Source organism: Paenibacillus alginolyticus DSM 5050 = NBRC 15375 (genome assembly GCF_000422905.1).
In the GTDB taxonomy this organism is placed as follows: domain Bacteria; phylum Bacillota; class Bacilli; order Paenibacillales; family NBRC-103111; genus Paenibacillus_E; species Paenibacillus_E alginolyticus.
Map to the genome: position 1 here is coordinate 1 of NZ_AUGY01000077.1, position 42054 is coordinate 42054.

Consider the following 42054-nt stretch of genomic DNA (forward strand, 5'->3'; position numbering starts at 1 on the left):
CAAAAGTCCCTGGACAACGCTAAAGTTATTGCGAATCTATTTCTATGATAGCTGGTCTAACTTTGTAAATGCTGTCTTTCGCCCGCCAAGTAGAACTTCAAAGGGTCGACAGAAGACGAGCAAGACAAAAGAACGGCTAAGTTCACAGCGCATCATAGTGAGAGAATAGCGGAGACACAAGAATAAAATGTAAATTAATGGTAAAAACGCGTCATTTTCTGTAGTCTTTACTTTTTTGGCTTGTACCCAGAAAAACAAAATGGTAATAAATACAATATATTTAAGTAATTGTATTTATACGTGAAGACTTACTGATCATGTCAGCTATTTTGCATCGGTAATGATCAGGAAACTGCTTCATCACAGGTACGAAATCCTCCAACTTATTGGTACTAGCTGGATTGAGAGCGGTGAAACCCGCATAAAAATCCGCGTACAAATTGGGGTGCTTTTCGAGTAGTTTTCTGATATTTTCCGGTGAATTAAACGCGTTGGCGTGTGCGAATATAATTATTGTGTTTGGATGTTTGTCAAGCGCCTCTTCTAACTTATCTATAACCATTCCGTTTGGCGGGTCAATATGCAACAGAATGGGGACTTTGTATTTTGCACATATTTCGAATATGTCCGGTAAATAACCGTCCATTGGGCTTTCACCCTTCCAAGCCACTTTTGATACCACAGGTGAATACAAAGAAGCAGCTGCAATTTCACCTAAACCAAAATATCCTTGTTCCAGGTTATGTGTCACTACATCGAGACTCGATTTATCATGCATATCAAAGCCAGAAAAGTAAGGAATAATACATCAGGGTTATCTTTGTAAGCCATCCATGACATCTGGTCGGTCATTACTGCGCTTGGCTCTGATACATCACCAAAGAGAACAACTTGATTGACGGCATTACGCTTCCAAACTTCCAGCATATTTATATACTTTGAATCAGATGCATCATGATTATGGGAATCGATGACTTTTAAAAGACGGTATTGTTCAACTAACTCTTTAGCCGTTTTCTGAGTCCCCTTATCAATCTTTGTTTCATTTACGATTAAAGGTATATTTGAGGTGGGTGAAGCTTTTGTTACGGCAGAATCTTTTACTTGGTCAAACGGGAATAGACCCAAAACAGAAATTAGCCATATCCCTATGGCTGTACTCACAGTCACTATTAATGTAATAATAATCCGGTTTTTCATTCGTATGACCAACTTTCTTTCTTGAAATGTATCAGCCTTCAAATCGTAGAACCAAATAAAATTAATTCGGGGAACTCAACTGATTATCCTTTATTTTCCATCGAAAAATCAAGAGCTTAGTCTGCATTTTATAATATATCAAATGAGGTTTATCTGCATCCATTAAGCAGCCTCCTCCAACTGCAAAATATGTCATTACTTAAGTTTTATTCATGTAGAATAAAGCAATATTTTGTATTTCTTTAAGATTGTTTGTCGAAACACTTGATTTATCATATATAACATGTTAAATATATCCATGCAGATATGTCATGACAATACAATGCACGCTACTCTTCGATGAAGGAGGTTATATTGAAACAAAGACAGCTTCGTTGAATTTAAAATTTCAAAATGAGGTGAGCAGATTGATTGGGAAATTAAGAATTTTATGCATGGTACTACTATGTGTGACAATGCTGCCTTTCAGCATTTCTGCAGCACAGGCTGATGGTGTGACTGCTGATGGGATTAAATGGCCGAAAAATCAAGCGCTTCCAACTTTTAATCAACCCAAGCATTTAGACGTTGTCAATGTTTCTAATGCACCTGGAGACGTCAAACTGCTGATGGCTACACTTCAGGGCGTTGTGAATCGAGAAAGCCCCCGTATCTATCTGATTCAGAACAAGGTGGACCCTTGGTATAACGAAATGACCATACCGCATAAGCTCCATGAAAACAGCATGGATGTCTTCGATTTGTATAAAAATGAAGTAAAAGGAATCATTATCTACGATCCGAAAACGCCAGATTCCATAAACGTCGCGACCACGATGGCTGGACTTAAGAATGCTGTTGTCGTCAGCCCTGAATTGGCAGGCAAACTAACTGCGGCTCCCTACAAATTGAAAGTGATCGAAGATTTCCGGGGCAAATTCAAAAATAAAATTGACGCGTACACATGGCAGTACGAGCACTTATGGAATCAGACGACTCACCGGATGCTGATTGGGCTCAGTCCGGACACATCAATCTCGCTCCCCCCCGGTTTACCCGAATCCTTCGTCACGATTGCTGAAGAGAAAAGGCAAATAAGGGATGCCAGTAACCGAGGAACGTATGAATACGACCTTTCATCGTTTTTAGGGAAAGAGGCGATATACGTTCGTTTCGATGATTCTTTCACCCAGGACGGATGGGGACCGGCCGTTCATGCCATCACCGTAAAGGCAGACGGGAACGTAATCGCTCAATTTGAGGCTGGTACGCCCGAGGAAGAATTGTACTTGTATGACAGGCAAAATTCAAAGCATTTACCGGGTGCAGACCACCGCTTCGCAGATAACGGAAGTTACTTCATGTATGAATTTAAACCAACTGCTGGAACGAAACAGTTGACGATCTCTGTAGAGATGTGGAATCAATACAAAGTTTCGGTCGGCAACATTCGCCCTCTCTCGTCTGAGCAGAAAGAGCCTTACGGATATTTACGAGACTATGCGGTCGCTAACAAAGCAATGGTTTTCTGGCTTTCGACGGATGTGCCGGATCAGCGAGCACTCTTAGAGAAGATTCTGTCCGATGTCGAGCCGGGGACACCTTATCTGGGCTGGTTCAGCAATGACTTCGAAGGCGAAGCCGCTTCCGTCGACCTACTTTCTAGGCATAGCGTCTTCGTATTGGCAGCTGATTGGTTCCACAACATGACCGTCTTCTCGGGAACGAAGGTGGAAGCCGTCCCTAAGATCAAGCCCAATCCGCTCAAACTGGAAAATAAAATTTATGTGACGTTCACTTTCGGCGAAGGCGACAATTTGCAATACAATTTGAACCATATGCGAGAGAATCTATGGGAAGATCCTGCACGAGGTAAAGTACCTATTAATTGGACTTCCAGTCCATTACTCTACGATGCCGCTCCAATGGTTCTTAATTATTACCGGAAAACGGCAACAGAGAATGACTTGCTGGTCGCCGGACCGTCTGGCGCTGGTTATTTCAACCCGCATCCATGGCCGGAGGAAACGTTACCGGATTTCATGAAGGATACTTATAGATATCTCAAACAAACCGGTATGACCATTCCGATGGTGATAAACCGGGATGTCACCAAAGACATACCCATAAGCTCCTCCGAAGCAGCCGCGTACGAGCATAATTATAAAGTTCCCGGCATCCTGCTTGTAAGCGATCAATTCGGCATCGAAATCATGAACGGTACGCTTCCTGTATCGATGATGCGAGGAATTGGAACGGTTCAGGATGGAATTAATATGCTAGCCGAGGCCAAGAAAGGCTGGGACGGCAAATCACCATTGTTCCTTTCCGTCGGGGTGAATGCGTGGGGTATGAGACCTAACGATATTCTGGCCATCGCCGAATCACTCGAAAAGGAATATAAGATCGTAAACGCCGAACAATATTTCACACTTATTCGTGAAGCTTATGGATTGTCCAAAAAAGAATAAATCCATGTAAAAAGAATCGGATAGCGTGCAGTTTTAAACTGCCGCTGTCCGATTCTTTTTTGCTACTTTATTAACGAAGTCCGAACTCCAAATCTTAGTCCCTACAGGAATGTTTTGATTAGCGATTATTGGCTATAGGTTCTTGGGCATGCTTCGAACGCGCGATTTGCGTCGCTTCAACCATGTTTCGCAAGGAAGCGATCGTTTCTTCGAAACCACGTGTTTTAAGACCACAGTCCGGATTTATCCAGAATAGCTTCGGATCCAGCACTCGCAAGGCACGTTCGATCATACTAGTCATTTCCTCCACGCTCGGAATGCGCGGACTGTGAATATCGTATACGCCTAAACCAATGCCTAGCTTATATGTGTTCAATTCGAAGCTATGAATCAGTTCACCGTGACTGCGAGATGTCTCGATCGAAATCACATCGGCATCCATCGCTTCGATAGAATGGATCATGTCATGGAATTCGCAATAGCACATATGGGTGTGAATTTGCGTCGTATCCTGTACCGTGCAGGTGGCGATACGGAAGGCTCGGACTGCCCACGCCAAGTACTTCGCTTGATCATCCGCCTTAAGCGGCAAGCCTTCGCGAACCGCAGGCTCGTCGACCTGTATCATGCCAATACCTGCCTGCTCAAGCGCCTCCACCTCTTGTCTAAGCGCATAGGCCAGTTGGTAGGCAATTTGTTCACGCGTGATGTCCTCGCGAACGAACGACCAATTCATTATCGTAATCGGACCAGTCAGCATTCCTTTTACTGGACGTTTGGTCTGTGTCTGTGCATACTTTGTTTCTTCGACAGTCATCGGCCCCTTGAAAGCTACGTCCCCAAATATAATTGGCGGCTTAACACAACGAGAACCGTACGACTGCACCCATCCGTTCTGCGTGAAAACGAAGCCCGCGAGCTTCTCTCCAAAGAATTCGACCATGTCGGTTCGCTCAAATTCGCCATGCACGAGAACATCCAATCCGATCTCCTCCTGAAGCTTGATCCAGATGTCGATCTGTTCTCGGATGAAGTTAGCATACTGCTCATTGTTCCATTCACCCTTGCGCCACTGTTGACGGGCCTTGCGCACCTCAGGAGATTGCGGAAAGCTGCCAATTGTCGTCGTCGGAAAAATCGGCAATTGCCACTTCTTCTGTTGAGCAATATGACGCTCAGAAAATGGTCGACTGCGCTCAGGGTGTTGAGCACTGATGGAGGCGACTGCATGCTGAATGTCACTCCGATTGCGCTCACCTGATAGCTTGAGTGCCTGTATAGCTCGATCACATTCTTCCAGTTCGCCTGTGATACTGGCGGCTCCTTGAGAGATCGCTTTTGCAAGAAGTACAAGCTCATCCAGCTTCTCATCTGCAAATGCGAGAGCATCTTTCAGTTCAGATACGAGCTTCGTCTCATGTTTTACCGATACCGGAACATGAAGCAAGCTGCATGACGTCTGCACAATAAGTCGCTCAGTCGTTACGATCTCAGCGAGTTTTTCTACGAGTGCCAGCTTCTCGCGCAGTGGCGCCTTCCAAATCCCACGACCGTCAATGACCCCCGCACCTAACACCTTATCCGCCGGAAAACCTAGCGCTTTAATCGACGATAGATTACCGGAGTAACCATGTACGAAATCTAACCCTATTCCTTTGACGGGCAGCGCGACGATATCATTGTAGTGCTCTACCGATTCAAAGTAAGTTTGCAGCATGATATTCAGGTTCGGCACTGAGACTGCAAATGTCTCATAAATGGTCTTTAACCGCTGCAAGTCATCTGCGTTTAATTTCGTGACGATAATCGGTTCGTCTATTTGTACCCATTGAACCCCTTCACTTGCAAGCTCCTGTAGGATCTGCACATAAAGCGGAAGTAAGCGTCCCAGCCAGTCATCGGTCTCCGAAATACGGTATCCTTTTGACAGCTTCAGGAATGTCAGCGGTCCGACGATAACGGGCTTGCCCTCGATCCCAAGCTTCTCCTTAGCCTCCCGATAAGCCATAAGCGGTCTATTTTCGGTAAGCACCGGCGATGCCTCGCCCAGTTCCGGTACGATATAATGATAGTTGGTATTAAACCATTTGGTCATTTCGCTTGCCGCAGCTTCCTTCGTCCCACGAGCGATCCCGTAATAAACCGATAACGGTACCTTGCCGCCCTCATACCGAAAGCGTTTCGGAATAATTCCGAACATCGTGGAAGTATCCAGAATATGATCGTAATAGCTGAAATCGTTGACCGCAATGAAGTCGATGCCTTTCTCTTGCTGCTTACGCAAATGATTCAAACGGATCTCTTGCAGCTGACGGTGAAACTCCGATTCTTCAAGCTTGCCTGCCCAAAAAGCTTCGAGCGCTTTCTTCCATTCTCGCTCCGCTCCAATACGCGGATATCCCAACACGCTGCTTTTCATCATCTTGTAAAACTCCTCTACAAATTGTTACAAGAAGGATATCACGTATTGTTGGATATAGCGTAACTGGAATAAACTATATCTAGCCATAGCTAATGGCTATATCAAAGCGTTTTATTGGGATATTGCTTGCATGAGTGCTTGAATATAGGCCGCTCCTAACTTGGATAGCGAAGCATTTCTATGGGAAATCCATCCGACATGGATGGTTTCCTCACAATCCAAAGGTACGGGAATAATCTCATTTCCATTCAAATCGGCACTTAACACCCCAGTCGATATGGTGTATCCGTTCAATCCGATCAATAAATTGAATAGTGTCGCCCTGTCATTAACACGAATACTTTTCTTATGTGATATCGTGCTAAGAATCTCTTCTGAAAAGTGAAAGGAATTATACTCCCCTTGATCAAAGGATAGATATGGATAATTCTGAAGCTGGTCAATGGTCACTATGGATTGCTTGGCCAACGGGTTTTTAATACTGATAAAAATATGCGGCTTAGCCGTTAATAAGCTGTTGAATTGCAAATTCGCGGTTTTGAGCAGCTTGTTGATGACTTTCCCATTAAACTCATTCACATATAAAATGCCGATCTCGCTGCGTAAATTTTTGACATCTTCAATAATCTCATAGGTTTTGGTCTCTTTCAAAGCTAGCTCATATTCATCTTGGCCATACTCCTGGACCAGACTCACAAATGCATTCACCGCAAAAGCGTAATGCTGAGTGGAAACCGAAAAATGCTGCGGGGAAGGCTTCGCATTGAGGTAGCGGCTTTCCAATAATTCCGCCTGCTCGACTACCTGTCGCGCGTAGCTCAAGAATTCAATACCTTCCTTAGAAAGTGAGATTCCTTTATTAGATCTTTCGAATATCGCAAGCTGCATTTCTTCTTCCAGATCCTTAATCGCATTTGAAAGACTAGGCTGAGAAATAAATAACCGCTTGGCCGCTTCGTTAATTGATCCCCGATTAGCAACCTCAATAACGTACTTTAATTGTTGTAAAGTCAACGAAATACTCCCCTCAAGAATCTTGATCCATCATTTATCTCAAGTTATTTCCATCCAGCTTGTTTCAAAATCTCTTTTACGAAATCGCTCTTGGCATTAGAGTAGGCCACGCGGTCATTATGAAATCGACGTGCAAGTTCCATCTTCAAGTCACCGTACATTTTAGCGTCATTTGGATGGATTCTCAAATAATCTCGAAATAGGATATGACGCTTATATTCAGCATTTTCAACGGTGCATACGTACAGGTGATGCCAAGGGATGCCATCGGGAGGAATAAAAGCTTCACGCCCTGTGGCTCCTAAATCGCCTTCATGCACATATCCTAGAGTGGCGAGCCCTTGGATGGCTGTATGGACATCACCTTGCGTAGATACCGCCACGTCAATATCAACAATAGGTTTAGCTGCTAATCCTGGAACGGATGTGCTCCCAACATGTTCTATCTTTACTTCAAGGTCGCTTAAAACCGGAAGTACGAAGTCTCGTAACTGTTCAAACAACTGAACCCAACTCGGATCATATTCTACAACTACGATACTGGCTCCCATAGAAATTCTCCTCACACATACTTTCAAAATAATTCGTTAGCATTTTTACATATTCCTGCTGTTAACAGCCTGTTACATAAATATATGTTTAAAACAAAAAGCCCCGTTCTAAAAAGAACGGAAGTAAAAAAGACCCCTTTCGGGGTCTTTTTCGACGGTGATAGGATTATGGTACTTTTGCCTTGAACCTTACTTAGCTGGGTCTCTACCTCAACACATTCCTGTAGTATATGACTACATTAATGAATCTGCGGCACATCTCCTCGCTTCTATATAGATTCAAAAACAACTTCCCTGGTAGTTCGTTGCATGGTATGCGACACAACACCTCGCTGAATCACCGTCGTAAAGTAATATGTCCGTTCTCGAAAATGTTATGCATCTGGACACTCATTTTATTGACGAATTTATTTGCTAGGCATATAATTGCTATAGCAACTAATTTCGAGAGGGTGAATCATTTTGGGACTGGATAGCTCATTTGGATTTATTTTGAACCATGCCGGAAGACGATTGACACAATTATTGAACAGCCATTTTCAACCTTATGATATGACAACAGAGCAATGGGCTGTACTCAATCGTTTAGCTGATGAAGATGGCATTACGCAGAAACTGTTAGCGGTCCGAGCTGAAAAGGATCAGACCAATATTACGCGAATCCTCGATCAATTGGAACGCAAAGGCCTAGTGGAGCGACGGGCCAATGAGACGGATCGAAGATCGTTTCTTACTTTTATCACGGAGCAAGGCAAAGTTTTGAATGATATCCTGACGCCGATTGAGCAGAAGGTAATCGCCTCGGTTCTTAGCGGTTTTACGGACGAACAAACAACGATTTTGCGGGAGATGCTCAACCAATTGACCAACCAGGCCAATGCATGCATCAAGGAAGTGGAGGAGTCATCGTGAATACGCATCAAAAATTGTGGAATCGGGATTTTGTTGCTGTCTGCTTCAGCAGCTTTTTTTTATTTATGACCTTTTATATTCTCGCGGTCACGCTGCCTATCTTCGTTACTGATACGCTGCATGGCGAACAGCAGCAGATTGGTCTTGTTATGACCGTCTTTATTATTTCGACCGTCATTTTACGGCCTTTAACCGGCAAGTGGATGGATGAATGGAACCGGAAAAAGATCGTACTTTTCTCGCTGGCACTTTTTATGATTTGCACGATGCTGTATCCCCTCGTTCATGAATATACTTTTCTGCTTGGCTTAAGATTTCTTCATGGCATAGGATTCGGGATGGCGACAACGGCTGCTGGTGCAATTGCTATCGAGCTAGTTCCTGAGCGTCGCAAAGGTGAGGGTATTGGGTATTTCAGCCTTTTCATGAGCTTGGCTATGGTCGTTGGTCCCTTTCTTGGGCTAACCATTATGCAGACTCACAATAATAGTCTTCTATTTGGTGTGTGCATTGTGTTCGCGCTTCTCGCTTTCTTATTTGGGGTGACCATTCGCATTCCTCAAGCTATCTCTAGAGTGAACGTGCAATCAGTGTCTGGTTGGAGAAAGTTCATTGAGCCGCGGGCTTTGCCAATTTCTTTGGCAGGCACTGTGTTGGCCTTTTCTTACGGAGCTATTACGACTTTTCTTTCCGTGTACGCCAAATCCATTGGGTTGGATACGTATGCGAGTTACTTCTTCATGGTGTTCGCTTTAATGATTGTTATATCCAGACCCTTTACAGGCAAATGGTTTGATCGTTCAGGTCCTCATTTATTAGTTTATCCGGGGATCATCCTTTTCACTTTAGGAATGATACTCCTCAGCATGGCTTCTTCCCCTGTCCTATTTTTAGTCGCAGGAGGTATGCTGGGCCTTGGATTCGGGGCAATGCTTCCCAGCTTCCAGACGATCGCAATTCAAGCCGCCCCAGCACACCGCAGAGGGCTTGCGACAGGCACGTATTTCTTACTTTTCGACTCAGGATACGGAATTGGTTCCTATGTACTTGGCGCAGTCGCTTCGAAAACGAATTACCATACCATGTATTTCATTGCCGGTTTGGTTGTCGCATGCTCTGCTATTCTGTATTATGGGCTTTATCACCGAAAAACAGCTTCTTCCATCAAACAAAGTCCAATAACAATTTCGAAGAATATCTCTTAGCTATCTAAGTGCAATGTTACGTTAACTCATTTAGTAAAAGCAGGTCGCCGCGGCGCCTGCTTTTGTTTGTAGGATTTATAGGTTGAAAAGCTATCATTATCTAAACTATAAGTCCTTATTTAACATCATTTCGAGAATAAGTTTGTCGATCTCAGATGTTGCTTCATTACCTATACGGCAAAAGTTGTCAATCGTCTTTTCCGCTTCATTTTCGATAAATCCATTTGTCGAGGAAATAGTCATCCCTTTTGATGCGAGTAGCGCAGACTGTACGGCTGCACTCGTACAGGTCGCAACTTTCATAGCACAGCCACCTTTTGCTCCATCACACATCATCCCAGCCACATTACCGAGCATATTTTGGATCGCCGCTTTTATCTCCGGTTTCCCTCCGCCAAGCAGATAGGTTATGCCACAGCTTGCACCCGTACCGGATACGGTGACGCCGCATAATGCGGAACTTAGATTTAATATGAATGGTGATTAAATGGCTCAGTGCAACGGCACGAATGAGTTTTTCCTCTGAAGCTCCTAACTTTTCTGCAGCTGCTATAACAGGGTTTGTCGCTGCAATCCCTTGATTTCCGCTTCCGGAATTCGCCATAACCGGCATGGAGGATCCAGCCATTCGAGCATCCGATCCAGCTGCTGCAAGAGCCATGGCATGAGATATTAAATCGTCTGACAAAATACCTTTTTGCACATTTTCTTTAATTGTCTTACCAACTTCAAGTCCGTAAGAATGCTCCAAGCCGTCTAAACCTGCTTTACGGTTCAATTCAATGCTTTGTTTGACCAAACCGAGATGAACAAGGTCAACGGTATTCACGAATTCAACAATTGATTCAACCGTTAGCTCACTCCGCTCCGCATTGGAGCTCTTAAAACTCGCGCTTGCGCAGCCTCCAGTGTCAACTACCTGCCCATCAACTTCTACCAGCGTTATATTGGTATGATTATCGGTAATGACAACCTTAGCGTACCTTTGCTCTGCTTCAATGATAACTTCAATATATAATTTCCTTGTCGTATCCGAAAGATGAACTACTGAAACGCCTCGTTCCACCATCGACTGCGCCACTGAAATATCTTCCGGCTTAATATCTGCAAGTACTTCTAGCTGTTTCTCTGCATTTCCAGCAATTGCACCTAATGCAGCGACAAAATCGATCCCTGTCAGATCAGTACCGGGTATTCCCACTGCTAGTGCATTCTTGATAATACCTGCGCTTGCATAAACAGTAATATTGTCAATATTGCCGTCCACATAAGTCCTTGCTTTAGCTGCAGCTAAGGCGATCGCAACTGGCTCCGTGCAGCCAAGCGCGATAACAAGTTCGTTTTGTAGGATGTTAATAAATGTATTTGTATGCAAGATGAACCTCCCTCAACATCGAAAGTCACCAAAGACCTTCGAATCATTCTTAAAATATACGATAGTTTCTTCACTTAGTTCAACTAGTAAATTCATTACATCTTCATTTCCCACTGACTTCAGAAACTCGTTGACTAACTGGTATAGCGTCTGTTCTCTTCTTATGGATCAGTTGCTTCAAACTATCCAGATTAGCAAAAACAGTTCCAACAATAATGGTAATCACTCCTATTGCCGATACCCAAGTGATCGTCTCGCCATACAATAGTACTCCGAATGTGAGCGCAATTGTCGGCGAAATATAGAGCCATGTGGTCGGAAAAACGGGATTCGTTTTGGCGACGAGCCAATAGAACAGACTGTGCCCTACCATGGAGCCAATAACGATTAAGTATAAAAGAGACCCGATCGCCTTTGTAGTCAGCATGCTCTTGATGTCCACATGTTCCGTGAATAAAGACAAAATAACAAGCAGCAGGCCTCCATAAATCATCTGAGCCGCATTAAGCGCAATTGGCGATGTTTGTGGGAATCGCTGAATAACCCTTTTGGAATATAAGGCACCCGAGGAATAGAAGATCTGCCCGACTAAAATAGCAAGACATCCGATTATCCACCTGATATTAGCGGTTATTGTAAGGTGTGGCAGCAATAACAATATGATTCCAACGAATCCGAGGATGCAACCGAATACGGATCTTGACGATGTCTTCTGTCGCAGAACAATGGTTTGCAGCACGAGCATCATCATTGGAGCCGTAGCTGATAGAACGGCAGCGAAACCAGAGGAAACATATTGCTCAGCCCAGTACAACGTAGAAAATGTACCGAAAGTCAAACCTATCCCCGTTAGCAGCATTTCTTTGTGAATTAGTAAGGATAAGTTGGCCTTTTTCTTCCATACCATCCAAAAGAACAATATCAGACCTGCAAGAAAAAACCTTATTCCTGCGGAGAAGAAAGGCGGCGTAGAAGTGTCGACACCTACCTTTATGGCTAAAAACGTTGTGCCAAATATGAGACATACGAGCAAATAATTGAAAATAATCATGGATGTTCCCCCTCTTGTTATGTATTATACAGGGGAGACAATAGAACAGATCCTATACAGCAGAACAGACTGCTTGAGCATGAGTTATAATTAGTGAATTAAGGAGTGAACAAGGTATGATAAATAGGCACACATCCACGAATGATACCAAACTACTACTTTTTAGACAAACATACGATTTTATCGTCACCAGGATCGAACGTAGAGAGTTAAAGGCACATGACAAACTCCCTTCGATAAGGCTGCTCGCCCAAGAGCTCCAGGTACACCGGCTAACCGTGTTTAGAGCTTATCAGCTGCTAAAACAAAACCATATCGTCTACGTAAAGGAGAAATCGGGTTATTATGTATGTCCACCAGACTTCCCGGAACATGTCATTTCTGACTATACGGAAAGAAGCCCCATCACCTCTTCCGGCCATTTGAGAAACTCTTTATCTGAAATTCAGCAGGTACCGGTTATTTATCAGTTTTCCCAGTCCTTGATTGATCCGAATTTACTGCCGAATCTATATATATCTGAATATGTTAAGAAAGTTTTCGACATCTATCCCAAATTACTGGGAACCTACTCCAGTGCACAAGGGGATGACGAACTGCGTGAATTTCTTTGTCAGTACATGAAGCTTCATCATAGTATTCAACTGACAGCAAGTGATCTATTGATCACGACTGGGGGACAACAGGCAATTGACCTCATTTCACGGGTATACATCAGACCAATGGATTTCATCTTGGTAGAAAGGCCGACATATAGCGCCGCGCTTGATATTTTCCGCCAACAGGGTGCACGGTTTATTCCAGTCGACATTTACCCAGAAGGTTATGATTTGGAGAAAGTCGAGATGCTGATGAAGCAGTACCGACCCCGTATTTTTTATATGAATCCTACCTTTCATAATCCAACTGGGTATACGGTTCCCACGGACCAACGCAAGCAGCTTGTCGAGCTGGCTGAACGCTATCGCTGTTTACTAATAGAAGATGATGCCATTCATGAGATGTATTTTGATCAGCCGCCACCTCAGCCCATTTTTTCTTATGATACAGATGGTTGGGTTGTTTATCTCCGCAGCTTCAGTAAATTCGTGGCACCTGGGCTACGCATTTGCGCGGTCATCGGTCGTCCGTCCGTAATAAAACCGCTAATAACAGCAAAATCATTGGCTGATAACGGAACTCCTCTGGTCAACCAGAAAATATTCCTACACTATTTCGAGTCAGAACGCATTAAACAACACTTGGAGAAGCTGCGAATCGCCCTTCAAATACGAAAAGAAATTGTGGAGCAGGAATTGTCCACAACCGGATGGAGTTGGGTCAGTCCACAAGGAGGATTCAATTTATGGCTTAAGCTTCCCGAAGATTTGCCTGTGGAAGAATTATTACAAGAAAGCGTCCGACATTCGGTCTCTTTTGTTCCGGGTATGATCTGTGATCCGCTCAGAGAGATGCGATCTTGGATTCGATTAAGCTATTCATTCGTTAATGAGGGGCAACTTCGTGAGGGTGTCAGGCTGCTTGCAGATATCGCTAGACGATTTTGATCCCAACAAGGCTAAAAAAAATCCCACCCACAAGACTAAGCTTGAGGAAGGGATTTTTCTTCGTGGGTTAAATATTGAACAAAAATCATCGTTCCAACGTCTTTATTACGTAACATGTTAAAAAGAAGGAGTATATCATGCGAAAATTTTTCACATCACGAATCAACTGGCATAAATTAAGTGAGCAGTTAGAGACTTATTGGGAAGCAAAAGTGTTGAAATGGAAAAAACGTTTAAATCCCTTGACTAACAAAATCGGATTTGGTATTTACTTTTATGAAAATATTACTATTAACCTAAATCGTCTGAACAAAGAAATATTACAAATTGCCGAGGACAGTATCCATCTCACCCATTTCAAGAAATCCACATTTCCCAGTTTCATTTCGGTTGTCGATGGCATTAATTCAACGACGATGTTTATGAAGCTGCCAAACCATGTCATTCAACAGATAACCTCTTTGGTCAGAGCGCTCCCAGGGTTTAAAGAACTGCAAGCCATTTCACGAAAGTATGGGTACAAATGTGAACTTCATTACAACCAAGGTCGAGCATTTTTCGGTTCTTTACAGATTCACTTTATAGAAATTAACAAGTTCCCCTCTCTGCCAGCATGATTTACGAAAGAGGCTGACTCAAAAGGTTAATAACCTAGCGAGCAGCCTCTATTTTATTTCGATACGGAGCGAAATCTAACAGGAATTCCTCCAGTTATTTGGCGTTAATTGCTCTATACGGTCATCTAACTGGAAAACCTCCCTCTAAGTGCAACAGTGAAACCAGAGGCAGCCTAAAGATGAACGCCTTATAGGACAGTATAATAAGAAAATTATTGGTTAGTATTACTTTTTAATATAGTTAGCATACCATTCCCTACCTGATGCCCACTTTTTAGAAGCAGGATTCTCTTTTAGTATTTCAGAACATGCAATTGCCATAATATATTCTTTTAATCCATTACTATCGCTATTAGCAAGTTGGTTGAGCATATAATTTAAAGACTTTTCTCCTTGCAAAACAATGTATTTGTAATCCTTATTACTATCTTCCCCCTTAATATAGTCATATGGATTTGAGGATAGTGACACTGTATTATTTTTTGGATTAGTAATATTATTAAGTTTTCCATCGATTGTTTGCTCAAAGGTTTTATCCCTTGAAACTTTCTCGGCAGTATTACTACAACTAATCAAACTAAATATAAATAAAATAGCGATGCATGTTATCATAACTTTCGTTAATCTTTTTCTCATAAATTTCTCCTTCCTTAAATTCGTCATATATCAATGCATATCGTGAATTGCACATGTCATTCCCTCACTTCTTACCTATTATTTTTTTCTGTGCAAATCGGATAAGCGGCTTTAATCCATGAATTTGTTCTACTTGACAATGAACATAAGGAACAGGTCTATCAAGCAGAAAAAGACCGCCAACAATGGCAGTCTTTACATTTAACTATACAACATTTTACATTTTCGTTCAATTACTGCTGCAAGCTTATTTCTTAATTAACTTAAAATCATCATAATGAAACCCCGGCGCTACAACACAAGAAACAAAAACAGGCTCGTTTCCTAGCGGTTTTGCCGTCTGCCAAACAGTGGCCGGAACTAAGGCTTGTGGACATTGTCCATTAATGACATCTGGTCCGAGAATGATCTCTTGTGTTTCCTCGGGCTTGTCTTTTGTACCGCCAAGTGTTAGTAACAATGGACTTCCTGAATGCCAGAGCCAAAGTTCATCCGATAATACCGTATGCCACTCTGAAAACTCATCTGGATGAAGCACAAAATAAATGGAAGTCGCTGCATATCGGGAACCTGTGTACGCTTCATTAAGTACCTCTTTTGGGATTTCGAACGAAGCTTTCCAAAGCTCCTTGTACCAGCCGCCTTCAGGATGAGGCTTTAAATCTAGCGCAGCCACTAATGGGGATAAAGATTTTGTAATCATTTTATTTCTCACTCTCTTCCTATTTCTATCTCTATAAAATTCCTAATCTATTATACACTTAAAATCTGGTAGAGCTAGACATTTAAGAACTCGTCCTACTCTGAATAAATAATTTCTTATGTGGAAAACTATTCCGCGTTGTTATTTTAAAAGAGGAGGTGTCACATGCCCAATCAAGATAATCAGGCAACAAAGGCGGAAGTACAATCAACGGAGTTAAACAAAATGCCTGTCCCAGGTAAAGATGATACGGAATTTTCCGCAGAGAAAGCTGCTGAGGCATTTCAAGAAAATCAATCTTCCAGCAGCAAATCTCAAGATCAGTAATCCTAAGAGGAATGCGAAAAAAGCCCGGTTCCAATTGGACCGGGCTTTTCGTTTTCTTAATGTAAACAAATTGTCCGATTAATGACTAACTATCATTGGAATTTCTGCACCGCCTGTGGACTCGCCTTCCACCTTCTTGGGCTTTTGCAGCATTAGACCAAGTAAACCACCGACAACGGCGATACCCAATAGAATTAAGAAAGTGTACCCAAAGGAAGAAGCATACAAGTCTAAATCCGGCTTCTGCTTACCTGATTCAACCATCATATTTTTCATCTTCGTTGTAAAGATCGTCATCAAAATGGCGATAGCGAAGGACATCATCACTTGCTGTGCGGCGTTCGTGAGCGACGTTACACGGCCAACCAAATTCTGTGGTGCGGATTGGATCAAATGATTATTGAGAGGCATCATAAACAGTCCCATTCCCGCGCCCAGCAGTGCAAGCGGCAGGATCACTGTCCCTACACCTGAATCGCCAGAAATATTAGACAGTAAAAATGCTGAAATCGTTGTAAGTGCCATACCCGCCAAGACAAGCGGACGCGCTCCGAAACGATCTGACAGTTTACCACCAATTGGCATAAATAAACCGGATGCCAGAGCTTGCGGAAGCATGATAAGACCAGTTTTCAGAGGGCTATAGCCATGGGCTTGTTGTAAATATAAGGGGACAAGGAACATGGTTCCGAACATCGCAATCTGAGAAATCCATTGCACGATGATCCCTTTTGTAAAATTACCTGAGCGGAAAACGCGCAACTCGAGCAGCGGATTTTCACGTCTTAATTCCACAATAACGAATAAAATAAGTGCTACAATACCGATCCCTGAGCCAATTAGCGTATCAGCATCCATCCAAGTGGATTTCCCAGTGATCGGGTCAATACCACCATTAGAAACACCGTAGACAAGAGCTGCAAACGCAATTGGTCCTAAAAGCATGCCAAGTAAATCCAAGGATGCTACCGACTGCCGCCCAATATTCGGTAATGTACGGATTCCGAGAATAATTCCGATTACACCGATAGGTAGGTTAATCAGGAATATCCACTGCCAGCTATGATATTCAACTAACCAGCCTGCAACAACGGGTCCAAGCGCCGGTCCCAGCAAGATCGGAATACCCATCATGCCCATGACGGCCCCTACTTTTCCCGGCGGTGACAGACGATAAATGAACGCCATAGCAATAGGAACAACTACACCGCCACCCAGACCTTGGATGATACGGAAAGTAATCAGCATTTCAACCGAATTAGCCAGCGCACATAGACCAGACCCAATAGTGAATAGACCTACTGAGATCAAAAATATTTTCTTGGCGCCAAATCTGTCGGATAACCACCCCGCCAAAGGAATGACGGCTGCTTGTGCCAGCGCATATCCGATTACGGTCCATTGTACTAAGGACAAGTTCAATAGTTTAAATTCTTCTTGCAGCTTGGGAAGAGCAACGTTTACCGCGGTTCCGTCCAAAATAACCATGAAAATCCCAACCACAATTGCCACCAACGGCCCTAATATGCTTCGCATTGAAAACGGGGCTTCTGTTGCAGCAATGTTTTTACCTGAAGTCATGTATTCCCTCCATCCGATTCAGCATCCTCTGCTGACTCTCTCTTGTCTAATTGCATAATTACGGACAATTGTCCGTTTCACAAAGATGATGCTAACGAAATATTGTTTATTTGTCAATAACTTTCAATTACTTAAAAAGGAACCTTCCCCATATGTAGACTTTCATGAACTCTTCTCATATAAATTGATTTTCCATCCATTATCCCAGTGCAGCAGTCTTATATGTTGAAATCCGCTATCCAAATAATATTGATTTAATCTATCATTTTCAGCCATACAATCAAGTCTTATTCGGGTCTTCCCTTTATTTTTCATATAGTTTTCAGCCCATTTCAATAATAATTGACCTATCCCCATTCCTAAATGATTTCTACTTACAGCAAATCTATGAATATACCCTGATTCGTTATTATCAAGCTCTGCCCAAATGAAAGGGTCCGACCAACAAATGAAAAGTGTTCCCACAACTTCTTCACTCAACCTTGCCAAATATATCTCATTACCTTTATTGAAACATTCATGAATTTGATTCATCTTGAAATGTTCTGGATTCCATTGATTTATCCCCTTAGATTGAAGCCAGCTTGCAGACCCTTTCCAAAGCTCAAGTACAATATGACTTTCATCAATAGATGCAGGCCGAACATCGATTGTAATATTTTCATTACTTTGCTTCATAGGAATCTCGTTCTCCTTCGTCATAATTCATATATCCACATTTTAACATAATGCATTTGAATCATATAAAATAAATAAAAGCCGCAATTTTAGCGGCTAATAATCGGATATTTTTTTAGATAACTTACAATATTTTATTCTTCTTCCTGTAATAAATGCTTTAAAAGCACCATATTTTCATTCCAAAATTTACCGTAAAACGATACCCAATCTTGAATTTCTCGGAGTGGAGCGGGATTCAGCCGATACCGCGTTTCTCTGCCGACCTTCCGGTCTGTTACGAGACCTGCCTCTTTAAGGATCGCCAAATGTTTGGATACAGCTGTTCGTCCCATTTGAAACTGATCCGTTAATTCATAAATTTTCATAAGCGCCAAAAAGGCGAATTTTAATCAAACCCTATTTTTTTATAATGAAGCAGAACGATTCCTGACCTAAAATTCCTAGCTTCGATCAATTCAAGTTTAATTTCTTTGACATCTTTAAAAAAGCGATTTTCCAGCTCCAACAATAACCGGAGTTACTTATCCCTGTTGCTTCATCATATCAAGAATATCGTTTCTTGCATGAAAAAAAAGACCATGCCATGACATGGTCGAATAATCAAGAAATCAAAAACCCCTCTATTTATCGTACTTGTAGAGATTAGTTTCGTACTTCACATAATATAAATCTCCATACTTATCCGCTGTCAGCAATGACACACCCGCCCCGACTAAAACAACCGCGTCTTTGGTGGCGGAGTTGGCGTCAACTGCGTACAATTTTGCGCCAATGCTCACATAGGCGTTTCCGTCGTTGCCGATAACCATCTTGCCGCCTTGCCAGGTCACGGGTATTGAGCTGAATTTGTCAGAATAGACAGTCGTATGAGCGGCATCTGGATTATTCGGATCGATAATAAACAAATCTGCGGTCGTATCGTGGGACGAATTGCCTGACGAGTTCCCTTCCGCTAGTCCCCATATTTTTCCGTCTGGACCTACGACGAGATCAGAGATAACTTTTCTTCCCGGGGCCGGGACAAATTGAGGAACAGGTGTCGAGTTGGCGCTCGTTGTATTCCATACGAACACTTTCCCTTCCGTCGCATCAACCGTGCTGCCGATTCCCCCGTAAACGGATGTGCCGCCGAAAACTTTATTGTCCTTATACGCGAGTGAAATGACACTTTGATGGTAAACAATATCGTTTATGGTCGTGACTTGTTGGGGAGTCGACAAGTCATAAACGGTAAAAGAGCCTTTATTTTTGCCTGAGCCCGCTACGGAACCAACATAAAGTCGATTAAGTAACGGCTCTGCCAGCATTCCAAACGGTCGATCCTGATGATAAGGGGGGCCGTCAATATCCTGGAACAGGATTGAAGGATTCGTTGTATCATTCCATGTCGACGTTGTGTCGTACTTTTTGATCCACGCGCCAGGATATATGCCCATATACAGATTGTTGCCTATTGTGGTCATGTTTTCCGCTTGGCCTGCGCCTTTATAGCGCGTTTCTTCGGCTGTGTCCGGATTATAGATGCCCATTCCTCCACGTAAATATCCGCTTGTGTAAATCTTGTCGGTAGGCCCATTGACCAGTGACCGGATTTTGGTCGGCGATTCTGGAATTACGAACGATGTCGTCGTATCAATCGTAGGAGTTGCTGCAAGCAAATATTTCAAAACTTTTCCCGATTTGAGCGCAGCATACAGATAAGTGTTGCCTGCGTCGGTCAAAAAAGTATAACCAACTGCGCTTCCTCCTACATCGCCCAGATTTGATTCTGTTTTTGCTGAAATATCATAGCTGTAAAGATTATTCCCCTTCGTGTAGAACACTTTGTCGTCCGAGGGGTGCTTCGTCGAAACGCCAAGTGAATCAACTCCGCTTAAGGAAGTGTCTAACGTACCATTTGCGCTATCCAAAACAAGCATAGGACCGGCCGACAGCTTGGCGAACACCTTTGATGCCGCTCCATTTGAAATATAATCGAGTCCAAGCACATACGTGCTGCCATAATTGGCCGGAGAAAGGTGGATTGCGTTCCATTCGTCGGATTAAAACGTATGATTGTCGCATTCGAGGTCGGTCCCATGCCCATATACACCTCAGTATCACTCGCATAAGCGATCGACCTCACAAAATCTAGTCCGCTGACGATGGGTTGGTTATTGTTTAAGACGACAGTGCCTCCGGTCGGATCGCACTGGAACGCTTTGCCGCTGGTGGAAGTTCCACCGTAGACCTTCCCGCTGCTTCCCGCCGTTACATCCCAAATAACGTCCATTCCCGTTGGTAGAGTGATTGGCACTAACAAGCTGCCTGTAATTACTTTTTTCCCATTAACAGTGCTAACTGTGCCCGGGATATACCGAAACATCGTTTTCTTGTTGGCCGTTCCCAAATAGACGGACTTATCCGTAGCCACCGTCATTCCCCAGACAGCTTCCGTCTGATTGAGATTCTGATCATCCACCAACTCACCCGTTCGGGCATCGTAAACCACCAGCTTGGACGGAAACCCGCTGGAACCGACATACATTAGATCGTGTTACCGCTCGCATCTTTGCCGAATACAGCGCCGTCGAGAGGATTGTTCGTAATTTGAGTGCCGAGATTGTATTCTATCGGTCGGTCCAGCGACACATCATCGGCGTAAACGACCATCGAAGTTGTCGTCCCTGTGGTTAGATATACGGAGACAGAGGCTGTGCCAGTAGGGGCGGTAGCTGATACAGAAACAGGGGTCCATTGTGACGCAGCACCGGTGAAATCGTTTACAACATCCTTAATTACTGTTCCAGTGGAATTTTTGAAAAGAAGATGGATACTCAACCCAGAGCCGCTGAACGGGTAGATTTTGGCTGAAGCCCCGACTCTTGAACCAGAAGTAACCGGTACATTCGAGCTTTCCGCATAGCTGGCAGTGGTTGAGCTGGAATCGTCCAGCTTAAGACTGTAGGTTCCCCCCGTCTTCTGCTGCGTCGAAACAGCTGCTCCAGAGGACACTGTCCAAGTACCGCTTAACGGGTCTTCGAACCCTGCATTTCTAACCGTTTGACCGATTGAAACATCGTCAACATAAGCTGTCGTAACAGAAGCTAATGAGCTGTAAACCATGACCGCAACTTGATTCGTTCCTGATGGAGCTTTTGCTGTAATAGATCTCTTCGTCCATTGACTGAGCGTAGGAGTAACACTAGCGGGCGCTACAACTGTTTCCGTAGTCCCGTTATAGAAGATCAGCCAGACATCAATCGATCCTTGCTCAATATAAGCAAAGATTGAAGCGGTATACTCTTCATCCTGTGTAACGCTAACCTTTTCGCTAACTCGAGCTAGTGAAGCTGTAGAACTGGTGTCCACCATTTTCATAGAGTTGGGGATAGTCACTGTGATACCAGATGCGCGAACATCGAGGTTCGGGAAACTACTGATAATAAGCAAACAACTAAACATGATACAGACGATGCGAATCCACATGGGGCGAAACATGATTGCTCTCATAATTACCACTCCTCACACAAAGTTTGGCTGCGGTCAATCGTGAAGCTGTCGATACGATCTACCTTTACGAACTCCTTTCCTACCCATTGAGGCCTAGATTAGACTTCTCGTTCACCTCCTTTCCGTCTCTAACCTTCCGTTGGATCCATTACTGGTTTAACGAATGTCAATGCCGAATTTCCTGGATGATCTACTCTCATTTTAAGCCCATGCGTGCGTTTAAAATATGTCATCATTTCTAGAAAGTGTGGACAATTTCAAGATAAAGTGTATAAAATTTCAAGATATACTTTACTAATAAGTCAAGAATTATACAAAAAAAACCCTCTAGATATTCATAGAGGGGTTGATCCATACGATAAATTTTACTAACTTTCGAATAAGCCAACCTCGCTCCACTTTTGGCGTCATCTGCTCATTAGTTAACAAAGTTCTATCTCTGGAATTCCTTCCGTACTTTCCTGAATGTCTTCCAACAGTCCGTCTGCCCGTACTTTCGTGTAATATTCATATTGTCCGATAACCCCATAATCTCCTTGCATAACACCTGGATAAGCTCGATTTACCGAATAGATTTGACTTCGATGCGCGTGTAGCGCACGCCCTTTTGTTTCACGATGATTCACAATGTTCACCTTACCCGTTATTGGGACTGCTCCGGTTGGTGCTGAATCTGCGCAATAATCATAATAGTGAGGAATCGATGCGAAAAACAAGGTGCAATAATGAGAGGGCGTCATTTTCTCCTCTGATTGAAGAACCGCTTGTTCTGTAGCTCGGGAAATGGCTATATGATCTCTATGTCCAGTAACTCCGTTTGGAGGAAACGTAACGACGACATGTGGCAGCAGCTGCATAATAAGAGATTCAATTTTTGCGGCCAATTCGTTGATATCCTGGTTAATTAAACTTCCATCCGCGTAATGAAGCAAATACAAGTTAGTTACGCCTATAACGTTACAAGCCTGTGACAATTCCCGCTCCCGGAGTGTTGCGAGTTCCTTCTTACAGGTTACCAAATACTCGCCAGACTTTCCCCCGCATCCAGAGGTTGCACAAATCAAATTGATGTCATGACCGGCTTCCTTATATTTGGCCATGGTGCCGGCGCAAGCGAAGGACTCATCATCAGGATGGGCAAACACGAACAACAGTCTTTTTTTCATAGGATCCCTCCATTGGAGTAATCATCCCTCATGAAATTTCTGATAGTGATCTAGAGCAAGAGCCATCATTCCGTATATGGGCTCCTTATTCTTGTTTTCGATTTGTCCGGATGGTACAAAGGTGTTGAATTGGTTCGTTACATACTCCCTTACAAACGCATTGTTTTGAAGTACGCCGCCTTGCAAAATGATTTGGAAAGATTGTCTATATAAATTTATTCGCTCAATGACGGCCTTAGCACAAGTAAATAATTGTTCGGCTGCATGGATCATAATAGACTTAGCCACTTGATCGCCCTGCGAATGAGCTTGTGAGACGAGACTGGACAATTCAGCTACTTTTTCCACAGAATAGCTTGAGTTGTATGTCCAATTAAACAAATCTTCTGGATCTTTCAAATCCAAATAAGGAAGAATATACTCAGCCAATTTGTTAGGGGCCACCCGTCCATCCATTGTTTTCAAAATGTGAATGATCGCTTGTTTACCGATCCAATACCCGCTTCCCTCATCTCCAACGCGGTGTCCCCACCCCCCTGCTCGGGCAACCTCGCCTTGATCATTAACGCCATAAACGATGGATCCCGTTCCAGCAATCATAAGAATACCTGGCTGACCATTGGTTGCCCCCAGTAACGCTGCGAAGCCGTCATTTTCAATGATTAAACGTTTGGCACGTATACGCAAATGCTGCAGCGCCTCTTCGACCAACGCTAGGATAATCCTCCGGTCATATTCGGTATCCAAACCGGCTATCCCTAACGCGGCACAATCGGTTTCTAATTCTGTTTCGCCAACCTCCCCATTCCCTACTAAATTACCGTCCTCCAAAGCATTGCGAATCGCATGGATAAGCTCCCTCACGGCTGCTTCTTTACCGACCCCCTGATAATTACAAGATCCTGATCTGCCCTGTCCTCGAATGTGTCCATCCTCATCGAAGAAATAGCACAAGCTTTTCGTTCCTCCTCCGTCCACTGCAAGGAATGGAATCTTTTTAACAGACATTATGGGTTCCCCCACTCCCTCATGACTTCATCCAAAATCTGCAGCGCAGTTCGGCTCTTATGATCCGACTCTGTTAACCATTGATCTAGAGCTAGTTGTTCATGACAACGTATCTGAATCATTCTAATCATCTCTTGGGGGCTTGGTCCTCCAGGCAAGGAGCGTATTTGAACAAAGTTCTCAGGATCTAAGGCTTGTGCCAATGTGTCTCTATCCATAATCAAATGACGACCGATGATCTCACTGGCTTTTTCATTAACTAGATCCCATGTAATTTCATTCGCAGCTAATCCTTCCGCCATCGCTCTCTTCACTACTGAGCTAACGATATGGTGGGAAGTTCGGAAGGAGAGTTTGTCCGTTCTAACCAAGGTATCCGCCAGTTCGGTAACGGTAGCGAAGCTGCTTTCAGTCCTTTTACGAAGTACTTCTTTATTAACATCCATAGTCCCCACTACGACGCTTAGTAGTCGATAGATCTTGTCCATGAGTTCAAGAGATTTCCATGCATAAGGCTGCATATCGTCTTCGGTATCAACTATATCGCCGAAAGGCGTGTTATGCATCATCGCAAGCACGGAATCCGCATTACCTACACAGCTAGAAAGAAGGGCGCGCATGTGTTCTAGCGAAACAGGATTTCGCTTTTGCGGCATAATAGAACTGATTTGAACATACGGACTGGCTACCTTTATAGCGGCGAACTCCTGTGTACACCAGAGCAACAAATCCTGAACGACTCGACCCAGGTTGATCGCTGCAAGTTTAATGGAAGTAGCAACCTCTCCCAAATAATCCGCTCCGCTAATCGCATCATAGGAATTCTCTACAAGCTCATCGAAGGCTAGAAGCTCTTTCATTCGGTTCCGATCAATTGGAAAGCCTGACGTTGTGAGGGCAGCTGCTCCCATACTGCTGCGGTTGCAATTATGGTAAGCGGCCGTCATCCGGCGGATGTCTCTCGTAAGCGAGTCAACAACAGCCATGATGTAGTGAGCCATGGTAGTTGGCTGCGCCTGCTGCGTATGTGTGTAGCCAATCATCAACGTATGAATATGCTCCTCTGCGAATTGCAGAAGCTGCTTACGTAACTGTAAACCGGATTGCATCGTAACCAGAAGCTTCTCCCTAAGTACCATCCGGTAAATAGTGACACCCATATCGTTACGGCTCTTCGCTAGATGCAAATAGCCCGCAACGTCGCCTGCGTGCTGCTGCAGTTGGCTTTCCACCTGAAAGAATAAATCCTCAAATTCACCCGTATAACTAGAGTGGCGGAGATGATCCAAGTCAAGATGTGCAATGGCTGTCGCAATCTGGCTTGCCTCATCTTGTGAAATCAACTGCTGCTCCTTCAACATAATCAAATGAGCCTTATTAATGGCCATCATGGCATCCAATAAATGCTGTTTGGCTTCATTATAAGCAGGTTCTAGAACAGCTTCTGTATAGGTTTTACCAGGAAAAACCTTACCTTCACTTTCCATAATAGACTCTCGATTTCCCATCCAGTTGTTCCCCTCCGTCTTTCATTACTGGTTTCTGCAACCAGTTTTCAAGTAATTGATGTAAGTTGGTGACTGCTTCCACTATAATCCATTTCCCTGCTTCTAATGATGTCTGCTGGACATGCCCTGTGTAGCCATTCCATCCTTCTGGACTGCCTTCCACCAACACATAAGGTAGATTTGAAAGTGAATGATTTGCTGATAGGTCTACGTCACTGTCACTAACATGAACCAGATCCGGTCGAAATGCTTTGACAACCGACATTTCATACGGGCCTCCATGACCCCTGCCAGTTGTTCCTGTAAAAATTCCTGCTTCTTCGGCACTTTGCATTGTTACCATTTGCCACCAGTTCACTAGTAGAACACTAGCGTCCTTATAGGTTGCTGTAATGGCTTCTGCTACTGTTCTGGATATACCCATATTCCCATCATGCGCATTTAACAACAATACATTTCTGATACCCAACTGACAGATCCCATCAACAATTTCATATAAATAATCCGTGATGATAGACGGACTCACGGAGATTGTTCCTGGATAATGACGGGTCTTTCCAGGACAAGCCGTATAAGGGATTACGGGATAAATGAGCGGTTTCAAATCAGGATGGAGACGTTCAGCGAAACCATTCGCTAGAATGACATCAGTACCGAGTGGTGAGTGCGGCCCGTGATATTCGATTGATCCGAGAGGCACCACTGCAAAATGGACTTCTTCTAAGACAGTCTGTAGATCACGACCGTGTACTTCCCTAATATCCATGGGCTTGATTCCCCCGTTTGATAGATCGGGAGGCCCCTTCAGGCCTCCCTCTGTAGTTATTACTATTGCTTTAAGCTGATCATGTTCACGAAGAGGCGAATAGAACCAGGGACAAGATTCGGGATTTCACGGTACCATACAAGCGAACTGTAGGTGTAAGTTCCCTTACCGTATTTAGCACTTAGGAATGTTCCGGTAAATTCCTTCTCCCCTGCATCACCATTAGAGATCAGCTGCGTGTACTCTTTGCCCCACTCAGACGGGTTGTAAGCCGAACGATCTTGAATCCAATTGTTCCAATCTGCATCTGTAATCTTATTAGGAGTCGTAAAGATCGGATGATCAGGTGCCAGCATTGTTACTTTGGAATTCTCATCCGTGACACGCCATTGAATTAACGGTTCTCCAATTTTTATCGGATAAGGGGCAAGTTCAGGTTTCCATTTATCTTCCGGCTTATGATATTGAACGACCAGATTTCCGCCATTTTCCACGTAAGAGAGAAGTCTTTGATTGCTCGATAACAACTCTGGACGGAAACCATATGCCCGAATACCCAATACAATCGTATCATATTGAGATAAGTCAGCTGACTGGATCGCTTTATCGTCGAGTTTCGTTACGTTCACGCCAAATTGGGTTAAATACTGATCAATATTATCAAAACCACTAGATACATATCCCACTTTGAGACCTGTAGGTACCTTCAAGTCAAAGGCCTGAATCTTTAATTCTGCTGGCTGAATCAAATAGGTTTTACCGATATGTGGATAATCGATAATTTGTACGTTTTCCTTGCTGGTAACTTCACCGCTTGTTGCTACCGCTGTTACTGTATATTTGCCAACTGCTGTTCCAGCAGGAGCCTTGACTTGGAACGTAACCGGCTTCGTTTCACCTTTTGCAGCGAAATTTACTTCTTGAGATGCAGGTGTTACATTCCAATCCTTAGGGACGTTCAAGGAAATAGACGTTTTGGTAGCGCCTGGCGAGTAGTTGCGTACTGTAACCTTGACCGGAAGAGGCTCTTCGGTTTTCAATGTGTTAAGTACCGTAGCCTCAGGGCTCAACGACATAGCAAAAGCAGGGAGCACAGCCACTTGATTCGATGGGGTAACACGTATTTTTCCTGAAACATTATTTAGCTGATACAAGAGATCCGCACTTACTACAGATGGTTGATATACCTGGAACTCTACTGCATTTTTAGGGACTTGAACCTCAAAAGTGGCAGAAACCGTCTTATTGTAGCTAAGTTGGTCAAACTTTGTGTTACCGACTGCTTTCGTTGTCCAGCCCTCAGGCACATTCAGCCCGAGCTCAACGTTCTTCAGATTGTTCTTACCGCCACTGTAAGCGGAGACTACCATTTTGACCGTTTGACCTGCAACGATCTCGCCGGTTTCCGGTTTTACCTTCACAACCAACGACGAGGCTTCCATTCCTGCTTTATTCAGTTGATCATCCTTCACTTGAAGGCGATACAGCAAATCGGTCTTGACGCTTGCATCTAGCGTCGATGCCTTCACATCGCTAACGGCAGTTTCTACATCCGCCTTCATTTCTTGTACCTCTCGCGCCACGTCAGAGAACACAGGGTATGCTTTAACGACTTCTTCCGCATCTTTATGGAGGGCTCGCAAATCTTTGATCACTTTGTTATCTTTGCCTTTCGCTTCAATCTCTTTAGCCAAATCGTCAAAGGAGAAAGCAATGCCGTCGAAGAAATCATTTTCCTTTTCGGATTTAACCGCTGAATTTAATTTGTAATAGTTAAAGCTCGGACCTTCATCAACATGTCTTCCCATCCCTTGGCTCTTATGCATAAAACGGGATTCTTCTCCCAATTGGACATAAGAAGCGCCGTAAATTTCATCGTAATCTCCTACAGGTACAGCCACGTTGTAATCCTTATCATTGGCTGGAAGGTATAGCTTCTTAATTTGCCAAGGCTGCAGGCCGTTTTTCAAATGCTCGGGAAACACCTCGGGATTAGCTGCATCCTTGAACGCACGAACAGTTATCACGTTAATGGCCCTATGATGACCATGTGTCGATTCTTCGTTGAGGAAAGAAGGAATGACTACGTCAGGCCGCAACTCCCGGATCTTCCGAATAAGTCTTTCATAGACCACCGAATCTCCCCACTTTTGCAGTGTTTCATCGGGGCTTTTAGAAAAACCGAAGTCAAAGATAGGATCATTAATTTGCTCGCTTAACATTCCCAAAGTGACATTCGTGATTTTGGATGCTTCCTGCAGTTCGCGTGAACGAATAATACCTAACGCATTACCTAGTTCACTGCCGATCTCATTTTGGCCACCTTCCCCACGGTTTGCAATGACACTTAATGTATTGACCCCTCTTCCTAATGAAAGATAGGCAAGCATAGCGCTATGCTCGTCGTCCGGGTGAGCTCCTGTATTCATAGCACTCGCGATGGTTGTGAGTGGTTTAATCGATTTCCAGAGATCAACAACGCCTCTGTCAGCGCTGACCGGCTGTGCCATGCTAGGAAGCAGCAAGGAACCTACTACGGCAACGCTAGTAATACTCGTAAACACTTTCCTCCATGTACCTTTCTTCACTTTAACTCCTCCTTATTCACCTTTTATCATCAAGCAGCGGACTTGAACTCTAGAAGTTCCCGCAGAATGATCAACCTTTACACAGCTGTACCCGCTTTGTCACCGGTTAATTTTTTAGAGATAAAGAGAACAATGATTATAAGGATGATCTGAAGGACGCCATAGGCGCAAGCGGTTCCGAATTCAAACGCATACATTCTTTGGAAAATTTCCACAGAAATCGGGGCTGTTCTAGATGTAAACAACAGAATCGATGATACGAATTCACCAATGCCTGTTACGAAGGCCAATAAAGTTCCCGCTAAGATCCCACTAAGCGACAAGGGAAATACGATGCGACGAAAGCTATACCACCATGATGCTCCCAGATTCCGGGCTGCTTCTTCGATCGAAGGATCCATCTGCATAAGCGTAGCCGACGTTGAACGGAACACAAGAGGTAAATGACGCACAAAGTAGGCTAGTGGCAAAATCCAGAACGTCCCCACAAGAACTTGCCCAAAACTGAACGCAGACGGTGTACTGAAAGCTGTAATTAAATTAATCCCTACAACCGTTCCTGGTAATGCCCAAGGGAGCATAATAAACACATCAAGCAATGTTTTCCCTTTAAATTTGAGGCGTACGATCGCATAGGCAGCAGCAACACCGAATATCACATTGCCAACCGTTGCAACAAAGCTCATTTTGAAGCTATTCGCAATAGGTCGCCACGTTTTGCTGTCCGTAAACAATTCAACATAATGACTAAATGTATATTGAGGCGGTAGAATTTGAGTCGTCCATGTACCATCCGTGGAAAAGGATATGAGAATCAATACCAGAATAGGCAGGAGCAGAATGACAACGCCTATCGTGGAGAGAATCATAGCTGTATATTTTCCCCATGCACTCTTGACCTCGGTCCGATGTACACTAACTCCTTTGCTTAAGTTCTGGTAATTTCGCAAGCCTTGATACCAGCGCATAATGATGAGAAACAGGATGGAAACAATGGATAATAAGGTAGACTGAGTGGCCGCCATATCCAAATTCCCATTTGTTCGAGACAAATAGATTTGCATCGTCATCGTTCTGTCGATTCCGAAGATGAGAGGAGCCGTATAAGAAGCCATGGCAATCATGAAGACAAGCAAGGACGAAGCCACGATAGCTGGAGTGAGCATAGGTAATATGATTCTCCGCCAGATATAAAGACGTCCGGCTCCAAGATTTGCAGCTGCTTCCTCCAGGGAGGGATCGAGCCCCTTGATCGCAGCGGAAGCGGTCATATAGAAATAGGTATACATCGTAAAGGTGTGAACCATGAGAACACCCCATACACCCTTTAGCGAGAAAGGCACGTGGTCCATCTCAAACCAAAGCTTGAGCGTCCGCGGAATAATACCGCTTTCTCCATATAGAAAAGTGAATGAAAGTACGCCAACCAGCGGTGGCAGCGCCATCGGCACCATGGCAAGAACTGTCAGAGCCTTGCGGCCTGGAAACTCATAGCGTTCTAATAGAAAAGCCATGGTAACTCCGACTATCGCGCATGTCACTACACTAAGAACGGAGATATATACACTGGTCCAGAGGGCTTCCAAATTGGCGGTATGCTCCAAGCTGAAGAACCGTGCATAGTTTTTATAAGTAAAAGTACCTTCCATTTGAATGCTCTGAATAAAGGTTTGATACAGTGGAAAGAGTACATAGCCCAGCAATACCAGAAACAAGGGAGCAATTAATACATATACGAAATGAGGCGAAGAAGTGATGGATGGCCGTTTGATAACTGGTTGATGAGATACTGGTTTCTTGAAGGTCATATTCTCATCCTCCGCCTATTCTAAAAAGTAAATGCTTTCCTTTGGTATATGCATCGCAAGTTTATCGTCACGCTGTCGTACTTGATGACCCTGATTGACGAACATCGCTTTCAAGGGCTTATTGGATACGTCCGTCAAATAATTGACATTCACCCCGGTGAATTCTGCGATGACAACTTTAGCTAGGAAAGTGTTCTCCGATTGTGAAGATTCTGATTGTGCCTCGCGTACCGCCTCAGGGCGAATAGACAGAGTGGTTTGTGCACCCACTGCCAGGTGACAATTAGGTGCCGTATGACTCACCAACCCGCATAGAACTAGATCGGGTGAAACTCTGACATAGACCTGATCTCCTTCTATTCGCTCCACGGTTCCATTCCATAGATTAGATTCGCCTATAAAGGAAGCGACAAAACGATTAATAGGTCGGTTATAGATTTCCTCCGGTTTTCCAACCTGCTGTACAACACCGCCTTGCATGACCATGATCCGATCCGACATCGCCATGGCCTCAGCTTGATCATGCGTCACGTAAATGGTTGTAATGCCAGATTCAAGCTGCAGCCTTTTAATCTCCAAGCGTGTTTCTTCTCTCAATTTGGCATCTAAGTTGGATAAAGGCTCATCTAGAAGTAAAATATTCGGCTCAATCACAAGTGCTCTGGCTAGCGCAACACGCTGCTGCTGACCACCTGATAATTGGTCAATTCGCCGATTTCCGTAACCCTGTAAGTGTACTTGCTGTAACGCACGCTCTACCCTTTGGAGTCGCTCGTCTTTCGGCCGTTTTCTAACTTGGAGACCAAAGGCCACATTTTCAAATACCGTCAAATGAGGAAATAAGGCATAGTTCTGAAATACCATTCCCGTATTGCGTTTGTGAGGCGGCACTGTCGTTACGTCTTGATTGCCAAATACGATACGCCCGGAGGTTGGATAGTAAAAGCCGGCAATCATTCTCAAAGTTGTTGTTTTTCCGCATCCGCTAGGACCAAGGAAAGTAAAGAATTCACCGGGCTTAATCCGAATATGCACATCCTGAACGCCCGATACTTTCCCAAACTGCTTGGTTACATGTTCTAGAGCGACTTCGATCACGTACAGAACCTCCCTTACTTTGAGTTCGGGCAGAGGAACGATCTCTACCCGAACGGATGCTGTGCTTATTTCGCGCCTTTCCCTTTAATACTCTCATCCCAATACTGCATCCAATCTTTCTCTTTTTCAGCCATGACTGTCCAATCGATATTCATTGGCTTCAGTTCAATGCCTTTCAACCAAGCAGGCAGTGAATCTTTGCTAATGTCCGTACGCGTAGGGATCTGGAACAGTTTATCGGCAAGCTCTACACGAAGTTTGGAGTCAAAAAGAAACTCATAAAATTTCTTCGCCGCCTCTTTGTTCTTAGCATTTTTCACCATACCTACGCCGTCTACAAGGATAGGTGCCCCGCTAGCTGGGTAAATAAAATCAAACGGCTGACTTTTCAAATGCTTCTGAATCATAATGTCCTGCAAATTCCAGAGCGAAAGTGTTCCTTCTTCACGGGCTAATTTTAAGTAAAGGTTCGTAGGATCCTGCGCATATTCCTTCGTATTGGCATCCAGCTTCTTCAGCCAGTCGTACCCTTTTTTAGGATCAGCGGCACCTTCTTTGAAAATCATTGCGGAATAAATCGTTCTCATCGTTCCTGATGCAAGCACTCCCCGAATAATGATTTTGTCTTTATATTTCGGATCAAGAAGTGCGTCCCAATCTTTAGGAGCATCCTCCTGTTTAAGTGCTTTAGAGTTATACATGATCACTTCGGGCAGCAGCATTTCACCGTACCATCGATCCTTAGCATCTTTGTACAAAGCTGGTATGCTGTCTGCGAAACTTGGCTTGAAGCTTTCCAAGAGATCTTCGTTCGCCGCCGTCATCAGACCAGATTGGGTGCCGCCCCACCAGAAATCAGCTTGAGGGTTAGCCTTTTCTCCCCGCACACGCTCCAGAATCTGCTGCGCACCCATCGTTAATACCTCGACCTCAACTTCCGGATGCTTCGCATTGAATTTCGGAATAATTTCATCGACAACACTTTTATCCCTAGCTGTATAAATAACAAGCTTTTGCTTCTCTGCCGGTTTAGGTGCCTCCGTAGCAGCCGCTTTGTCAGAAGGCTTCACCGTGGGTGCTTGACTAGCATTTCCAGAACTCGGCGTAGAGCCTCCGCAAGCTGTTATCACAACCATCATAATGCTGACTAGAGTGCCTACCAGCATTCTGGACATTTTCCCCTTACTTGTTATCATTCACATAACCTCCCGAAAGGTATATTTTGTTGGAATTTACTACGGGGAAAGCTTCTAGGACGCTGTGAATCGCCCCGATGATGCCCGCTTTGTAGCCTAGAGCCGCCAGCTTGATTTGGGGTACGTACGGAACCCATTCGGTCAGCATACCTTGGATCTTCTCAACACCTCTTTCCTCGATGTCAATCATCTCCCCGCTTAAAATCAACAAATCTGGATCGAGTATACTGACCATATTCGCGATTCCGTAAGCCCAATGTCTGTAGATGTCATTTAACAATCGACCTGCCTCTGTATGACCATCTTCCGTATGGCGTATTAGTTGTTTAATCACACCCGGCTCTTCCATAAGGGAAGGCAGTACTTTTCTGGCCTTTTCTTGGATGACTGGGACGGAGTAATTCCCTTCAAAAACGCCATATTCACCCCGGTTCAGTTTCTTTGCCTGACCCACCATCATATATCCGATCTCTCCGGATGCTTCACGCGAGCCTCTATAAAATTGCCCATCTAGGATGATTCCTGCGCCGATTCCCGTCCCTACATACATATAAACCTGATTCTTAACTCCGTTGCCGACACCCTTATGAAACTCCCCTAAAGTCATCAAATTAACGTCATTATCAATCACAACAGGTAGACCTAATCGCTCCTCGATCTCTTGTTTCACCGGTAAACCCATCCATCCTGTGCTTGGCGCATAACTCACGGTTCCATCGCGACGTTGTGTAATTCCGGGTAAACCTAAGCCAACACCTAGTAAGCGAGATTTCTCGAACCCACTCTTGCTAAGCAAAGTCTGTAAACCCAATTCCAGACAACGAATGGCCATATCACCATTTGTTGGTTGCTGCAAGCGGAAGTTGTAATCAACTAACAAATCTCCACTTAGATCAGCGATAGCCATATACAGCGTACTACCCTCAAAAATGGCCCCAACTACGCCATATGCTTGAAAATTATACTCGAGCAGGATCGGCTTTCTTCCGCCTTTGGACTCACCTACACCAACTTCATGGATTAGCCCTTCCTTCATCATTTCATCGACCAACGCAGAAACACATGGACGGCTTAGTTCCGTTAACTTCGCCAAATCCGCTCTCGAAACCCGCTTATTTTCCCGAAGCTTACGCAGAATCTCTTGTCTGTTCAATTGTTTAACGAGCTTGCTATTTCCGGTTTGATTGCGACCAAGCACCTTGTTCACCCCCTTTGATAGTTAGAATGACTAACAAAGTTTTCTAATACGATACTTATTATGAACTTTCTGAATTAAGTACAACTTCAATAAAAAAATGAGATCGTATTCATCTATCCGTGCATGACTGGAAAAAGTGGCTGTCGCAAAAGCCATTCTTGGATGCTGTGGCACTCTATCATTACTGAACTATGCTATGTTACCCATAATTTCCATTAAGGAACATAGATACTCTATTTGGAAAAAAAGCCCCGAAAACATGAGGAAGAGGAACGTCGATGCGTTATTTCGCGTTTTTTGCCTCGGAATCGTTTTTTAAACAAATAGCGTTCCTACGTTCCTCTCACTCGATTTCATGCGCAGAATTTCCAAAATAACGGATCTACGTTCCTCCAAATAGTGGTTGGGTGACTTTCCCATGCAAGTGAAAAAAAACAAAAAAAAGAGAAGGCAAGAATACTCTTGCCACCTCATTGAAAAGTATTTCTTCGTTAATCTATCGAATTTAAGCTCGTAAGACGTGAGTATTTTACCCCTAAGTTCTCATAAATGACGAATCATGTACACTTGTTCTACAAATTTAGTAAATCCTAAACGCTCTAATAACCCAATTAGCCCCTTGTTGGAATCTCTTATGTTCATGGTTATACGCTTACAAGTAAAAGAAAAAGGTGCGTATACTTCACTTAATGCTGCTTTGAGGATATCTTCCGAATCTGTTCGACCCGGAATCGATTCACATTGATAAAGTGCGATGGTTGACAGGTTCCCGTCATCTCCGAAAATTCGTTTATAAAGTGCGTAACCAACAACCTCATCTTCATGATCAGAGACGATGATACATTCCCCATCCTTCATACTTGCCCATTGTGTTTGCCACGCTGACAAATGTCTGTAGGAAGACAGTCCTTTCACTTCCAGAGCCAGTCCTCGTCTCGTAACATATTCGTTTGGAGAGTTTGGCTGCAGGAGACTTGCATCCAAGGCTTCTGTATGTTGTAGGCTGATTAACTGCTCGGTAATAACATAGCCAACGCTTTGATAGAGCTTAATCGCAGCTTTATTTTGAATAAGCGCCTCCAGTAAGGCGATATCCACACCTTGTTCACGATACAACTGGAGGTTTCTTTCCATCAGTTTTTTTCCAATCCCTCTGCCCCTATGTTCGGTCGCAATGCCAGTACCTCCGTTCCATGCCACTCTCTTTCCTTCAATGACACGGAACCCATTCATCACGAAGCCAATAGGGTCCCTATTTTCGCACACGACTAAGGAATTCTCTAGTGAGAGCCCCTCGTTGACAGCTCTTGCAAGAAATTTGTCCAAGTTCAGTGTACTATTTAAGAAATAGCCTTCGAATCCCTTATTCCACAACGCCACCATGTCTTCGGCCGACATTTCGCTCATTTTTTTGAAAATCATAAGCCTCTACCTCCATCGTGAATTATCCTTGGATATAGCGGAATACCTTTTTTTCCATCTCATTAATCATGGATTTATAGTCAGTTTCCTCACCGCTAAGCATAAATTGCAGAGCAAGGCCATCCCGAACGGACCAGAGTAAACGGGAGGCAGCCGCAATATCAAGGTCGGAGCGGAACTCCCCTGTCTTCATGCCACCCTCCATAATTTCCTGCATGAACAATAATGCTTTATTTGCATATTGGTTCCATCGTTCCGTTAATTCCGGTTGGCGCGCTGCATACAGCATAAATTCCAAATGAAAAGCTAGCCATTTGCGCAGTTCGTCGAGTGATTGTCGACGGAATCGATCAAACATATAGCGAATTTGATCTTCTGCGCTTGGCATATTTTTGAAATCTTCACTGGAGTTCTCCACCATCGCATTCATTTTATCGTCGGCCATTTGAATATACATCTCTTCTTTGCTGGAAAAGTAACTGTAGATTGCGCCTTTGCTCATCCCCAAATGCCGCACGATATCATCGATGGTCGTAGCTTGAAAGCCTTTTTCGATAAAGCAATGCAGGGCTCCCTCAAGAATAATCGCTCTTTTTTCTTCTTTATAAGCTTGCGTAACTTTAGGTGACATACAGCACCTCCTTTTTTCTGTTAATACGTCAAAACGCCCAATCTCCATTCCTGAACAATGGCTCTTTCTCCCCATTTTCCAAGATCCCATCAATATTCATGTCTGCTGAACCCATCATAAAATCTACATGCGTCAAGCTTTCGTTTAGCCCATGATTTTGAAGATCTTGTTGGCTCATATCGATTCCGCCATTCAGGCAGAAAGGAAAAGCTCTACCGATGGCAAAATGGCAGGAAGCATTCTCATCGTAAAGTGTATTGTAGAAAATAAGATTTGTATTAGAAATAGGCGAGCGATGCGGAACCAAAGCAACTTCACCCAAATAGTGAGAACCCTCATCAATCTCAATGAGACTTCTCAAATTTTCTTCCCCTTTCTCGGCTTTAAAATCAATAATTTCCCCTTCTTTGAATGTTAAAGAAAAGTTTTCAATGAGATTGCCATTGTAACTAAGAGGCTTGGAACTTTTCACGGTTCCGTTTACGCCTTTTTTTAAAGGAGATGTAAATACTTCTTCAGTGGGCAGGTTTGCTATAAAGGAGATGCCATTGCTGTTGGTATTACCGGCCGAAACCCAAATATGCTCAGGCGGCAAACTTACTGTAATGTCAGTACCGTCAGCGCGGTATTGAAGCGCCATATATTGGCGTTCATTAAGTCTTTTTGCTCTTGTGTCTAGTGCAGCTGAATGTTCTTTCCAATTCTGTATCGGATCATCCCGGTCAGCTCTAGTTGCTTCGAAGATGGCATTCCATAGCGCGTCAACACGCTCTTCTTCGGGGAGCGAAGGAAACACCTTATCCGCCCATGAAGGCGAGGGAACAGCGATAATCGACCAACTGACTTTGTTGGTTAACCTTGCGACAGACAGCTCCTTCAATGCCGTATTCGATGTTCTACTCGCTGTTTGAATACGTTTGGGGTCGATGCCATTCATCAGATCGGGGTTATTTGCTACCACATAGAGAAATGCAGCATTATTTTCAGCTAATTCTTCATACCCTTTTGCCCGCCACATGGGGTATTCAAGCAATGCTTCATCGGGCGCTAGTTCATACTTTAACCGAGTAATTTCTTCGTCGAACCACTCGACATAAACATGCTTTGCTCCTACCTCATAGGCTTGCTTGACCAATTTGCGTACGAACTCCCCCGATATTAAAGGTGCGAAGACAACCAATGTTTGTCCCTGTTGGATGTTGACCCCTAATTGGATGGCTAGAGCTGCATATTTATCTAAATTGTCTTGGAATGAATGCATGTAAATCCTCCTTCAAGCTAAAATACGACTCAATAAAGACTGACCAGTCGTTTTATTATTTTTATTATTATTCCATATCGTGCCAACTGTCAAGAAATAAAAAAGGAGCCTTTCGGCTCCAATTGGTTTACTTTATTATTAGTACGTATTATCAATATTTCCGCACTCTTTTCCTAATGGTTGATAGAAACAATGCTTCTTATAACGGCCTACAAAAGGCTGATTATTATACCATGTACGAGGGCATTCTCCAGGTGGTCTGAAATACCACAAACTGAAATTTGCAGGCCAAAGTCTCTCCCCATCGATCGACCTTTTTGCAAGCCTTTTTTCCCGTTCTCTCGGTTTTTGATAAAAATATCCGTGTTGTGCAGCTTCAAAAGCATGTACCTGATAGACCATTTGTGGAAACGTTCGAAGATTTTTAAAATCGGAACAATTTGCCCGGAATTGCGGTAAATTTAATACCGAATCAATGTACCCATCGTAGTTGATGGCGTCAAGTAACCTTCGTAGGCTTCCTTTACACGGTCAATCGGATATATGCCGCTGATTAGTGAGCGAATATGGATACGTTTCTCAGCAAGCAGTGTGTTTCGGCCTTCCGTCCAACGAACATAGCCTAAAGGATAGTCAATATTATCCCGTTCATACTGGGCGTCATAACGGCCAGGGCCTCCTGCTCGAGAAATGAGCACCTGAGCTTCTTTCCCGAACATTTTTCCTCTCGAGAATTCAGTGGTTAAATCCCCCACAACTACCACCTTCCCACGATCACGAATCCAATTAAACGAGCTGTTCATAAGCTCTTCACCATTTCCGCTTGCACATAAGAGGACACTGTCTGCGCCACTCCCTCCCGTAGCTTCCGCGAGACCTGCTTCCAAGTCCTCTTGCTTGTCGTAAGATCGGCTTACTCCACACTGCTTAAGGAACGCCACACGCTCGGTATTCAAATCATAACCAAGGGTGGGATAAGTAGCGGCAGCCGCAATTTGGGCAGTAATATTCTCCAGGATACCTAATCCAACCACGACTGCCGACTCTCCAAATCTCAGATCAGCTGTCCGTAAAGCATGAATGGCTATGGCTCCAAGTCCAGCGAAGGCTGCCTCTTCCGGGCTGACATGCTCGGGTACAATCGCGGTAAGATTAAGCGGCACTGACATTAGCTCCGCATGTCGAACATAAGGGCCGCCTTAGCAGGCGACCCTTTGTCCCGGATGCAGCGAAGTCACAGCTTTGCCGACTTTTTCTATGATTCCTACGGCGCTGTAGCCTAGTCCGATTGGTTTGTCTTTTGATCTGTTTGCCATCGTCAATTCCGTACCGGGACTGATAGCGGAATATTCAGTACGTATGAGGACGTGACCATCAAGAAGATCCGGCTCTTCTACGTCGATCCTTACGATAGATCCTTCTCTAGCGGCGATGGCTTTCATCATTTTTTCCTCCCAAGTAGTAATTGGTCAGTTGAAGCGCTCTTGCGAAATTCGCTCGGCGAGAAACCGAAGTATTTCTTGAATGTACTGGTAAACGTAGTGGAATTCAAATACCCGGTTTTTTCACTGATCTCGGAGACCGGCATATCGGTGTTCTTCAACAATTCCTTGGCATGTGACAACCTTACCTTGTTCAAATAATCAACAAAGTTGACCCCGAATGTTTTCTTGAAATAATTGGAGAAATACTTCGGAGATGTCTCCATTTTTTCGGCCATGTGGTCCAAATGTAAATTGCTCATATAATGCTCTTCTATATACTGGGCAACGAAAGTAGGATTCAGCTTGCTTCTTTGTCCGTTCTTGATCTTGTCTGCAATGACCTTAACCGCTTGGATTAGGGTGCTTTGAATACCCTCATAATGGTAGGCGGCTTCCACTTGCGTATTAAATTCCAATTCCAACGCAAGGATGGCTTTCGTTTCGCTATTGCTCATTTCAAGATGCTTCAGTAAATAGTAAAACATCGTTTTCGCAACCGGCACCAACTGGTAATGGTGAATTCTCCGTTCTATATTTAAAGCAAAGATCTCATTGATAATCCTAATACATTCGGCAACATTGCCGCTTACAAGAAAGTTGGAAGATTTCTCAATCTCATCAAGAGGATAATAAACCTTCCACGTAAATCGGATAGAATCATAGTCGATAATTGGATCCTCAGAATGGATGTTTCGATAAACAAGGCAATGTGATAAATCCTGATATGCCTTATGGCAGTTCTCCGTTAAAGATGGATAAAGTCGGCTGACCGCAGTCAAGACGAAGCAATCTTTCCACGATTCTGTCTTCTCCTGCAGTACATAAGCGCGTAGTTGTTTAACAGCTAGCTCGCGCTCGGCCTGCTGCCCAATTCCTATCAACACCACAAACCTCAGATTTGATTGATGAAAAACAACGTTGCGATTTTGGTCCATTACGATCAGCGAAGTCCCCTGCATCATGGCCATTTGATTGACATGCTCCAGCAACTTATCCGTATTTAAACGGGTTTGTTGTTTTCCATTTTGAAAGTTTCTCCCTCCACACCCATTGTAACAAGCGAGGAGCCGGAAGGACTGGTCAAGTAATCAAGCAGCAAGCATCCGTGTCGGTAATAAACTCTGGATCCAGGAATCCTTCGTTATAAAGCTTTTTCATAAAATCAAGCATATCTTTGTACTCGGGTTGGGTAGTGGCAAGTTTCCAAACCTTTGCTTTTTCGTCCTAATAAGCAGGTGTGCTCGCTCCGCCTACTCCCCATCCATATGACCAATCCCTGAAAATGAATTCCTTTGTTTTGGAAGCTACAGGATAGGATTGCGGATAGGTTTCCTTCAATTTTTGAGTGCTTGATAAAACTCCTCGGTATTGCTCCACTCCTTAATACCAGCCTTATCAAATATATCTTTGCGGTACAGGAATCCGTGATTGACGTCACGCTGCAGGCCATAGAGCGGCCAAGCATACATGTTGTTCTTGTCATCAGACCAAGATTTCATGACCCAATTGTTCTCCTTATCATCAACATAAAGTTTTTTGAAGTTCGGAAGATCCTTCAAGTGTTGGCTAATTGGCTCAAGCACCCCTTGCCCTCCCATCTTGTTCAGCTCGGCCAGCGTCTGTCCGTGAAAAATATCAGGAAGTTTCCCGGAGGCAACAATAACCTTTAACTTGTCTTTGTAGGTTCCCGAGGAATAGGCTTGAATGTCCAGTTTAATGCCTGTGCGTTTTTCAATCTCCTTGACAACCAATGAGTCGCCCAAATTCGGGTTATCGCTAACAAGCATCCAAGAAAGTGTCGTCGGTTTATCAACGATAGGAAGCTTTATTCCTCCAGTATCGCCGTAATTAGCCGTTGGTGCTGCCGATACTGGCGGTGCAGATGTTGGTGAAGCTGAAGCAATAGTGTCCTTAGGTTTATCGCTGCTACATCCTGCGACAAGCAAAGTTACCACTGAAGTGTTGAGAGTAAAGCAGTATTCTTTCTTTTCATTTTTCTTCCTCCCTTTAATTTCATAGCCTCTCGGCATTCGCCGAGGCTTGCTGCACAAGGCTTTATCAGCAATGCCCTGTGCGCTTTCCTCCCACCAAACGGTGGGTTTTTTTATTTTTGCACTCCTTTGAACTGGAAATCATAATTCCTCAAATTTGTGCGCTAAACCCGTGAAAAATACTTGACTTTTAGAAAACGCCTCAATAATTACGCGAGAAAGGGATCTAAAACCCTTTACTACCAGATTATGGGGTGTTTTCATGAAGCCTGTTTTCGTTTCACATGAAGCCTACCGCCTCTTTGTCTTAAGCGCCTTAAAAAAATACTATGCTCCGCCTTCGGCCATTTTCGTTAAGGCCGACTGGCCTCTCATCTTCAAGTGTCTCATCACTGATCTTTCTGCTACTACGACGCTTTTAGCGGATACGTTCAGCGCAAGAGGACCGCAACCACGTGACCCGGCTTCTATGCTTCGCTCTTATTTACTTTTTCTTTTGACCAGACCCGAAATTGGCATCACAGAATGGGTCAACGAACTGTACAGGTACCCTCTCTACGCCATTCTTAGCAGCTTCGAGCCTGGAGACATTCCCGGTGTCGGCACCTTTTACGACTTCCTTTCCCGATTCTGGGCCGCTGACAGCAAGCACCTCTCACCGAGGGTCAGACCCCGTAAGCGCAAACCCAAGAAAGGGAAGAAAGGAGAGAAGGCTCCTACCACATCACCCCAACGCTATGGACGTAGCGGGTGACGGTACTCCGGCAGAGACCGCCTCTTGGTCCCGCAGCAAACCAACCTGTGATTGTCATGCCCAAGGCCTTGCGAAATGCAACCATCTTCGTGAGTACTCTCAGCCAGACTGCAACTCCGGTTGGGATAGTTCACGAGAAAAATACTATAACGGATACCACCTGTACATGCTTACTGCTGCAAACAGCAAGCACGATCTGCCGCTGTATCCAAGACTTCAGCCTGCATCACGCCATGACGCCGTTAGCTTTGTCGTCAGTTCGGTAGAATTTGCGCAACGTTTCACCTTGGGCATGGTCGATAAGATGTTGCTTGATGCTGCCCATGACGCTGGAGCTATTTACGACTTGCTCAAGCACCAGGGCGTAAAACCATTCATCGATTTAAACAAACGGGCAACCAAGTACCTCGA

General features: G+C 44.0%; 36 protein-coding genes and 4 pseudogenes. 8 read left to right on the plus strand and 32 right to left on the minus strand.

The window, feature by feature from the left end:
• Positions 1 to 280 precede the first annotated feature (280 nt).
• Together G519_RS51700 and G519_RS51705 are read right to left on the minus strand one after the other, a co-directional pair.
• Positions 281 to 751 carry an amidohydrolase family protein gene (locus tag G519_RS51700; RefSeq protein ID WP_051253753.1) on the minus strand — a complete coding sequence of 157 codons (471 nt, stop codon included), beginning with the start codon at positions 749 to 751 and terminating at the stop codon, positions 281 to 283.
• The gene (locus G519_RS51705) at positions 751 to 1200 is read right to left on the minus strand and encodes a hypothetical protein (protein WP_051253754.1); all 450 of its coding nucleotides are present in this window, start codon (positions 1198 to 1200) and stop codon (positions 751 to 753) included. Before G519_RS51705 ends, G519_RS51700 begins: the two co-directional genes overlap by 1 nt.
• Before the next feature lie 434 nt (positions 1201 to 1634).
• On the opposite strand from G519_RS51705, the gene G519_RS0128060 reads away from it, so the two are divergent.
• Positions 1635 to 3650 (plus strand): GxGYxYP domain-containing protein, encoded by a 2016-nt coding sequence (locus G519_RS0128060; RefSeq protein WP_036634003.1) that lies wholly within the window; start codon positions 1635 to 1637, stop codon positions 3648 to 3650.
• Between the two features lie 118 nt (positions 3651 to 3768).
• Here the strand turns inward: G519_RS0128060 and metE are convergent, their stop codons facing one another.
• The 3 genes from metE to G519_RS0128075 form a co-directional block, all read right to left on the minus strand.
• Complete coding sequence (metE, locus tag G519_RS0128065) at positions 3769 to 6072, minus strand: 5-methyltetrahydropteroyltriglutamate--homocysteine S-methyltransferase (protein WP_029197518.1); 2304 nt, start codon at positions 6070 to 6072, stop codon at positions 3769 to 3771.
• Between the two features lie 111 nt (positions 6073 to 6183).
• Positions 6184 to 7086, minus strand: a complete 903-nt coding sequence (locus tag G519_RS0128070; protein ID WP_029197519.1) for a LysR family transcriptional regulator — start codon at positions 7084 to 7086, stop codon at positions 6184 to 6186.
• Positions 7087 to 7130: 44 nt separating this feature from the next.
• Entirely contained in the window at positions 7131 to 7637 is a 507-nt protein-coding gene (locus G519_RS0128075; protein ID WP_029197520.1) for a GrpB family protein, read from the minus strand.
• Positions 7638 to 8099: 462 nt separating this feature from the next.
• On the opposite strand from G519_RS0128075, the gene G519_RS44875 reads away from it, so the two are divergent.
• Positions 8100 to 8549 carry a MarR family winged helix-turn-helix transcriptional regulator gene (locus G519_RS44875; RefSeq protein ID WP_036633996.1) on the plus strand — a complete coding sequence of 150 codons (450 nt, stop codon included), beginning with the start codon at positions 8100 to 8102 and terminating at the stop codon, positions 8547 to 8549.
• Positions 8519 to 9754 (plus strand): MFS transporter, encoded by a 1236-nt coding sequence (locus G519_RS0128085; protein WP_051253755.1) that lies wholly within the window; start codon positions 8519 to 8521, stop codon positions 9752 to 9754. Before G519_RS44875 ends, G519_RS0128085 begins: the two co-directional genes overlap by 31 nt.
• A 105-nt stretch (positions 9755 to 9859) precedes the next feature.
• Here G519_RS0128085 and G519_RS53720 read toward each other — a convergent pair.
• Positions 9860 to 10823, minus strand: a pseudogene (locus G519_RS53720) (L-cysteine desulfidase family protein).
• Between the two features lie 409 nt (positions 10824 to 11232).
• On the minus strand, positions 11233 to 12180 hold the full coding sequence (locus tag G519_RS44885) for a DMT family transporter (RefSeq protein ID WP_051253756.1): 948 nt from the start codon (positions 12178 to 12180) through the stop codon (positions 11233 to 11235).
• 116 nt (positions 12181 to 12296) lie between these two features.
• Here G519_RS44885 and G519_RS0128100 point away from each other — a divergent pair, with 116 nt between their 5' ends.
• Entirely contained in the window at positions 12297 to 13727 is a 1431-nt protein-coding gene (locus tag G519_RS0128100; protein WP_029197522.1) for an aminotransferase-like domain-containing protein, read from the plus strand.
• A 137-nt stretch (positions 13728 to 13864) separates the two neighbouring features.
• Positions 13865 to 14344, plus strand: a complete 480-nt coding sequence (locus tag G519_RS0128105; RefSeq protein ID WP_029197523.1) for a hypothetical protein — start codon at positions 13865 to 13867, stop codon at positions 14342 to 14344.
• A 225-nt stretch (positions 14345 to 14569) separates the two neighbouring features.
• On the opposite strand, the gene G519_RS0128110 is transcribed toward G519_RS0128105, so the two are convergent.
• A complete protein-coding gene (locus tag G519_RS0128110) occupies positions 14570 to 14980 on the minus strand; it encodes a hypothetical protein (protein ID WP_029197524.1) in 411 nt (136 codons plus the stop codon).
• Between the two features lie 247 nt (positions 14981 to 15227).
• Complete coding sequence (locus tag G519_RS0128115) at positions 15228 to 15680, minus strand: cupin domain-containing protein (RefSeq protein WP_029197525.1); 453 nt, start codon at positions 15678 to 15680, stop codon at positions 15228 to 15230.
• A gap of 168 nt (positions 15681 to 15848) precedes the next feature.
• Between G519_RS0128115 and G519_RS51365 the strand changes: the two genes are divergently transcribed.
• A complete protein-coding gene (locus tag G519_RS51365) occupies positions 15849 to 16010 on the plus strand; it encodes a hypothetical protein (RefSeq protein ID WP_164826769.1) in 162 nt (53 codons plus the stop codon).
• A 78-nt stretch (positions 16011 to 16088) separates the two neighbouring features.
• Here G519_RS51365 and G519_RS0128125 read toward each other — a convergent pair whose 3' ends face one another.
• From G519_RS0128125 to G519_RS44920, 23 genes and pseudogenes are all read right to left on the minus strand, one after another.
• The gene (locus G519_RS0128125; RefSeq protein WP_029197526.1) at positions 16089 to 17591 is read right to left on the minus strand and encodes an MDR family MFS transporter; all 1503 of its coding nucleotides are present in this window, start codon (positions 17589 to 17591) and stop codon (positions 16089 to 16091) included.
• A 162-nt stretch (positions 17592 to 17753) separates the two neighbouring features.
• Positions 17754 to 18269: a GNAT family N-acetyltransferase gene (locus G519_RS0128130; protein WP_029197527.1), complete on the minus strand. Its 516-nt coding sequence runs from the start codon at positions 18267 to 18269 to the stop codon at positions 17754 to 17756.
• 134 nt (positions 18270 to 18403) lie between these two features.
• Positions 18404 to 18637, minus strand: a pseudogene (locus G519_RS44890) (ArsR/SmtB family transcription factor); the annotation flags it as partial.
• 255 nt (positions 18638 to 18892) lie between these two features.
• Positions 18893 to 20218 carry a hypothetical protein gene (locus G519_RS0128140; RefSeq protein ID WP_127528099.1) on the minus strand — a complete coding sequence of 442 codons (1326 nt, stop codon included), beginning with the start codon at positions 20216 to 20218 and terminating at the stop codon, positions 18893 to 18895.
• On the minus strand, positions 20158 to 20799 hold the full coding sequence (locus tag G519_RS0128145) for an NHL repeat-containing protein (RefSeq protein WP_029197529.1): 642 nt from the start codon (positions 20797 to 20799) through the stop codon (positions 20158 to 20160). Before G519_RS0128145 ends, G519_RS0128140 begins: the two co-directional genes overlap by 61 nt.
• Positions 20799 to 21764 carry a carbohydrate binding domain-containing protein gene (locus G519_RS0128150; RefSeq protein WP_029197530.1) on the minus strand — a complete coding sequence of 322 codons (966 nt, stop codon included), beginning with the start codon at positions 21762 to 21764 and terminating at the stop codon, positions 20799 to 20801. The genes G519_RS0128145 and G519_RS0128150 overlap by 1 nt, the downstream gene beginning before the upstream one ends.
• A 422-nt stretch (positions 21765 to 22186) precedes the next feature.
• Positions 22187 to 22930 carry a PIG-L deacetylase family protein gene (locus tag G519_RS0128155; RefSeq protein WP_029197531.1) on the minus strand — a complete coding sequence of 248 codons (744 nt, stop codon included), beginning with the start codon at positions 22928 to 22930 and terminating at the stop codon, positions 22187 to 22189.
• 21 nt (positions 22931 to 22951) lie between these two features.
• Positions 22952 to 23938, minus strand: a complete 987-nt coding sequence (locus tag G519_RS0128160; protein ID WP_029197532.1) for an N-acetylglucosamine kinase — start codon at positions 23936 to 23938, stop codon at positions 22952 to 22954.
• Positions 23938 to 25446: an argininosuccinate lyase gene (argH, locus tag G519_RS0128165; RefSeq protein ID WP_029197533.1), complete on the minus strand. Its 1509-nt coding sequence runs from the start codon at positions 25444 to 25446 to the stop codon at positions 23938 to 23940. The genes G519_RS0128160 and argH overlap by 1 nt, the downstream gene beginning before the upstream one ends.
• Positions 25415 to 26212 (minus strand): creatininase family protein, encoded by a 798-nt coding sequence (locus G519_RS44895; RefSeq protein ID WP_051253757.1) that lies wholly within the window; start codon positions 26210 to 26212, stop codon positions 25415 to 25417. Before G519_RS44895 ends, argH begins: the two co-directional genes overlap by 32 nt.
• A 62-nt stretch (positions 26213 to 26274) precedes the next feature.
• Complete coding sequence (locus G519_RS0128175; protein ID WP_029197534.1) at positions 26275 to 28800, minus strand: NEW3 domain-containing protein; 2526 nt, start codon at positions 28798 to 28800, stop codon at positions 26275 to 26277.
• A gap of 77 nt (positions 28801 to 28877) precedes the next feature.
• Positions 28878 to 30608, minus strand: a complete 1731-nt coding sequence (locus G519_RS0128180; protein ID WP_029197535.1) for an ABC transporter permease — start codon at positions 30606 to 30608, stop codon at positions 28878 to 28880.
• A gap of 15 nt (positions 30609 to 30623) precedes the next feature.
• On the minus strand, positions 30624 to 31706 hold the full coding sequence (locus G519_RS0128185) for an ABC transporter ATP-binding protein (RefSeq protein WP_029197536.1): 1083 nt from the start codon (positions 31704 to 31706) through the stop codon (positions 30624 to 30626).
• Between the two features lie 65 nt (positions 31707 to 31771).
• Positions 31772 to 32902, minus strand: a complete 1131-nt coding sequence (locus G519_RS0128190; protein ID WP_029197537.1) for an extracellular solute-binding protein — start codon at positions 32900 to 32902, stop codon at positions 31772 to 31774.
• Positions 32889 to 34100, minus strand: a complete 1212-nt coding sequence (locus G519_RS44900; RefSeq protein WP_051253758.1) for an ROK family transcriptional regulator — start codon at positions 34098 to 34100, stop codon at positions 32889 to 32891. The genes G519_RS0128190 and G519_RS44900 overlap by 14 nt, the downstream gene beginning before the upstream one ends.
• 543 nt (positions 34101 to 34643) lie before the next feature.
• Positions 34644 to 35522, minus strand: coding sequence for a GNAT family N-acetyltransferase (locus G519_RS0128200; RefSeq protein WP_029197538.1), 879 nt, complete (start codon positions 35520 to 35522; stop codon positions 34644 to 34646).
• A gap of 22 nt (positions 35523 to 35544) precedes the next feature.
• Positions 35545 to 36153: a TetR/AcrR family transcriptional regulator gene (locus G519_RS47915; RefSeq protein ID WP_029197539.1), complete on the minus strand. Its 609-nt coding sequence runs from the start codon at positions 36151 to 36153 to the stop codon at positions 35545 to 35547.
• Between the two features lie 28 nt (positions 36154 to 36181).
• Positions 36182 to 37414 (minus strand): aminopeptidase, encoded by a 1233-nt coding sequence (locus G519_RS0128210; protein WP_029197540.1) that lies wholly within the window; start codon positions 37412 to 37414, stop codon positions 36182 to 36184.
• A 138-nt stretch (positions 37415 to 37552) separates the two neighbouring features.
• Positions 37553 to 37879 (minus strand): annotated as a pseudogene (locus tag G519_RS49350) (cell wall hydrolase); the annotation flags it as partial.
• Positions 37876 to 38583, minus strand: a complete 708-nt coding sequence (locus G519_RS44910; RefSeq protein WP_307720121.1) for a zinc-binding dehydrogenase — start codon at positions 38581 to 38583, stop codon at positions 37876 to 37878. The gene G519_RS44910 and the pseudogene G519_RS49350, both read right to left, overlap by 4 nt.
• A 30-nt stretch (positions 38584 to 38613) precedes the next feature.
• Positions 38614 to 38859, minus strand: a complete 246-nt coding sequence (locus tag G519_RS53360) for an alcohol dehydrogenase catalytic domain-containing protein (protein WP_307720120.1) — start codon at positions 38857 to 38859, stop codon at positions 38614 to 38616.
• On the minus strand, positions 38856 to 39866 hold the full coding sequence (locus G519_RS44915; RefSeq protein ID WP_051253759.1) for a helix-turn-helix transcriptional regulator: 1011 nt from the start codon (positions 39864 to 39866) through the stop codon (positions 38856 to 38858). The genes G519_RS53360 and G519_RS44915 overlap by 4 nt, the downstream gene beginning before the upstream one ends.
• A 366-nt stretch (positions 39867 to 40232) precedes the next feature.
• Positions 40233 to 40928, minus strand: coding sequence for an extracellular solute-binding protein (locus G519_RS44920; RefSeq protein ID WP_051253760.1), 696 nt, complete (start codon positions 40926 to 40928; stop codon positions 40233 to 40235).
• Between the two features lie 223 nt (positions 40929 to 41151).
• Between G519_RS44920 and G519_RS47920 the strand changes: the two genes are divergently transcribed.
• Entirely contained in the window at positions 41152 to 41643 is a 492-nt protein-coding gene (locus G519_RS47920) for a hypothetical protein (RefSeq protein WP_029197541.1), read from the plus strand.
• A 166-nt stretch (positions 41644 to 41809) separates the two neighbouring features.
• Positions 41810 to 42054 (plus strand): annotated as a pseudogene (locus G519_RS50570) (transposase); the annotation flags it as partial.

Excerpts from the sequence above, each read along its gene's own strand:
- G519_RS51705 (WP_051253754.1), bottom strand. The coding sequence starts at position 1,200 with ATGAAAAACCGGATTATTATTACATTAATAGTGACTGTGAGTACAGCC.
- G519_RS0128060 (WP_036634003.1), top strand. The coding sequence starts at position 1,635 with ATGGTACTACTATGTGTGACAATGCTGCCTTTCAGCATTTCTGCAGCA.
- metE (WP_029197518.1), bottom strand. The coding sequence starts at position 6,072 with ATGATGAAAAGCAGCGTGTTGGGATATCCGCGTATTGGAGCGGAGCGA.
- G519_RS0128075 (WP_029197520.1), bottom strand. The coding sequence starts at position 7,637 with ATGGGAGCCAGTATCGTAGTTGTAGAATATGATCCGAGTTGGGTTCAG.
- G519_RS0128085 (WP_051253755.1), top strand. The coding sequence starts at position 8,519 with ATGCATCAAGGAAGTGGAGGAGTCATCGTGAATACGCATCAAAAATTG.
- G519_RS44885 (WP_051253756.1), bottom strand. The coding sequence starts at position 12,180 with ATGATTATTTTCAATTATTTGCTCGTATGTCTCATATTTGGCACAACG.
- G519_RS0128100 (WP_029197522.1), top strand. The coding sequence starts at position 12,297 with ATGATAAATAGGCACACATCCACGAATGATACCAAACTACTACTTTTT.
- G519_RS0128105 (WP_029197523.1), top strand. The coding sequence starts at position 13,865 with ATGCGAAAATTTTTCACATCACGAATCAACTGGCATAAATTAAGTGAG.
- G519_RS0128110 (WP_029197524.1), bottom strand. The coding sequence starts at position 14,980 with ATGAGAAAAAGATTAACGAAAGTTATGATAACATGCATCGCTATTTTA.
- G519_RS51365 (WP_164826769.1), top strand. The coding sequence starts at position 15,849 with ATGCCCAATCAAGATAATCAGGCAACAAAGGCGGAAGTACAATCAACG.
- G519_RS0128125 (WP_029197526.1), bottom strand. The coding sequence starts at position 17,591 with ATGACTTCAGGTAAAAACATTGCTGCAACAGAAGCCCCGTTTTCAATG.
- G519_RS0128130 (WP_029197527.1), bottom strand. The coding sequence starts at position 18,269 with ATGAAGCAAAGTAATGAAAATATTACAATCGATGTTCGGCCTGCATCT.
- G519_RS0128145 (WP_029197529.1), bottom strand. The coding sequence starts at position 20,799 with ATGTATGTCGGTTCCAGCGGGTTTCCGTCCAAGCTGGTGGTTTACGAT.
- G519_RS0128150 (WP_029197530.1), bottom strand. The coding sequence starts at position 21,764 with ATGAGAGCAATCATGTTTCGCCCCATGTGGATTCGCATCGTCTGTATC.
- G519_RS0128155 (WP_029197531.1), bottom strand. The coding sequence starts at position 22,930 with ATGAAAAAAAGACTGTTGTTCGTGTTTGCCCATCCTGATGATGAGTCC.
- G519_RS0128160 (WP_029197532.1), bottom strand. The coding sequence starts at position 23,938 with ATGTCTGTTAAAAAGATTCCATTCCTTGCAGTGGACGGAGGAGGAACG.
- argH (WP_029197533.1), bottom strand. The coding sequence starts at position 25,446 with ATGGGAAATCGAGAGTCTATTATGGAAAGTGAAGGTAAGGTTTTTCCT.
- G519_RS44895 (WP_051253757.1), bottom strand. The coding sequence starts at position 26,212 with ATGGATATTAGGGAAGTACACGGTCGTGATCTACAGACTGTCTTAGAA.
- G519_RS0128180 (WP_029197535.1), bottom strand. The coding sequence starts at position 30,608 with ATGACCTTCAAGAAACCAGTATCTCATCAACCAGTTATCAAACGGCCA.
- G519_RS0128190 (WP_029197537.1), bottom strand. The coding sequence starts at position 32,902 with ATGATAACAAGTAAGGGGAAAATGTCCAGAATGCTGGTAGGCACTCTA.
- G519_RS0128200 (WP_029197538.1), bottom strand. The coding sequence starts at position 35,522 with ATGATTTTCAAAAAAATGAGCGAAATGTCGGCCGAAGACATGGTGGCG.
- G519_RS47915 (WP_029197539.1), bottom strand. The coding sequence starts at position 36,153 with ATGTCACCTAAAGTTACGCAAGCTTATAAAGAAGAAAAAAGAGCGATT.
- G519_RS0128210 (WP_029197540.1), bottom strand. The coding sequence starts at position 37,414 with ATGCATTCATTCCAAGACAATTTAGATAAATATGCAGCTCTAGCCATC.
- G519_RS44910 (WP_307720121.1), bottom strand. The coding sequence starts at position 38,583 with ATGTCAGTGCCGCTTAATCTTACCGCGATTGTACCCGAGCATGTCAGC.
- G519_RS53360 (WP_307720120.1), bottom strand. The coding sequence starts at position 38,859 with ATGATGAAAGCCATCGCCGCTAGAGAAGGATCTATCGTAAGGATCGAC.
- G519_RS44915 (WP_051253759.1), bottom strand. The coding sequence starts at position 39,866 with ATGGCCATGATGCAGGGGACTTCGCTGATCGTAATGGACCAAAATCGC.
- G519_RS44920 (WP_051253760.1), bottom strand. The coding sequence starts at position 40,928 with ATGCCGAGAGGCTATGAAATTAAAGGGAGGAAGAAAAATGAAAAGAAA.
- G519_RS47920 (WP_029197541.1), top strand. The coding sequence starts at position 41,152 with ATGAAGCCTGTTTTCGTTTCACATGAAGCCTACCGCCTCTTTGTCTTA.